Origin of the sequence: Micromonospora sp. SL4-19, assembly GCF_047921475.1 — a bacterium.
In the GTDB taxonomy this organism is placed as follows: domain Bacteria; phylum Actinomycetota; class Actinomycetes; order Mycobacteriales; family Micromonosporaceae; genus Micromonospora.
This window is the reverse complement of the sequence record NZ_JBLROB010000010.1, coordinates 112886-162936: the sequence shown is the minus strand read 5'-3', so window position 1 is coordinate 162936 and position 50051 is coordinate 112886. Positions and strand designations below refer to the sequence as shown.

Sequence of the window (50051 nt, the reverse complement as noted above, 5' to 3'; positions counted from 1 at the left end):
CCAATCCCTGAGGCAGGAACCGGGCTCGATCCTGCCGGGCCTTTTCCCTGGCGGCCTCGACCGGCATCGCCTTGGCGAGTGACTGGACGTACTCCATGTCCTGTCGCGCCGTGTAGCTCTCGTACTCGTCCTGGCGCATCACGCGCAGGGTGACCACGGGTGAATTCACCCGGACATGCTGCCAGGCAGCATTCCAGTGAGGCTAATGGCTTTCCCGCCTGACATCGGGCTGTCGGCCCGTGGATCGCCCTTCGGACTGATGTTGCACTCGTCGATCAAGCGACAAGAGAATCCCCGGTGAGGCGGATAAATGGTGGAGCCCAGGGGACTTGAACCCCTAACCCCTGCCTTGCAAAGGCGGGTGACGGGCGCTGAGCGTCATCGACAAGCAGCAACGCTAGTCGTCTTTCACTCAGCGCCCGTCGCCCTCTGTCAGCGCTTACCAACGGATGTCACCGCTTCTGCTGACTTCCTGCTGACACTCCGGCGAGCTTGACCCCTCGTGGTTGACGGTCACCGGTCGGTGGCTTCCCTCCGGGTGTACGACGTCCAACCACCGGTCAGCCGGGGCTGCGCCCGACGAGTATGGGCGGCGTGGGACTTCGGAAAGGCGGTGGAGAGGGCCAAGACCTGTTGCAACGCCGCGAGGACGTGCGGCAGGCCAACTTTCTGGAACTGTTCGTCGACCTGGTGTTGGTATTCGCCCTGGCCGGGGTGGTCAGCCGGGTCGGGCAGGAACTGGTCAGCCATGACATTGTCGTCCGGTGGCGGGCCATGGCCTACATGCTCGTGCTGTCGCTGCCGCTGGTCTGGTTGTGGATCACGACCGCGCACATCACCAGCTGGTTCGACCCCCGCCGCCGCAAGATCCAGTACATCGTGCTGGCCAGCGCCTTCGGGATCCTGGTCATGTCGTCGTCGCTGCCGTCCGCGTTCATCGGCCGCGGGTTGGCGTTCGTGGTGCCGTACGTGATCCTGCAGCTGGGCCGGCCGCTCATCCTGATGCCCTCGCTGCGCGGACACCCCCTGCACGAGCTCTACCGCCGGTCGCTGCCGTGGCGCGTGATCTCGGCGGGGATCTTCTTTGCTGGCGCCGCCGTCAGTGGCGGTGCCCGGGCCGCCTTTTGGGGGGCCGCCGTGACCGTGGACATCGTCTCCGCGCAGCTGCGCTGGCCGGTACCAGGGTCGACCAAACCGCCGGTCAGTGCGTGGGCCACGGACAGCAAACATCACCTACCCGAGCGCTATCAGCAGTTGCTGATGATCGCCCTCGGGGAGACCGTGCTCGGTGTCGGCACCACGTTCACCAGCCATCCGATCAGCCTGGCCACCTCCGCGCTGCTGGTGGTGGCGTTCCTGTCGACGGTGCTGCTGTGGCGCATCTACTTCTACCGCTCCGGACAGATCCTCGCCGAAGCCCTCGCCGCCGCAGGGGACAGGGACGCCGCCGGCCGCGCCACAGGCACCGCCCACGTCCTCATGGTGCTGGGCATCGTCGCCACCGCCGTCGGCTTCGAGGCCGTGCTGAGACACCCGGGAGGCACGCCCGAACCCGCGTGGCTCATCGCGAGCCTCGGCGGCCCGGCCCTGTTCCTCTACGGCCGCATCCGTCTGGAACGCATCGTGTTCAACCGACTCTCGCTCCGCCGCGTCGTCGCCATCGCCGCCCTCGCAGTTGCCGCCATCCCCCTGTACTTCGCCCCGCCGCTAGCCTCTCCGGTCGTCGCCGGACTCATACTGCTCGCCGTCGCCCTCGCCGACGCCCACCACGCCGCCGGCCGTCCCCCCGAGGCACCCTCCCCGGCACACTAGGTCGTGCTCATTCGATGTGGACGTCTCACTAAAACCCTCTCGCCGTCGTAGGGCTCCTCACCGCCTAATGGAAGCCGAAGAGTTGAAGCGGAACTTAGAGTTGCCGTCCCGCCACCAGTGGAAACGCCGCTCGACCCCTGCTCGCGTGACGTCTGAAGCTGTCATCGTTGGTCGCTGGTTGACAACGATTGACGGTGTCTTGTGCCCCCTGTGTGCCCCGCAGTGGAAGGAGCCAGAGGATGGCAGCTCCCGTTGCCTGGCCGCCTGTTGTCATTCGCTCGACGGCTCGTCTGATCGTGGCGAGGAGTCTCGACGGACACGGTATGTGTAGGGCAAATTCTCGCGCATGCCCAGCTCAACCTCATAACGCGCCTTGTATGGATCCTCAAAGAGGAGCGTCCAACGACCTGTTTCAAGATCAAGCTGTTCACTGAACAGTTTGAGTTCGTCCATGCCTACCGGTCGGCCACGGCGGTCAGACATCTTGAGGCTGCTCGCCAGGGCAACGCGGCCTCGCATCACCGCTTCCTCTCGCTCAAGAGGACGATCACTTGCGTGGAGGTTCGGCCACCTTTGCTTCAAGCCGGCGAAGAGCTGCCCAACAGCAGCGCCCAGAGCAGCGTCCATGGCGTGGGAGCTGACGAACAGGAAGATGTTGTAGAACTCCTCTCCTGCCGCCCCCCAACTGGTCTGCCCGCCTTCGTGCCTAAGAACGTGCGGCCGGTACCCCTGACCGTCAAGCAGGCCCCGTACGCGTGCCGTGAGCGCCTCCCGCTGGTCACGCGGAACGGCTAGATCAGCGATCCAGGCGGAGTCAGGCTCGCCTCCCGGCGCCTCGGTCGTCGCAACGGTCACTGTGACGTGCAGGACGGCTTGGTCGGCGTCCCCTGCCCTCATTGACATGCTCTAGATCATGAGCGATGCCGGGGTGCAGCGGTGCCCCGCTGCAGTTCACCAACTACAGGTAAGAAGGTCGGGGCAGGCCTGGTCATCGGGCCGACCACGCATTGTCACCTGGGCAGACGTCGTCACCAGTGGTCGTCGTTGGTCGCTCACAATCGGCCTCCGGCGGCCTGGTGACGGCTTGGACCTGGTCCTCGTCAACGCACTCGTAGCCGGCGCGCCCCGGCACGCTCTGACCCCTCGCTTGTAAGAGGAAGATGCCGCTGACGCGACACCCCGGCTGCCTGGAAGTAGCCCAGACTGCTCCATCTACCTCAGGGCTGGGGCTACTTCCGTCTGAATTCTGGGCGCTCCGTCCAGCTCCGTCCACCCACGTCTCTGACATCGGGCGCTGATCCGTCGCCGGCTGGCTTCGGCTCTCACCGTTCGGCCCTGTTGCTACCGTTGCTGTCGACAGCGACAGGGCCAACTGCTGCGTGTGAAAGAACGATCAGTTCTCTGAGAGCGGCCGTCAGAGGTATCGCGAGCTGCGAGAAGGGTCCGCGCTAGGCCCTGTGCGTCCGGCAGATGGCGTCTCGCCCACGAACCGCTCGTCCATGGTTTCCCGTGTAACGTCCAGTTACCCTAGTGACCTTGCCCTGGCACCCACGCATAATCACCAGATGATGAGACTGCCCCCATGGGCGTGGCTTGCCGGTTCGCTAGGTGTCGGCCTCCTGATCGGCGCAGCGTTCTTAGAGGACGGGACCTACTGGCAGGCGCTCGCTACGCAACTAGGCGCGACCTTCCTGCTCTTCTTGCCGATCATGTTGGCCGAACGATCGATCGTGACGACGGTGAACAGGCGCATCGCGGATGTAGCAGCAATTACTAGAACTGAGCAGTTCTATCTCGCGGACGAGATCGTAAGCCACTTCAGCCAAGCGATAGGCAACATCAAGCCGCCCAAGACCAGCTCGGATCACCTTGGACGAATGCTCGGCGCTGAGGGCTGGAGGCCAAATAAAGTTCGCGATGGGTATCAGTTGTGGTCGAAAGAAGCCCAGATGATTGCTGTTCCGGTGGGCAAAGAATCGCTAGGCCGGGCGATCATCCTCGGAACTTGCCGTTATGTGCAGTGGGACATCGACCGGTACATCGAGCTGTGGAACGTGACGCGGCCTAGTGGAACTGATGCCGTTGTTCCGGCCGGCACCACAGCCTCCAAGCCGTAGCCACCTGCCCGTCGTCCACGCCGTTCATCGTGATCTCACCCAGGCAAGTCACTCAGCTGGTCGTTCACGAGAGTGTGTTTCCCCCTCACCGGCTCGGAACCGGTCCAACGCGGCGGCATTTTCGTGATATCCGAGCCGGCTGAGTTTCGAGAGCAGGGACCACATCTCGCGCTCGTCGTGGAGGGTGGCAGGAAGTTCGAGACCCATGGCCTCCGCCAATGGCTTCCGCCCGAGGTTGACTAAAGCACGAATGGCCATGGCCCACTCCTCGGTGCTAGATACCGCAAGGCGGTACCAGATAACGGCGAAGGCGGTGAGTACAACCGCCAGGGCTGAAAGGGATATCGAGAAGCCACTCTTGGTTGCCTGTACAGTGACCGCAGTCGCAGCAAGGATTAAGTGGCCGTACAGCAGACAGACAAAGAAGTCCACGCCTATCCGAGCCGTAGTTACCCCTTGTCGAGTCTGCTCAGGAGCCGCCGCTATCAATTCATGCCAGAATACCTGACTATCGAGTCGATATCGGTCGGAACCGTATTGCTCCATTCGGCGCAGGGCGTTACCCAGTCGAGTTGGGAGGACCTGCTCGTCCCGCAACGGAAACCGACGGAGCCGCTCGCGCAATAGTGCACGCTGAGGTGCGATCAGAAACAGATCTTGGGCGAACTTCTGTGCGAGCCTCCTGTCCGCTCTGAGTTCCCGCAACCGCCCCTCCTCGCTTGAAGTTAGCTGGCCCCCGCTTTCTTTCTGCGCTAGACGTAGTCCGTCCAGGCGATCTCTGAGCAGCTTCAACCGGCGCTGCTGGCGCTTACGCCCCCAAGCGAATGCCCAGGAAGGCCAGCCGAGGTAGCCTTCAAGAACGCGATAAAGAGGCGTTTGCAAGGCGCTGAAAAGAAGTCCGAGCACGACAGCAGCGGTGAGGAGGACTAGCGACTGCTGCGAGAGCGCCGCCTGTGCTAGCCGATCAACTGGCTCAAATGCCCGCATGTCGGGAAGCAGGAACAGCCCGAACAATGCAATGTTGACTGCGGCCGGCAAAATCCAACCGGCGACTAGCGACCATCCCCCGCCTAGCACCCCTTTAGCGATTTCAGTCATTAGGCGCGCCGCGTGCCTTTGTTACCACTCATCCTCGTCGTTCTCAGGACCCGGTGGTCGGCCCCAACTCGTGGGGCTGCCCGACATCGGCCCTCCCCAATTTCCCGACTCGCCACCACCGCCGCTTCCCTCACTTACGATTCCCGCGGCCTGTAGCGCAGCCAACGTGCCCGCGTCTACATCTACCGATTCCCCCGCTGAATGGGTGACGCCGTCGCTGTCCTTCCAATCCGATTCCAAGCGCACGTACACCATCGGACCTCCCCATCGCAGACCGTGCTAGCCCCAAGGGATTAGCTGAGCTCACCACCGACGATTGAACACGATCAGCGCCATCCCGTCTGCCGCCGACCCGCCCGCCTGGGGAGCGGGCCGCCGCCCGGCCCGCCACGTCAAGCGAACCTTGACGGCTCGTACGGACGCTGGCGGGTCGGGCGGTGGCCTGCTCGGCTCGCCCGGGTCGTCGGCTGGCGGGATGGCCCTGCGCAACCACCCACGGACCGCAACGCGCGCACGGAGCCCCGGCCATCCTGGAGTCGTTGCGCCCCCGCCGGAGGCGCAGTGACCGCGACCGGTCTGCCATCGTGATCCGCCGTGCGGACCCGGCGTGCCCTTCCCTGCGCCGCGTCGATCGGACGCGGCGCAGCCGGCTGCCGGCCCGCGAACCTCAACCACTCTCGGCGCTACCGTCTGCGGCGGCCCCGGGCTCCCCGCTCTCCGCGCCAGCCGCCGGGCGTGTTGCGTGGCCGGCGTGGAGCGACAGCGGAGCGTCGGACGCGCGCCCAGGCGGCGGCGCGTGCGGCCCGTCAAGGGCCGCCTTGAAGACGTACAGAAAGTTCTCACCACCTAACCGGCAGCCGGCTGTCCGGTCTCGGGACCTGCGTGACACATCGTTATCAGCACCTCGGTGACACTTGCCGGTGGCACGGTGAAGTCGAGGACGCTGAGTCATCCGCCTGCGCTCAGCCAACGCTGCCAGCTGGCACGTGTAATCCGCCGCTCGCGGCTCTGGGCCGCGTGTAGGACGAACTGCGCCCTGAGCCGGACCAACGGGTCGTCCGCCGAAGCCAGCACGGCGACCCTGTCGAGGAACGACGGGTCAAGGTGTCGGACCAGCCGGGCATACATCCAGTCCTTGCACCGATACGGTCGCCCCAACGCCGAAAGAATCAACTCGGCTATCTGAGGCCGAGCACCTTCCGGAAGACCGCCGCGCTCGAACCGGCGGAGAAGCACTTCCTTGGTCCCCCAGGGGGACCACATCCACGACTCAGGCGCTCCCCACTCGGTCGGATAGTCCGCCTCCCACCGCAGGTACAGCACCGCAAACGGTGCCCACAACGCCTCCGTTACGCCATCGTCGGGGGCTGAGTCCAGGAACGCACGAATGGGCCCCTGGATCGTTCGCTTGCGATGCCAGAACCGGTCGGCGCTGGCCTGGTCCATCTCGGCGACGAGGTGGGGCTGGGTCGGCGCGGCTGTTCTCTCCACGGCCCACAGCGCGTTCCATCGGTCAAGCGCCTCGCTCGCAGCCGCAACCAACGCCTGATGACGAGCAAGCGCCCGGCGTCGCACAACCTGGTCCGTGGCAACCAGGTCGAACATCCAGAAGCAGTCGCCGTGCAACTCCGCAGACACTCCGCCAGCCTGCCAGCACCGACACAGACCCTCGCGGCAGGTCTAGCCGGACCTGTCACGCAGGTCCCGAGACTGTTCTGTCACGGAGGTCCTGAGACCCGACATAACCGGCAGCCGGCCGGCCCTGTGCGCGTATTGCCTGCTCAGGCGGCGTAGATGGCGGTGGCGTCATCGCTTCGCTTGTTGCGTGCCCACTTCATGCAGGACGGGTCGGCTGCCTCGATGGCGCGGACTCGGCTGATCAGCTCGGTGGGGCCGTTCTGCTCTAGGACGTCGAGCACGTCGGGCCAGTCGAGCAGGCCGAACAGGGCCACCAGGCGGGCGGCTCCGTCAGTGAGCACCGCGACGCGTCGGACGCTGTCGAGCGGGACTTCTCCGGTGATGGCGTGTTGGGCCGCGAACGGGTCCGCGGCTGCCACCCAGTACCCGCCGGGCTGGTTACGGGCGGCCAGCTCGGCGTGCTTCATCCGCAGCAACGCGGCTTGCTTCTCGGCCGACCCGAACGGGTGGCGGTCGGCTTCGTCGCGTTCGGCGCGGGCGGTCTTGTCCACCCGGTCGTCGGTAATGACCTGGATGCCGTCGGTCGTGTCGATGAGCACCGTGACGTCACCGAGCACGAGGTACTCCAGAGCGGTGTCCCTGAGCCTGAGCATGGCGGTCGCCGCCGAGGGTGTGCCGGGGTGGCTGAGGTCGCAGGTGTCCCGGTGCTGGTCGGCGGTGAACCTAATGCCGTACATCAGCGAGTTGGCCAACGCCGAGTCCCGGTCGGCGGCCAGGCCGGCGAGAGATGAGCCGAGCTTGGCGGCGTACCAGGCGATGCCGTGAATGCAGCCGGTGCCGGTGCGGGCGGTGGCACCATCGAGAACCACGATCAGGTTCTCGCTGGCCATCGCCCAATCCTCGTTAGGCGACTTCGGGTTGCCGGCCTCGGAGGCGGTCGCAACGCGCATCAGGCCACGCCCTCGCTGCGGTAGATCGGCGTCAGCGCGTCGACCTGCTTCACGGCGCGGCTGGCCGGATCGTAGGAGCAGGCCACCAGCAGCGAGAACCGGCGGTTCTTCACCTCACGGTACAGCTCGTCCAGGTGGTCTTCGAGGTACTGCGCGACGCCCAGCGTGCCCATGGCGTGGATGCCGGCGAGGTACAGGAAAGTACCTCGCCCATCCGGTCGGGGAAGGCGGCCGACGTATCCGTAGTCCACCGGCTCACCCTTGTCCGACGGCGAGTGGAACTCCTCTCCGGTCTGGTGGTTCACCAGATACAGGCCACCGTCGTCCTTGCCGAAACCCAGCTTCGAGTCAGACGCGAGCACCTGCCCAACGAACGGCAGGATGCGTGGGCTGCCGACCACGATCAGGTTGGTGCGGTTCAGGTCGACCATGCCCGGCGGTGGCACCACCTCGTACGCGGTCTTCAGGCCGAGCCCCCGAGCGAGGTTCGACACCTTCTCGTAGGCGGCAAGCATCTCGGCGGAGACGACCGCGTACGGGTCCTTCTTGTCCGCCTCGAACTTGCCGCCTACCGCGACGGTGAGGGGTCCGGTGCCAAGCATCGCCCGCTCGGGCCGGGGTCCTGATGACAGGAGCTGACCGACTCGGGCGCGGGTCATGCCGACGACTTGGGCAATCTGCACATGAGTCATCCCCTGCGACACCATCTCGTCCAACGCCTCGCGGCGCAGCCGGGACAGCTCGTTGACCGCCGCCTGATGCTCGTCGATAAGGTCGCTGGCCCTGCGCGCTCTCTCACCCGGGTCCTGGATGTCGGCCAGGCCGTAAGGACTGATCTCCACGGGTTCCCTCCTGCTCGCCGCCACTCGCTCAAGCGACACAGAGAAGCTTATCTCATTATGGGGCTTGACTCATGCAAGACCCCTTGCCTACCCTCGGTCACACATCGATGCGCAATCCCCCTTTACAAGGGATACGGGGAGCGCAAAGAGAAGGCCCCGACGGGATTGCGGCCCGTCGAGGCCCGGTGCATCGGCCCTCTGCGAAAGGAACGACGATGCCTGTCCAGCTTACCGTTCACCCTGCTCATCGCGCCTCGGGCAACTTCTCGGCGCTGTCTGATGCTCGCCTGCTTTCTGCTCTGGCGACGCTTCGGGACGCGCTGGCCCCTGGGAAGGCGCTGAACCTGCCTGCGGTGCTCGATCGCACCGCGCTGCTGGATGCCCTGTCCGTGCTCACCACGAACACCCCTGCCACTACCGCCGTCCTCACCACCGGCCACGCTTCGCCGGCCCCTGTCCGACTGGACGCGCTCACCTACGGCGAACTCGCCGTCGCCGTTCACGCTGCCGGTATCCCGGCCAAGGCGAACTCTCTGACCGCCGACGAGATCAAGTCGCTCGCGGTCGCCGGTATCGCCCGGCTCGGCCTGGCCGAGATCTACCGCCTCAACGAGCAGTGGCGGGCGGCCAACACCGCCGACTGCGACACGACCTACCACGCCGAGATCCGCCGGCTCTGGGGCTCCGGCAAGCGGGAGCAGACGGCGGTCACCCTCGGCTACCGCCTCGAATGCGCTATCGCTCGCGGCCAGGTGACGGCATGACCGTCACCGCACCCGCCGCCTACCGCTGGCGTCAACCCCGGCTTGCCCGGGGCTGGGAACCTGTCCAGCTCATCGGCCGCATGAAGATCCTCGCCGCGCGTGACGGTGTGGAGCTGCCGAAGACCTACCAACTCATCCGCGACATCTACCTGTGGGAGCACCACCGGGCCGACCTGCCCGCCTACGTGGTCTCCCTGCTCGGCCGGATCTTCGACACGCCGAACCCGTTCGGCACCGGCCCGATCCGACACCTCCCGATGAAGGCGGTCCGCACCCGTGGCCGCTGACCTCACCACCGCTGTCCCGGACCAGGCTCCCCTGTCTGGTCCGGGGCACCGGCCCCACCGCCCCACCGCTGCCGGCTCGCCGGGTGCGTTCGTCGGCCGCGATGAGTCCGCCTTCCACCGGGCCTGCGACCCTCAGGTGTTCGACTGGCTCGACCATGTGAAGGCGGCCGCGGGCTGCTCCCACCCGATCCGCCTCGCGGGCGAGGTCGCCACCATCGACCGGGCCACCGGCCGACTCCTCGCCTCGGTGTCGACCGCCGACCTGCCGGACCGGGAGATCTACAAGCCGTGCTGCAACCGCCGCCACGCCGTCTGCCCGTCCTGCGCCCGCACCTACCAACGCGACGCCTACCAACTCGTCAAGGCGGGTCTCGCCGGCGGCAAGGGCATCCCCGCCAGCGTGGCGCAGCATCCGGCCGTGTTCGCCACGTTCACCGCCCCGTCGTTCGGCCCCGTGCACACCCAACGCACCGACCGCGCCGGCCGCCCGATCCCGTGCCGGCCCCGCCGCCACCCGCAGCCGTGCCCGCACGGTGTGCCGATGCGCTGCCACCGCACCCACGCCGACGACGACCCGAGCCTTGGCGTGCCGTTGTGCTTGGACTGCTACAACTACGCCGGCCAAGTGGTGTGGAACCACTCCGCGCCGGAGTTGTGGCGCCGCACGACCATCGCCATCACCCGCCACATCCACGCCCGCGCCAGAGCCCTCGGGCTGCCCTGGCTGGAACAGGTCACCAACTCCGGACGGGTCCGCCGAGTGCCGCCGGTCAAGCTGTCCTTCGGCAAAGTCGCGGAGATGCAACGCCGGGGCGTGGTCCACTACCACGCCATCATCCGCCTCGACGGCATCGACCCACACGACCCCGACGCCGTGATCCCACCACCGGCCGCCCTCGGCGTCGACGACCTGGCCGCCGCCGTCGAACACGCCGCCGCCACCGTCGCCTTCACCACCCGCCCCCACCCCGCCCAACCCGCCGGCTGGCGCATCACCTGGGGCGAACAGGTCGACGTGCGCCCGGTCAACGCCGACGGCGACATCACCGACGGGAAGGTCGCCGGCTACCTGGCCAAGTACGCCACCAAGAGCACCGAAGCCACCGGCCACGTCTCCCGCCGCCTCGACGGCGACACCATCGACCTGTACGCCAACGAGCACGGCACCCACCCCGAACGGCTCATCGACGCCTGCTGGACCCTCGGCGGCCACCGCGACTGGCAGCAACTCCGACGGTGGGCGCACATGCTCGGCTTCGGCGGCCACTTCCTCACCAAAAGCCGCCGCTACTCGGTCACCTTCCGCATCCTGCACGACGCCCGGACCATCTGGCGACGCACCGAAACCGGCCACGAACACGCCGACCAACCCGAGGACGACGAGACCACGCTGGTCGTCGGCCTGCTGTCCTACGCCGGCTCAGGCTGGCGCACCACCGGAGACGCCCTCCTCGCCAACACCGCCGCCGCCATAGCCCGCGAGAGACGCGAGGTCGCCCGAGAGGAGCTGGCCGCCGCTACCTGACCCGATCACCAAACCACCGTCAAGCCAACCTTGACGGCCACCCGACAACGATCGACAGACCTGAGGAGATCACCCGCATGAGCACCACCGCCCGCAGAAACCCCGTCGTCCGGCTCGTCCCGCGCTCCGGCGGCACCGTCGAGCCGGTCACCTACACCGTCCGCGAGGTTGCCAAGCTGCTCGGCCTGTCGCTGGGAAGCACCTACGCCCTGGTCCGCGACGGCACCATCCCCGCGACCCGCCTCGGCGGGCGCTGGGTCATCCCTCGCACCCGGTTTCATGCCTGGCTCGATGCCGCCACCGAACCTGCCGCCAGCACTGGCACCGAGAATGGAGGGAGGCGCTGATGGGTCACATTGTGAAGACCCCCGCTGGCACCTACCGGGCCAACTGGCGGGACGCTGCCGGACGGCAGAAAGCCAAGTCCTTCCGTACTAAGCGAGAGGCGTCAGCCTTCCTCGCCGAGACCGAGGCATCGCTGACTCGCGGCTCCTACGTTGATCCGAGCGCTAGTCGAACCAAGTTCAGTGCCTACGCGGACCGCTGGCTGTCGTCCCGCTCGGTGGAGGCGACCACCCTGGCGGCCTGGTCTTCCCGCCTGCGGTCACGGCTACTGCCGCACTGGGGCGGTTGGCAGCTCGGGAAGATTGATCATCTTGCCGTACAGGAGTGGGTCACCGAAGTCGGGAAGCAGTTAGCCCCCGCCACCGTCGCCTCTTGCTTCGGCCTCTTCTCCTCCATCATGGCCTCGGCTGTCCGGAATCGGCTGATCGCGTTCAACCCCTGCGAGGGTGTCCGTCTCCCAGCCCAGCGGAAGCGGGCTGGCGCAGTCCACACCATCTCCCAGGCAGACCTAACAGCTCGCCTTCTCCCGGCAGTGCCCGAATGGCATCGGGCGCTTGTCGCTGTTGCGGCCGGCGCAGGCCTTCGGTGGGGTGAGTGTCTGGGCCTCCGATGGGGATGCGTTGATCTCAACGCGTCGACTCTGACTGTCGAGCGTGTCGTGATCGAGGTCGACGGCCACCTGTTCGACAAGCCGTACCCAAAGTCGACCAGCAGCCGGCGGACGGTGCCACTAGCTCCGTTCCTTGAACATGCGCTCCGCCGCCATCGCGAGTTGGTCGGCCACCGCCCGGATGATCGGGTGTTCATCAACTACGAGGGTGGCTCGATGTTGCGCAGCAACTTCCGGCGTCAGGTCTGGCGTCCCTCCCTAGTCCGTGCCGGGCTTCTCGGTGAAGTAGTGATCCTCGGGGAGTCGAGGTTCCGGGCTGTTTGGCCCGATCGGATGGGCGAGGAACACTCGGCTGAGTACGCCACCCATCGGGAGGCAGTTGCAGAGGTTGCGGCGAAGGCGGCTGGCGGGCTGCGGTTCCACGATCTGCGACACTGCTACGCCACGTGGCTGGTATCCGGCGGGGTGCCGATCAACGTCGTCCAAGCCGTGATGGGCCACGAGCAGGCGTCAACGACGCTCAACCGCTACACGCACACCCCGGCAGACTTCTACGGGCCGGTGCGCAAGGTATTCGGTAGCTCGGCTGACGATCTGCTGACTCTCAATGGCGACCCTCAATCAGGGAAAGAGCCGATCGAGGGTGAAGAAAGCCTGTGACCAGGCTAGATGTGTGGTGGAGCCCAGGGGACTTGAACCCCTAACCCCTGCCTTGCAAAGGCAGTGCTCTGCCAGTTGAGCTAGGGCCCCGAGTCGGGCGGATCCGCCCGGTGCTTGCAGTCGGAGGGTCAGCGCAGATCGGGTGCGGTGGTCGCCTCGTGCCACAGAGCGCGCTCGTCGTTCGAGGTCTTCACCTTCTTGACCACGACGGCGGCCACGCCGACGATGCCAGCCAGGATCAGGAGCTTCTTGAACATGGGGCAACCCCTCACGCTCGACTATCGTCGGACGGTGTGCGGTGGGGCTAGCTGGAATCGAACCAGCGACCTCAGAGTTATCAGCTCTGCGCTCTAACCGACTGAGCTATAGCCCCGCGTAGCGACGAGCAAGGTTAACCCATCGCCGCCTCCGTCCCCAAATCGGGGGGTCCGTGGTGGCGTCTGCCCGTGCCAGATCGAACCTACCCGGATATACGACGCCGGGGCGACCGCTTTACGCGGTGCCCCGGCGTCGTCGTCGGGTCAGTCCCGCTCGGCGAGGGTCAGCTCGACCCCGCCGACCAGGTCGGCGCAGACGTTGTAGACGAAGGCGCCGAGGGTGGCGAGGGCGGTGAAGAGCACGACGTTGACCAGGCCGATGAGCGCGGAGCTCATGATCACGCCCTTGGCGGTGATCCGGAAGCCGCCGTTCTGGCCACCGCTGGCGTTGACCAGGTCGCTCAGGCTGCTGTTGACCTCCTTGAACACGCCCATCGCGTCCAGGGCCAGGTAGAGCACCGAGGTGGCGACGACCACCACGATGAAGAGCACCACCGAGACCGCGAACGCGAACTTCATCACGGACCACGGGTCGATCCGCTTGAGGTTCAGCCGGGCCCGGCGCGGCCCACGCGACGCGGCCGAGCTGACCGAGGAGCGGGCGGCGCGTACCGCCTCACCCACGCGTGCGGCCCCGACGGCGGACGCCCCGCTGATGCCCGGCGGCAGGCCGCCGCCGTTGGCGGGCCGGCCTGTCGTGCCGGCCTGGGCGCCGCCCGGCGAGGGCTTGGCGGCGGTGCCGAGACCGGCCCCGACTCGTGGCTGGCTGTCGGCGGCCGACGACCGGGCCGGCGCCGCCTTCTTGATCGGCTGGGTCGCGGCGGGTTTCGCCGCGGCGGCTGCCGGGGCGGCCAAGCCGTCGGCGGAGGTCGGGGCGTCGACCGGGGTCTTCTCGGTCTTCTCGCTCATCCCCGAGTCCTCCGCGGGCTTGTCTGGCGGCGGCGTCATGCCGGGGGCCCGGGTGAACTTCGGGGCAGGCGCGTCGGCGGGGACCGTGGCCCGGCCCACGGCCGCGCGGCCGGTCGCTGGTGTACCGCCCTTTGCGGCCTCCTCGTCGACCGGGTTGGCCGAGGTCCCCTTGTTCCCCGACTTCGCCTGTGTCTCCGTCATCAACTAGTCCTGTTCGTCAGGCTCGTCGGCATTGCGAGCAATCGCCACGATAGTCACGCCGTCCGGAAGGTCCATCAGCTTGACCCCCATTGTGTTCCGGTCACGCGTACGGCGTACAGGCTTCACCGGAGTCCGGATGACGCCACCGTTGCTGGTGATGGCGAACAGTTCGTCCTCCGGGCTGATCACCACCGCACCGACCAGACCACCGCGTCGCTCGGTGATCTTCGCAGTCAGCACGCCCTTACCTCCCCGGCCCTGGACCGGGTATTCCTCGATCGGGGTACGTTTCGCGTATCCCCCGTTCGTCGCGACCAGCACGTCCATGTCCATGCCCTCGCGCACGACCTCCATGGCCAGCAGGACGTCGTCCTCGCTGAACCGCATGCCGATCACACCGGAGGTGGCCCGGCCCATCGGGCGGAGCGTCTCGTCCGTGGCGTTGAAGCGGATGGCCTGGGCGTTCTTGGAGACCAGGAGCAGATCGTCCTCCGAACTCACCAGGGCAGCACCGACCAGTTCGTCCTCATCGCGCAGGTTGATCGCGATGATGCCGCCGGACCGGTTGGAGTCGAACTCCTCAAGCCGCGTCTTCTTCACCAGGCCGTTCTTCGTGGCCAGTACCAGGTAGGGCGCCACCTGGTAGTTCGGAATTTCAATGATCTGCGCGATCTGCTCGTCCGCTTGGAACGCGAGCAGGTTGGCCACGTGCTGGCCCTTGGCCACCCTACTGGCTTCCGGAAGTTCATAGGCCTTCGCCCGGTAGACCCGACCCTTGTTGGTGAAAAACAGGATCCAGTCGTGGGTCGAGCAGACGAAGAAGTGGCTGACAATGTCGTCCTGACGGAGGGTGGCGCCGCTGACGCCCTTGCCTCCGCGCCGCTGGGAGCGGTAGAGGTCGACCTTGGTGCGCTTGGCGTATCCGGTGCGGGTGATGGTGACGACGACGTCCTCGCGGGCGATGAGGTCCTCCATCGAGACCTCGCCGTCGAACGGCACGATCTTGGTCCGCCGGTCGTCGCCCCACTTCGCGACGATCTCGCCCAGCTCCTCGGAGACGATCCTCCGCTGCCGCTCCGGCTTGGCGAGGATGTCCTTGAGGTCGGCGATCTCCAACTCGAGCTTGGCCAGGTCGTCGAGGATCCGCTGTCGTTCGAGGGCAGCCAGGCGGCGCAGCTGCATGTCCAGGATCGCGGTCGCCTGGATCTCGTCGATCTCCAGCAGCTGGATCAGGCCCTGGCGGGCGTCCTCGACGGTGGGCGAACGCCGGATCAGGGCGATCACCTCGTCGAGGGCGTCGAGGGCCTTGGCCAGACCACGCAGGATGTGCGCCCGCTCCTCCGCCTTGCGCAGCCGGAACGCCGTCCGCCGGCGGATGACCTCGATCTGGTGCTCGACGTAGTAGCGAATGAACTGGGCCAGGTTGAGCGTGCGCGGCACGCCGTCGACCAGCGCCAGCATGTTGGCGCCGAAGGTCTCCTGGAGCTGGGTGTGCTTGTAGAGGTTGTTCAGCACCACCTTGGCGACCGCGTCGCGCTTGAGCACGAGCACGATCCGCATACCGGTACGCCCGGAGGACTCGTCCCGGATGTCGGCGATCCCGCCGAGCTTGCCCTCCTTGATCAGCTCGGCGATCCGCTCGGCGAGGTTGTCCGGGTTGACCTGGTAGGGCAACTCGCTGACCACCAGCGCCGGGCGGCCCCGCTTGTCCTCCTCCACCTCGACCACGGCCCGCATCCGGATCGAGCCGCGCCCGGTCCGGTACGCGTCCTGGATGCCCGCCTGGCCGACGATCAGGCCGTGGGTCGGAAAGTCGGGACCCTTGACGACCTCCAGCAGCGCCTCGAGGGTGGTGGCCTCGTCCGCTTCCGGGTGCTCCAGGCACCACTGCACCGCCGCGCCGATCTCCCGCAGGTTGTGCGGCGGGATCTTGGTGGCCATGCCGACCGCGATGCCCTCGGAGCCGTTGATCAGCAGGTTGGGAATGCGGGACGGCAGGATCGTGGGCTCCTTGGCCCGGCCGTCGTAGTTGTCCTGGAGGTCGACGGTGTCCTCGTCGATGTCCCGCAACATCTCCATGGCCAGCGGGTCGAGCTTGCACTCGGTGTAACGCATGGCCGCGGCCGGGTCGTTGCCCGGGGAGCCGAAGTTGCCGTTGCCGTCGACCAGCGGGTAGCGCAACGACCAGGGCTGCGCCATCCGGACGAGGGCGTCGTAGATGGCCGAGTCGCCGTGCGGATGGAACTGACCCATCACGTCACCGACGACGCGGGAGCACTTCACGTAGCCGCGATCCGGCCGGTACCCGGAGTCGAACATCGCGTAGAGGATCTTGCGGTGGACCGGCTTGAGCCCGTCCCGGACGTCCGGCAGGGCCCGCCCGACGATGACGCTCATCGCGTAGTCGAGGTACGAGCGCTGCATCTCGACCTCGAGGCCGACCGGCTCGATCCGGTCGTGTGCCACGACCGCGGCCGGAATCTCCGGGTTCTCCGGCTCGTTCGGGATGGACTCGGGAGTATCGGTCACTGTTAACCCTTATCAGACTCAGAGTCGTGTTCGTGCTGTGGATAACGGCTGTGGATACCGGCCGGACTGTGGATAACTCTGTGGACCACCGGGCCGACCAGTGGATCTGCGGCCGGCCCGGCGTCGTCCGTCAGATGTCGAGGAACCGCACGTCCTTGGCGTTGCGCTGGATGAACGAACGGCGCGCCTCGACGTCCTCACCCATCAACACGCTGAACAGCTCGTCGGCGGTTGCGGCGTCGTCGAGCGTCACCTGTCGAAGCGTACGGGTGGCCGGGTTCATCGTGGTGTCCCACAGCTCGGGGTAGTTCATCTCGCCGAGGCCCTTGAACCGCTGGATGTCGTCCGGCTTGGCGTTGGGCTTCTTCTGCTGGCGCAGCGCGATCAACCCGTCCCGCTCCCGGTCCGAGTACGCGTACTGGGCGTCGTCGCCCTTCTTGTTCCACTTGATCTTGTAGAGCGGCGGGGCGGCCAGGTAGACGTGCCCCAGTTCCACCAGCGGCCGCATGAAGCGGAAGAGCAGCGTGAGCAGCAGCGTCTGGATGTGCTGGCCGTCCACGTCCGCGTCGGCCATCAGCACGATCTTGTGATACCGCAGCTTCTCGATGTCGAAGTCGTCGTGGATGCCGGTGCCCAGCGCGGTGATCAGCGCCTGGACCTCGTTGTTCTTCAGCACCCGGTCGATCCGGGCCTTCTCCACGTTCAGGATCTTGCCGCGGATCGGCAGGATCGCCTGCGTACGCGGATCGCGACCCTGCTTGGCCGAGCCGCCCGCGGAGTCACCCTCGACGATGAAGACCTCGGACTCGCGTGGGTCGGTGGACTGGCAGTCGGCCAGCTTGCCCGGCATCGAGCCGGACTCCAGCAGCGACTTGCGCCGGGCCAGCTTCCGGGCCTGCTGCGCGGCGATCCGGGCCCGGGCCGCCTGGGACGCCTTGGTGATGATGATCTTCGCCTCGGCCGGGTTCCGGTCGAACCAGTCGACCAGCGACTCGTTGCAGACCCGCTGCACGAAGCTCTTCACCGGGGTGTTGCCCAGCTTGGTCTTGGTCTGGCCCTCGAACTGCGGGTTGGTCAGCTTGACCGAGATGATCGCGGCCAGCCCCTCGCGGATGTCCTCGCCGGAGAGCCTCTCGTCGCCCTTGAGCAGCTTCTTCTCCGCGCCGTACCGGTTGACGACGCTGGTCAGCGCGGCCCGGAAGCCCTCCTCGTGGGTGCCGCCCTCATGGGTGTTGATGTTGTTGGCAAAGGTGTAGACCGACTCGCCGTACGACTCGTTCCACTGCATGGCGATCTCGACCGACATGCCCTCCTCCTCGGCGCCGAACTCGACCACCGTCTTGTGGATCGGGTTCTTCGACGCGTTGAGGTGCCGGACGAAGTCGGCGATGCCGCCCTCGTAGTGGAAGGTCACCTCGCGCGGCTTGCCCTCCTCGCTCTCGGCGACCCGCTCGTCGAGCAGGTGAATGGTGAGGCCGCGGGTGAGGAAGGCCATCTCCTGCAGGCGCCGGTAGATGGTCTGGAAGTCGAAGTCGACGGTCTCGAAGACGTCCGGGTCGGGCCAGAAGGAGACCGCCGAGCCGGTCCGGTCGGTCGGCTCGCCCTTCTCCAGCGGGGTCGGCTTGGAGTGGTGGTACTGCTGCCGCCAGACGAAGCCGTCCTTGTGGATCTCCACGGCCATCTTCGTGGAGAGTGCGTTCACCACGGACACACCGACGCCGTGCAGACCGCCGGAGACCGCGTACGCCTTGCCGTCGAACTTGCCGCCCGCGTGCAGCACGGTCAGGGCGACCTCGACACCCGGCTTCTTCAGCTTCGGGTGGAGGTCGACCGGGAAACCGCGCCCGTTGTCGGTGACCCGTACGCCGCCGTCGGCCAGCAGCACCACGTCGATGGTGTCGCAGTATCCGGCCAGCGCCTCGTCCACCGCGTTGTCGACGACCTCCCACACGAGGTGGTGCAGACCGCGTTCACCGGTGGACCCGATGTACATACCGGGCCGCTTCCGGACCGCCTCCAACCCCTCGAGGACGGTGATCGACTCGGCGCCGTACTTCTTGTTGTCCTCCGCTGCCACCCTCGGCCACTTTCTCGCGCCGGGCGCGCCAGGGCGCGGGGCGCGGGTTCGGCGGACATCACACGACGTCGACGCACGGACCGGTCCCCGAATCACAGGGCACGGATCGCGTACGCCGGCCGCCGCGGTCGCCCGCGGATCGCGATCGGCTCGACCCGATCCGGGACAATGTCAAGGGCCCCGTGGGCCCTTGTCCTTCGCTCCGTGTCGGGTCTTTCGTCTCGCCGTCAATCTTACTCTGCGCAGCCGACCAAACCGCCACTCGGCACCCCTGCGCGGCGGCTGAGATCTCCGTAGCCGGCCGAATCGCGCTGCCCGCGACTCCCCCTACACACCAGCGACGGCTTCCGGTCGCGGCGCGGCGTCAGACCGGCCTTCGTTCGGTCCGGAGCGCCACCCGGCGACGCGGAGGCCGAATTATGACCCTCAGCCGGCTGAAGTCGTCGCAGCCCCGATCGAGGGCGCGGCCGGCCACCGGATCGGTACCGGCACGTAACCGACCGGGGGTCGCGGCGGGACCCGCCGTGCCGTACCTTTGCGGCGCTGCCGCTGTGGTCTTGATCTTTTGCGGACGGAACCGGGACGATCGACCCGATCGGACCGACAACGTGCTTGGTAAGAGGTGACGCCAGATGGGGCTGGACAACGTCGCGGTGCACTGGCCGCGGACCGGCCGCTTCTACGATCCGGTCGCGCCGGCCGAGTTCGTCGACTTCGGCGAGATCGTGGACATCCCACGGATCTCCGCCCCCACCGCGGCACTCGCCGAGCTGATCGCCAAGACCGGCACGGTACGCGCGACCGCGTACACCGAGCTGGTCGACCTGATCCTCGGCCTGGAAAATGTGCTCTACGCCACGGAGAACGCGGCCGAGGACGAGGACCCGGTGATCGACCCCGACGGCTGCTCCTGGATCGCCGACGGGCTGGAGAAGTTCGTCACCGGGCACCGGCCGATCGGCGACGCGGTGACCTTCGAGTCGGTCAGCGAGGTGCTGCGGTCGCTGCTGGGCGACGGCCGGCTGGCCGAGCAGCAGCTGCGCTGGCTGGACAGCCGGCTCGACAAGCTGCGCGACGAGAACGGCGACCCGCCGCAGTGGGACTTCACCTGTGCTGAGCTGGGCGTGCTGGCCGCCTTCTACCGGCGCTGCGGTGACCGGGGCTTCGCCGTCTACGCCGACGCCTGACGCGCTGGCCCGGTCCGCCGAACCGACGGTCAGCCGGGGACGGTGCGCCGCCGGCCGGGACGGCCGTCAGCCGTAGGTGTCGCGGGGGCCGCGGCCGCGGACGCGACGCGGGCCACGCGACCAGGAGGGTGCGGCCGGGCCGTGGATGTGCAGCTTGCGCACCACGTTGTGGCCCACCTCACGGGCGATCTGCTGCAGCAGCTTGCCGGCGAGCAGCCGAAGCTGGGTCGCCCACGCCGTCGAGCGCGCCTCCACCGTCAGCTCGCCGTTCTCCAGCTTGACCGGGCGGCTGTGCTGGGCGACCTCCGGCCCGACGACCCGTTCCCAGGCGCCGAAAACCGTCGCCTCGGCCGCCGGCTGCTGCCAGCCGCGCGCCTTGACCAACCTGTCGAGCACCGCGCCGAGCGGTTGCGGGTCGCGCGGATCCGGCCCCGGGCCGGAGTAGCCGCGCAGCCGCGGCTCGCCGTCGCCCCGCACCGCGCTGCGCCGCCGGGTGCCGGTCGCAGCCTGCCGGCGGGCCTTCGCCGCGTCCAGCACCGCGCGGGCCAGCTCCGGCCCGGACGCGCCGGCCGGCCGGTCACCGCTCACGCCGGCGTCACCCCCTCCCGCGCCGGCACCCTCGGTGGTACGCCCACCGGCTCCCGGTCCCAGCCGGGCCGGCGGAAGCTGGACCTCATCCGACACGGCGCACCGTCCCCTCGCCCACCGCATACCGGGTGCCGCGCAGGGCCGCCGGCACGTCGTCGTCGACCGCGCAGGTCACCAGGAGCTGGCTGGCGCCGCCGACCAGCTCGGCCAGCCGCTCCCGGCGGCCGGTGTCCAGCTCGGCGAAGACGTCGTCGAGGACCAGCACCGGTTCGATGCCGTCGGCGCGCAGCAGGTCGTACCCGGCCAGCCGCAGGGCCAGCGCGTACGACCAGGACTCGCCGTGGCTGGCGTACCCCTTGGCGGGGAGCGGGCCGAGGGTGAGGGCGAGATCGTCGCGGTGCGGGCCGACCAGGGTGGTGCCGCGGTCGATCTCCGCCGACCGGTTCTCCGCCAGCGCGGCCCGCAGCGCCTCGGCCAGCACCGCCCGGTCCGTGGTCGGCTCGGCCAGCTCCACCGACGGCCGGTACGCGATCCCCGCCGCGCCCCTGCCCGCCGCCACCGCGTCGTACGCCTTGGCCACGTGCGGCGTGAGCGCGGCGACCAGCTCCAGCCGGCCGGCGAGCAGCTCGGCGCCGTGGTGCGTCAGGTGGGTGTCCCAGACCGCGAGGGTGGACAGGTCCCCGCCCCGCGACACGCCCGTCTTGCGGGCCAGGTACGCCGTCCGCAGCAGGGCGTTGCGTTGCTTGACCACCCGCTCGTAGTCCGCACGCACCCCGGCGTACCGGGGCTGTCGGGTGACCAGCAGGTCATCGAGATAGCGGCGGCGCTCGGCCGGGTCCCCGCGGACCAGTTCCAGGTCCTCCGGGGCGAACAGCACCAGCCGCAGCGCGCCCAGCACGTCCCGGGCGCGGCGGGCCGGAGAGCGGCCCAGCCGGGCCCGGTTGGCCTTGCCGGGCACGATCTCCAGCTCGACCAGAAGCTCCCGGCCCTCGTGCACCACCGCGCAACGGATCACCGCCGAGGTGGCACCCATCCGCACCAGCGGGGCGTCCGTGGCGACCCGGTGCGAGTCCAGGGTCGCCACGTAGCCCAACGCCTCGACCAGATTGGTCTTGCCGACGCCGTTGGCGCCGATCAGGACGTTCGGACCCGGCTCCAGGTCGACGCCGACCCGCTCGTACGAGCGGAAGTCGACCAGTTCGAGCCGGCGGACGTACACAGCCTGTGGACGCCGGTCAGCGCTTGCGGACGGCGTGACCGCCGAACTGCTGGCGCAGCGCGGCGACGGCCTTCATCGCGGGCGAGTCGTCCTGCCGGGAGGCGAACCGGGCGAACAGCGAGGCGGTGATGACGTTGAGCGGGACGGCGAGCCGAACCGCCTCGTCGACCGTCCAGCGGCCCTCGCCGGTGTCCTCGGTGTAGCCGCTCAGCTCGGCCAGCTCCGGGTCCTCGTCCAACGCGCGGTCGAGCAGGTCGAGCAGCCAGGACCGGACCACGGTGCCCTCGCGCCAGGACTTGAACACACCCGGCACGTTGGTCACCAGCTCGGATTTGGCCAGTAGCTCGTAGCCCTCGGCGTACGCGTGCATCAGGCCGTATTCGATGCCGTTGTGCACCATCTTGGCGTAGTGACCGGCGCCGACCGGGCCGGCGTGCACGAAGCCGAACTCGCCCGCCGGCTTGAGCGCCTCGAAGATCGGCATCAGCCGCTCGACGTGCTCCTGGGCGCCGCCGACCATCAGGGCGTACCCGTTCTGCCGTCCCCAGACACCACCGGAGACGCCGACGTCGATGTAGCCGATGCCCTGCTCGTTCAGGCGCTCGGCGCGCGGGGCGTCGTCGCTGAACCGGGAGTTGCCGCCGTCGATGATGATGTCGCCCTCGCCGAGGACGCCGGCGAGCTCGTCGATGGTGGCGTCGGTGACGCTGGCCGGGACCATCACCCAGACCGCGCGGGGCGACTCCAGCTTCTCGGCCAGCTCCGCGAGGCTCGCGACGTCGCTCAGCTGCGCGTCGCGGTCGTAGCCGACCACCTCGTGACCGGCGGCGCGCAACCGCTCGCGCATGTTGCCGCCCATTCGGCCGAGTCCTACCAGGCCGAGCTGCATCTGCTCCTACCTCCGTACGTCTGGGTCTTGCTGTCGCACGATCAGCGGGACACGCGGATCGGCATGATGAGGTACCGGTACCCCGGGATGACCTCCCCATCCTCACCCGCGGGGGAGATCACCGCGGGCTTGAAGGCGTCGACGAACGAGAGCAGGGCGTGCTGAGCGCCCAGGTTGGCCAGGCCGTCGATCAGGTACTGCGGGTTGAAGCCGATGGTCAGCGGGTCGCCGGTGAAGGTGGCCTCCATGGCCTCGCTGGCCCGGGCCTCCTCGGTGCCGCCGGCCTCGACGACCAGGCCGTCCGAGCTGAAGCTCAGCAGCACCGGTGTGGTCCGCTCGGCGACCAGGGCGACGCGCTTGACCACCTCGATCAGAGTGCTGACGGGAACCCGGGCCTCGGCGTTGTGGGTGGCGGGGAAGAGCGAGCGGACCGGCGGGTAGTTGGCACCGTCGAGCAGCCGGCTCGTGGTCCGCCGGGTGCCGCCGGAGAAGCCGATCATGCCCTCGCCGGCGCCGCCCTGGGAGAGCGCCATGGTCACCTGGCCGCCGAGCGGGCCGAGGGCCTTCGCGGTGTCGTTCAGCGTCCGGGCGGGCACCAGCGCGTTGATGCTCACCTCCGGGTCGTCCGGGTTCCACTCCATCTCGCGCAGGGCAAGCCGGTAACGGTCGGTGGCGAGCATCGCGAGGGTACGGCCGGACAGCTCGATGCGTACACCGGTCATCATCGGCAGCGTCTCGTCCCGGCCGGCGGCGACGGCCACCTGGGCCACGGCGGCGGCGAAGCCGGCGGCGTCGACGGTGCCGGCGCTCTCCGGCATCTCCGGCAGGGCCGGGTAGTCCTCGACCGGCATGGTCGGCAGGGTGAAGCGGGCGCTGCCGCAGACCAGTTCGAGGTGGGCGCCGACAGCGGCGATGTCCACCGGCTTGGCCGGAAGCGCCTTGGTGATCTCGGCGAGCAGGCGGCCGGAGACAAGGGCGGCGCCGTCGGCGGCGCCCTGCACCTCGACCGTGACCTGGCTGGAAACCTCGTAGTCGAAGCCGGAGACCTGGAGGTTGCCGTCGGTCACCCGGAGCATCACCCCGGCCAGCACCGGTACGGAAGGTCGGTTGGGCAGGCTCTTGGCGGTCCAGGCGACCGCCTCGGCGAGCGCGTCGCGCTCCACTCGGAACTTCATCAATGCCTCCGCGTCGACGTCAGCGACAACTCTCTCATGCCGACCGCTGCCACCCGTCCCGCCCGACCGTGCGGGTCCCCATCGCACCTTAGGGCGCGCGGGCATCGGCTGTGCGCCCGACCCCGTGGATCCAGGTGCCGGGTGAACGCCGACGGAGGCGTTCCGGCCCGATCCACAGGAAGTCCAACGGTGATGATTGGTTTTTGTTGTTTAGAAGAGATAACTCATCGTCTTCATCGCACCTGTGCAAACTGTGGAGAACCGGCGTCCGCGCAGGTCAGACAGGTTATCCACCGGTGGTTTCGCTGTGGAGAACCAGGGGTACAACTCGTGTCCCGGTCCACAGCCGCCGTCGACCCCCAGGTTGTCCACGGTTGTCCACCGGTTGTCCACCGCTAATCCACCGGGTTTCTCCCCAGCGTTGTGGACGGGCCGGGCGGTGCGAATCGACGTCATCCCCAGAACCTTCAACAGGTCGCCCACAGGTTGATCGTCGTCGGTGGACAACCGGACCGTCGTCCCCAGGTGTCCACAGCACCTTCCCCAGGTGTTGTCCACAGTCTGTGGGTAACCAGGTCCGGACGTAGCGTGGTTGTCCACCGCCTGTGACACAGGGGGTGTGGACAACCGGGCCGTCTTGTGGACGAACATGACGTCGATCGTGCGCCCTCGACCGGGTCGAGGGTCAAGCTCCCGGCGTCCACAGGGACGAAAAAGCCCGGCCGGGGATCCGGCCGGGCGCTTCTGGCGTCCCACGACTCAGGTGTTCTGCTTGATCCGGTTGGTCAGCTCGGCGATCTGGTTGTAGAGCGAGCGCCGCTCCGCCATCTGCTGGCGGATCTTCCGGTCGGCGTGCATGACGGTGGTGTGGTCCCGGCCGCCGAAGGCCTGCCCGATCCGGGGCAGCGACAGGTCGGTCAGCTCGCGGCACAGGTACATGGCCACCTGGCGGGCGTTCACCAGCACCCGGGACCGGGAATGGCCGCGCAGGTCCTCCAGGCTCACCCCGAAGTAGTCGGCGGTGGAGACCATGATCTGGTCGGCGGTGATCTCGGGGCCGGCGCCGTCGGGGATGAAGTCCCGCAGCACCTCCTCGGCGAGCGACAGCTCCACCGACGAGCGGGTGAGGCTGGCGAACGCGGTGACCCGGATCAGCGCGCCCTCCAGTTCCCGGATCGAGTTCGACACCCGGGACGCGATGAACTCCAGCACGTCCGGCGGGGCGTACAGCCGCTCCTGCGCCGCCTTCTTCTGCAGGATCGCGATGCGGGTCTCCAGGTCCGGTGGCTGGATGTCGGCGAGGAGCCCCCACTCGAACCGGGTACGCAGCCGGTCCTCCAGCGTCGCCAGCTGCTTCGGCGACCGGTCGGAGGTGATCACGATCTGCTTGTTGGCGTTGTGCAGGGTGTTGAAGGTGTGGAAGAACTCCTCCTGGGTCCGCTCCCGGTTCTCCAGGAACTGGATGTCGTCGATCAGGAGGATGTCCACGTCCCGGTAGCGGCGCTGGAACGCGCTCGTCTTGTCGTCGCGCAGCGAGTTGATGAAGTCGTTGGTGAACTCCTCGGTCGAGACGTACCGGACCGAGCGGGCGTTGCCCAGCGTGGTGGCGTAGTGCCCGATGGCGTGCAGCAGGTGGGTCTTGCCCAGCCCGGAGCTGCCGTAGATGAACAGCGGGTTGTACGCCTTGGCCGGCGACTCGGCCACCGCGACGCTCGCCGCGTGCGCGAAGCGGTTCGAGGAGCCGATGACGAAGGTCTCGAACATGTACTTCGGGTTGAGCCGGTTGCCACCACCGGTCTCCGGCCCGCCCGGGAGCCGTCGGTTGGCCGGGCCACCGGGGCGGTGATCCGGGCCGCTCCGGCCCGGCCCGCTGTCCGTGACGCCGTCCAGGGGCAGGCCACGCAGCGGCGGCGGGTCGGCCGCGCCGGGGGTGTCGGGGTAACGGAGGTCGTACTCACCGGTGTCCGGCGTCGGCGGCTCTCCCCGGTCGTCGAAGGCCCGGCGCTCGGCGGGGCGCAGCGGCTCGGCGAAGGCGGCGCCGAACAGGGTGTCCTGGCCGTCCCGGCTGGCCGGGATGAGTGGCGTGCGGCCACCGTCGGGTGTCCGCTGCCGTGGGGCCGGCTCCTCGCCCGGCGCTGCGGGGCGATCCTCGGCGTACATCGAGGCCTCCGGCCGGGCCGGAAAGCCGAACTCGGGGAACCCGGGCGCCTCGTCCGTCGGGCCGGGCTGGCCGAGGCCGGCGAGCAGGTCCGGCGGTGCGTCGCGCTCCGTCGGCTCGGGGCTGCCGCGGTAGACGGTGCCGGCCGGGCGGCCACCGTCCTCGGCGACGCGTACGGTGACGGCGACCTGGATGGGCCGGCCGAGCCGGCGGCTCAGGGCCTCGGTGATGGCCGGGCGGAGGCGCGACTCGATCACGTCCCGGGTGAAGGCGTCCGGCACCGAGAGCAGGGCGGTGTCCTCGACGATCGCCCGCAGCCGGGTGAGCCGGAGATACGCGCGCTGCTGCGCGGAGATGATCTCGTCGGCGAGTTCGTCGGTCGTCGCCGTCCACACCGCGGCCAGGTCGGTCGTTCCGGTCACCGTCGTGCCACCCCCTCGCCTCTACTCACGCCCGCCCGAACGGCCGACCGGTCGTCATCCACAAGTTATCCACAGCCTGTGTGTACCGACCGATTGTGGCCGCCCACCGGACGCGAGTCGGATCTGCCCCCCTGGTTCTCGGAGGCGCTGAAGCGGGTTCACCGTGCCGAACGATTTACTACCTTGTCCGGTCTTGCCGGTCACCGACAACCCCGGACCCCGACGTTGACCGCAATCGGGCACGCTAACAGCGCGGACCCCGCGCCATCAACCGTCGGCGCCAGGGCAGCCTTGTCAACATCAGTGAAATCCGCCCCTTCGGTCGCGCTCCCACCACCGCCCGCGGGCCTCTGGTGTGATGTTTGACGGCTATTGCCCCCCTGCGTAGGCTGGGACGGCTGCTCTCTCGCCCTCTGCTAGGGTGATGGGTGCTTGCTGTCCGCGGTCGTTTCCTCGCATCGCCGAGGTCCCGCGTCGTCGGGCAGCACCGATCGGAGGCCACCGGTGAGGTGGCCTGGACCACCACACGACCCCGGGCGATCCCCCGCGCGGGGCGTACGACAACGGAGAGCCTGACGTGAGCAAGCGCACCTTCCAGCCGAACAACCGCCGGCGCGCGAAGACCCACGGCTTCCGGCTGCGCATGCGCACCCGTGCCGGCCGTGCCATCCTCTCGACCCGTCGCGCCAAGGGCCGCGCCCGCCTGTCGGCCTGAGGCCGACCGGTCCGGTTCGGGACGTGGGCAGTCGTGCTGGCCGCCGCGCAGCGACTGCGGCGCAGTAGCGACTTCGCCGCAGCGGTCCGGGGTGGCCGACGCGTCGGCCGAGGCGCCGTCGTGGTGCACCTGACCCTCCCCGAGCAGACCGGACCCACCGCGACAACCTCGCCGGAGCCGGCGCGGACGAGCGGTGCGGAGAAATCCGCACCGAGCCGCGCCGGCTTCGTCGTGTCCAAGGCGGTCGGCAACGCCGTCGTCCGGAACAAGGTCCGCCGCCGGCTTCGGCACCTGGTCCGCGAGCGCCTCGCCGAGCTGCCCGCGGGCAGCACCCTGGTCGTCCGGGCGTTGCCGCAGGCCGCCGAGGCGTCGTACCCCCGACTCGGGGCCGACCTGGACGCCGCCGTCGCCGCCGCGCGGGCGCCCCGGGGGCGGCGGTCCAGGTGAGCGGTGTCACCGCCGCGGAGCGGCCGAGGACAGGTGCCCGCATGCTGTTGGCACCCATCATCGCGTACCGTCGGTGGATAAGTCCGGCACTGCCGGCCCGCTGCCGTTTCTACCCGTCGTGCAGTGCCTACGCCGTCGAGGCGATCTCCGGGCACGGTGCGCTGCGGGGAGCCTGGCTGACGGTCCGGCGGCTGTCGCGCTGCCACCCCTTTCACCCAGGTGGACACGACCCGGTGCCAGAGCCGGGCGAGCGCCGCCGATCCGACGTGACTGGAGCCTGAGAAATTGCACCTGAGTCTTGACTGGATCTACTACGCGATTTCGTGGATCCTGCTGACCTGGCACTCGGCTTGGGACGCCATCGTGTCGGCCGGAGCGCTGCTCGGGACGAACTGGTCCTGGATCCTGGCCATTGTCTTCCTGGTGGTGACGGTCCGGGTCATCCTCTTCCCGGTCTTCGTCAAGCAGATCAAGTCGCAGCGGGCCATGCAGGCGCTCCAGCCCAAGGTCAAGGAGCTCCAGGAGAAGCACAAGGGTGACCGGGAGACGCTCCAGAAGGAGATGATGGAGCTCTACCGGAAGGAAAAGGCCAACCCGCTGATGGGCTGCCTTCCGATGTTCCTCCAGATCCCCGTCTTCCTCGGCCTGTTCCACACCCTGAAGCGGCTCCGCCCGGACAACAGCCAGAAGACCCTGTACGGCTGGACGGTCGACCAGTTCAACAGCGCCTCACACGCCAAGCTCTTCACCGCCCCGATCTCCGGCAAGTTCGGCTCGACCGCCGAGGAGCTGGCCCAGCTGGGGGCGAACGCCCACACGGTCAAGCTCGTCGCGGGCGTGCTGGTGCTCATCATGATCGCCACCACGTACCTGACCAGCCGCCAGATGATCCTGAAGACCGGCTGGGCGGAGGACCCGCAGCAGCGCATGGTCCAGCGATTGATGCTCTACGGCATCCCGGTCTCCCTGCTGATCTCCGGTTCGATCTTCCCGATCGGCGTGATCATCTACTGGGTCACCAACAACCTCTTCACCCTCGGCCAGCAGCAGTGGGTGCTGCGGAAGTTCCCGCCGCTGGTGCCCGCCAAGGGCGGTGCCGGCGCGAAGACCACGGCCCAGCCGGCCAGGACCGGCGGCCTGCTCGGCCGGAAGGCCGCCGCGCCGGCCGCGAAGGCGCCGGCGACCGCCCCGAAGGCGGCCGCGCCGAAGCCCGGCGCGAAGCCGGTCAACCCGAAGAGGGGCGGCGGACGGCCCGCCAAACGACAGGGCTGAGCCTCCGGGCCGCCACCGGTACCGGTGGCGGCCCGTTCCGGCCCCGAGCTGCGGCCGTACGGTCAGCGCCGGGCTGGAACCGCCGCGCGGAGCGCGGTCACGGGCGAGACTGCCCGTACAGACGTGCCCGAGGGCACCGGCGAACCTCCCGCCGGCCTCGGGAGACCAGCGGACCCGACGGTCCGGCCGAGCGAGTACGGAGATGAGACCGTGACCGACACCAGCATTCCCAGCGCCGACCAGTCCCTGGACGAGGAGACCGCGGCAGCCGTCGGCACCGAGGAGGCCGAGGAGACCGAGGCCGAGTCGGAGGCCCCGGAGAAGAAGGCGCCGGCCGAGAGCGACCTGTTCCGGCAGAGCGAGATCGCAGCCGACTACGTCGAGGGCCTGCTCGACATCCTCGACTACGACGGCGACATCGACGAGCTGGTCTCCGGCGGCCGTCCGGTCGTCGAGGTGGTCGGCGGGAACCTGCAGAGCCTGGTCGGCCAGCGCGGTGCCACGCTGGAAGCCCTCCAGGAGCTGGCCCGGCTGGCGGTGTTCCGGCAGACCGGGTCGCCGAGCCGCCTGCTGCTCGATGTCGGCGGCTACCGGGCCGCCCGGCGCAAGGAACTCGCCGCCGTCGCCAAGAACGCGGTGGAGAAGGTCAAGGAGTACGGCGAGCCGGTGCGGCTGGAGCCGATGTCCGCGTTCGAGCGCAAGTGCGTGCATGACGTGGTGAATGCGATGAGCGGCGTGGAGAGCGAGTCCGAGGGCGTCGAGCCGAACCGTCGTATCGTCGTCCGGCCGGCGGACTGATCGGGTGACCCACGACGAGACGACGGCGGGTGCCGTGGCCGGCCCGGGTGGTACGCCGCCCGGGCCGCCGCCTGTCCGGCATGACCCGGCCGTCGACCCGGTGTTCTCCGACGGCGAACCGACCTCCGCGGCGGACCCGTCATTCGCCGGTACGTCGTCGACCGCGGCCGATCCGAGCTTCTCCGGTGGTTCGGACGTGCCGGCAGGCCAGCCCTCCCGGTCCGACCCGGCGGAGGCGGTGGATCCTTCGGGCGACGTGACCCCGGCCTTCTCGGGTGAGGCCGCGGCGTCCACCGCGCCGGCCACGGCCGGGGAGCCGTCGACGACCACGGGCGAGTCGGCCCCGGCTGCTCCGGTCGGTGCGGTCGAAGCGGTGTTCGCCGAGCCGGCAGCCGACGACGAACCGGCTGGACCGTCGCTTGTGGACGATGCGGCGCGGCCGGTCGAGCAGGGGACGCCCGGGGAAGGGTCGGCGCCGGCCGAGGTGACACTGCCGCCCGAGCTGGCGGAGGCCGCCCGTACCCTGTTCGGCGATCGCCTCGACCTGGCCGCCGCGTACGCCGAACTGCTCGCGACCGACGGCGTGGTACGCGGCCTGATCGGCCCGCGGGAGACCCCCCGCATCTGGGAGCGGCACCTGCTCAACTGCGCGGCGATGGCCGAGCGGATCCCCGAGGGCGCGAGCGTGATCGACGTCGGTTCCGGCGCCGGACTGCCCGGCCTCGTCCTGGCGATCGCCCGGCCTGATCTCACGGTCACCCTCGTCGAGCCGCTCGCCCGGCGGACCGCCTTCCTCGTCGAGGCGGTACAGCATCTCGGCCTGACCCGCGCGGTCCGGGTGTTCCGGGGACGGGCGGAGGAGGCGGCCGCCGGTACGCGCGACGCCGCCCCGCTCAGCGCCGACATCGTGACCGCGCGGGCCGTCGCCGCGCTGGACCGGCTCGCCGGGTGGTGCCTTCCGCTCGTGGCTCCCGGCGGACGGCTGGTGGCGCTCAAGGGCGCCTCGGCCGCCGAGGAGATCGCTGAACACGCCGAGGCGGTTGCCCGGCTCGGTGGCGGCGAGCCGGAGCTGCACCGGTGCGGAGTCGGCGTCATCGACCCGCCGGCCACCGTGATCGAGGTGGTCCGGGAACGGGTGGTCGGTTCGGTCCGGAAGAAGGGCCCGAAGCGTTCGCGGGGCGGTCGCCGTCGCGGTGGATCCGGCCGGGATCGCTGACGCCCGCAACAGCTTCCCGAGTCGTCCCGGTCGCCGAAAACGGTGCGAGATAGCCAACCGAACAGAACCCGACGTGGACCCGCTGCGCCCGTGCGCCGTAGGCTGACCGCGCGTCGATAATGTGGAACGGCGGTGCCGGGCGGCACCCGAACCCGACCGTTCCCGCCGGGCCGAAGGCCGCGCCGGGGCGCGGGGGCCTGATTGACGGGGTGCGGACCGACCATCCGAAGCGGGCAGGGATGACAGGTGCATGACGACGGCAGGTACGACGATCCACGGGTGACCGGGCCAGGAGGACTACCCTCTGCCGCCGACCCCGTTTCACGTGAAACCGACTACCAGAGTTGGCCGGCGAGGGACGACTCCCGCAGCCCGGCGACGCGTCCACCAGACCAGGTGGCGGGCCGGGACGCGTCCGCCGAGGGCAGCGAGCGTTCGACCTCCTCGGCGCCGGCGAACGTGCCGCCCGCTCGGGACCCGCACGAGCCGACCGGCCGGCCGGCGAACGCCCCCAGCTCGCGTTCGGCCCCGGCGCGTGGCAACGCGACGGTTCCCGGCCGTTACGAGCCGCACCCGCCGGCCGTGCCGGCGCAGCCCACCCCGCAGGACGCCCCGGATGTGGTCGTCGGCGTGGTGGTTCCGTCCGACACGCCACCGGTCGCCGGCTACGAGGCCGAAGCCGCCGCCGGCACGTACGTTTCACGTGAAACCCCGACGCGCGAAGAGGATGATCCACCGTTGGCTATGGAGGCGATGCGCGCCGTGCAGATCCTGAATCCCAGTGGCGAGGTGACCATGCCTCGGCCCGCACGGACCCGGGTGATGTGCGTCGCGAACCAGAAGGGCGGCGTCGGGAAGACCACGACCACGGTGAACCTCGCGGTGTCCCTCGCCCTGCACGGGAACCGGGTCCTGGTGGTCGACCTGGACCCGCAGGGCAACGCCTCCACCGGGCTCAACGTCCCGCACCACACCGGAGTACCGGACGTGTACGACTGCCTGATCGACAGCGTGCCTCTGGAGGAGGTGGCCCAGGCGGTCGAGGGCATCCCGAACCTGTGGTGCGTGCCGGCCACCATCGACCTCGCCGGTGCCGAGATCGAGCTGGTCTCGGTGGTCGCCCGGGAGTCCCGGCTGGCCCGCGCCATCGCCGCGTACCCGGGGCACTTCGACTACGTCTTCATCGACTGCCCGCCCTCGCTCGGGCTGCTGACCGTCAACGCGTTGGTCGCCGCGCAGGAGGTGCTCATTCCCATCCAGTGCGAGTACTACGCGCTGGAGGGCCTCAACCAGCTGATCAACAACATCAACCTGGTCCGGCAGCACCTCAATCCGAAGCTTGAGGTCTCCACCATCCTGCTCACCATGTACGACCGGCGTACCCGGCTGGCCGACGCCGTGGAACAGGACGTCCGGAACCACTTCGGTGACAAGGTGCTCCAGGCCGTGATCCCCCGGAACGTACGGGTCTCCGAGGCACCGAGCTACGGGCAGTCGGTGATGACCTACGATCCCGGTTCGCGGGGGGCGACGAGCTACTTCGAAGCCGCCCAGGAGATCGCCGAGCGAGGCGTCAAGGAGCCGGTGAGCCGGAATGTGTAGTGCGGAGAAGTCGCTGGGAGGCGTCGCATGAAGAACCGTCCTCGTGGCGGTCTGGGCCGGGGGCTCGGTGCCCTCATTCCCACCGGGCCGGTGGCGGGTAGCGCACCGGTGGCCCCCGCGCCCGAAGCCGGTGCGGCGGCGGTCCCGACCGCACCCACGGCCGGCCCGGCTGCCGCAGCCGGGGCTGCCGCCGTGATGGGGGCGATCGCCCCGGCGGCGGAGCCCGAGCCGCAGCTGAGCCCGGTGCCCGGGGCCCGCTTCGCCGAGATCTCGGTCGACGCCATCGTGCCGAATCCGAAGCAGCCCCGGCAGGTCTTCGACGAGGAGGCCCTGGAGGAGCTGAAGACCTCGATCCAGGAGGTTGGCTTTCTTCAGCCGATCGTCGTACGCCAGCTCGACGGCGAGAAGTACGAACTCGTCATGGGTGAGCGGCGCTGGCGGGCGGCCCAGGCGGTCGGCCGGGAGAGCATCCCGGCGATCGTCCGGGACACCAAGGACGACGCGATGCTCCGGGACGCGCTGCTGGAGAACATCCACCGGGCCAACCTGAACCCGCTGGAGGAGGCGGCCGCGTACCAGCAGCTTCTGGAGGAGTTCGGGGCCACCCACGAGGAGTTGGCGCGCCGGATCGGTCGTAGCCGGCCGCAGATCTCCAACACCATTCGCCTGATGAACCTGCCCGCCCAGGTCCAGCGTCGGGTGGCCGCCGGGGTGCTCTCCGCCGGTCACGCCCGTGCGCTCCTCAGCCTGGACGACGCCGAGGCCCAGGAGCAGCTCGCGAAGCGGATCGTCGCCGAGGGCATCTCCGTACGTGCCACCGAGGAGATGGTGGCCCTGGCGCTCGCCGAAGGCCCGGCAAAGACCCCGACGGCGAAGCGCCGGCCGAAGCCGCACGCGCCGGCACTGTCGGACCTGGCCGACCGGCTCTCCGACCGGTTCGACACCCGGGTGAAGGTCGACATCGGCCGGAGCAAGGGCAAGATCACCATCGAGTTCGCGACGGTCGACGACCTGGAGCGGATCGTCGGGATCATCGGCGTGGGCGAGGAGGAACAGCCCGGGAAGTGAGTTGGCGCGTCGGTTCGGCCGCGTTGTCCCCCTGCGGACGACGCGGCCGAGTTGTTTTGGGCTCGCCCGAATCGGTGCCCTGACGTGACGCGCTGTGGAGCGGGCGGACTGTCCGCCTGGCTGGAGTCAAGCGCCTCTCGGGAGGGCCGTGCGCGCCCCGGATCTGTCCGAGCGGCCTGGCGCAGCTGCCGAGCGGCTCCCGCGCCCCCGGCGCGGCTCAGCGGCCACTGCAGCGCGGGCGCGACCGGGTACGCCCCGGCCTCGCGTTGGGAACGCGGGGCCGCTGAGACCCGCCGCGGGGCGACCCAGTCAGGATCGTGGTCGCATCGAGCACCCCGGTGGCCCCTCCGCGGCCCTCTCCGCTCTGCGGGGATCCCTGGCACGGGCCGCGGCCTGTCGTGCCGACGGACCTCAAGGCGGGCGGTGCCCCGGTGCCCCGGGGCTGGATGCCGGCGGCGTTGGCACCCGAGGGCTTCCCCGACGACTGGTCCACAGCGCCTCAGTCGGCCGCTTGACGGGTCGCCACTGTTTCACGTGAAACACGACCTCGGACAGGCTCACCTAGCCGGCCAGACCCGCTTGAGCGGTCGTTGCTCGCCAGGTGGCTTCGCCTTGCCATGGAGTGCCGAACGTGGCCCCCGGCGCCGTCTGTGGCTGAGCCTCGCTGGGTAAGCCTCCGATGATTCCAGGCTGGGCCTTCGGTTTCACGTGAAACGGGACCAACGGCCGCGATGGCGTCAGCCGAGCCGACCACTCGGCAGCCGCAACAGGTACGGCCGGGACGGGGCCGGCCGGGCAGAGGTGTTAACCGTCATCTCCGTTGAGCCGCGTGCTGCCGGACTCCTGGCTGGGCCAGAGGGAGAACCAGGGGCGGCGGTGCGGCCCACCAGCACAGCACGGCCGGCGCGGCACGACCCGGGGCTTGGGCGAGCATGACGGTCGGCGGCGGAAGCCGAGGCGTACTCTGTCCCGCCGCGTGCGACGCCCATGAGTGGAACCGCCTGGCGGCAGACCCTCGGGCGGCAGACGGCAGCGACACCTCCGGATGGCGGCACCTCCGGGCGGCACCACCGGGTGGCGCCGGCGAAAGCTCTAGGCGGCGGCATCTCCGGGCGGCGGAAGGTTTTGGCCCGGCGTGCCTTGGCCACCGGGCGCCTCGGGCCATGGAGCGACTCGGGCGGGCACCTTGGGCGCAGCGGGGTTCGCGCCGGGCGAGGCCCGAGCGGGACACCTCCGGCGGAAAGCCCTGCGGCTCACCCGGGCGGGGCATCCACGGCGGACGGCTTGGCCCAGGGTGCGCAATGGGCAGGTGCCGGTGGCCCGCGCCCGAGGACCTTGAGCAGCGGTCCACTCAGCGAGTCATGAAGGAGATGTCCGACAGGCGACGCGCCGGGACACGATCTCAGGATCCGTTCGACGACCAGTCACCGAGCAGGGTGCACGGAACGACCGCTGCGGTGGTGGACCTCGCCGACGTCAGGTTGCACAGCAGCGCCGGTGAAGCTGGCCGTCCTCCTGGCGCCCGTCAGGAGCGCGAGCAGTGGACCGGTTTCACGTGAAACAAGGAGGCGGCCGCAGCGACTCGGGGCAAGAGACTCGCAGCGGAGACGACCGCGCCGCAGCCCGGGTGCCGGTCCTCCGCTGTTGTCCGCGTCGGGCCTTGATCACCGCGCCCCGGCGCTGCGTCCCAGACCTGCCATCGATCCGGCCCGGGCCACCGGCACCGGCCGCGGGGTTGCTTCTCCGGCGGCCGGAGAGGCACCAGGGGCGGCTGCCGCGACCCGGCCGGCAGGGGATCGTCCCCAGTCGCCGATTCGGCCGGTCCGGCCCCCGTCGGGCGGGCGCACACCTTGGACGCGGGCAGCCGGGGGCGGCCGCGGGAGGGCGACCCGGCCAATGGTCCGGCGCTGAGCCGCCGCCGTCCGGGTCGTGAGCACCTGCCCCGGGGCCCGCATGGATCAGGCGATGGGCGACCTGCCACGGGCCTGACAACCGGGGGCACCGATCCTCTCGGTCGATGTCGACGGAACGGTGACGGGCTGAGCCCGAGCCGCCCCCGGCGAGCGATAGGAGGACTCGCCGGCGGCCGGTGCCGATTCGCGGTTCGATCGTTAGGAGGGAAGGGCTCGCGACCGGTGGACAACCCGGCTCGGGCACCCGCACCGTTATCCACAGTCGTTTTCCACAGGGCAGCCTCGTTTCACGTGAAACAGTGCGGCAAAACCGGTACTGACCTGTGGATGGCGCGCTGTGCTGGCGATCTCAGCGGCCTGTGGACAACGCGGTGGAAAACCCGGGCTCCGATTGACGGCAGGCGCTCGAACGGCGACGGATCAGGTAGGGACAGGGACCGCCAAACCGGTTAGGGTCAGCGTCGTGCAGGACACCCCTCCCTCAGTTCCGGACTTCACCCAGTGGCCCTCCTTCCCCTTCGAGGGCGATCTCCGTATCAAGAAGCTCGACGATCCGGTACCGGTCGAACCTCCCCGTCGGGGCGAGGGCAATCGGGAATGCACCGCCTGCAACGCCCCGGACGAGGCGTACATCTGGGTCGGTGAGCGGTGGCGGGTACGTGCGATGGATCGACCCACCGGCCTCCCGATGGTGCTGATCCTGGAGTCCCGCTCACATCTCGATCTCGGCGACCTGCCGAACCTGCTCGCGGCCGAGCTGGGCGTGATGACCGTCCGCCTGGAACGGGCTGTCCGCTCGTTGGACGGCGTCGCCCGGGTGCACGTCAACCGCTGGGGCGACGGCTCGGCGCACCTGCACATGTGGTTTCTGGCGCGACCGTACGGGCAGCTGCAACTGCGGGGGACGTTCCTGTCCCTGTGGGACTCGATCCTGCCCCAGATCTCCGAGGCGCAGTGGCGGGAGAACCTGGCCCTGGTCGCCGCCTGGCTGGCCGAGTTCGGCGGGCGTCCGCTCGCCGAACCACCCCGTATCCAGTGGCAGGCGCCGTCGAGCCTCTCCGCCTCGCCCAGCGAGAACGCGGATACCGCCGACGAGGAAACGGCCTCGGTGATCGAATCCGCAGAGGAGATCCCGGAGTCCGAGGAGCCAGCAGAGGCGGAGAAGGCGGAGGGGGCGGAGGGGTCAGCGGAGGCGGAAGGACCGGTGGCGGGCGAGCCCAGGAGCACGCCTCCCGCCGGCTGAGCCCGGGCGGGACGACGAGGGTTCGGCTACGGGCGGCGGGCGGCGGCCCGGTTGACGAGCGACCCGAGCACCCGCCCGAAGTCGAGCCCGGCCGCCTGGATCGCGAGCGGCAGCAGCGAGGTCTCGGTCATCCCCGGGGAGACGCTGACCTCCAGTACGTGCGGTTGACCGGCCGCGTCGACGATCAGGTCGACGCGGGAGAGGTCGCGCAGGCCGAGTGCGCCGTGCGCGGCGAGCGCCACTTCGGCCACCCGCTCGGTCGTCGCCGGGTCGAGCCGGGGGGGCGCGTGCCAGGTCGTGCGGCCGGCGGTGTACCGGGCGGCGTAGTCGTAGACGCCGTTGCGGGGCACGATCTCGACCGGGGGCAGGGCCTGCGGGCCCTCGCCCAGGTCGATCACCGAGACCGCCACGTCCATGCCGGGCACGTAGCGCTCCACGAGCGCCGTCTGGTCGTACGCGAAACAACCGACCATCGCGGCCGGCAGCGACCCGGCGTCCCGGACCACCGCGGCGCCCAGTCCGGAGCCGCCCTGTGCCGGCTTCACCATCAACGGCAGGCCGAGCCGGTCGACGATCCGGTCCAGCACCGCCACTGCGCCCAGCTCGGAGAAGCGGTCGTGCGGCAGGGCCACCCAGTCGGGCGTGGGGATGCCGGCCTCGCGGAGCACGGCCTTCGCCGACGGCTTGTCCCAGGCGAGCCGGGAGGCTCGGGCGTCGCAGCCGACGTAGGGCACGCCGCAGAGGTCGAGCACCCCGCGCAGTGAGCCGTCCTCGCCGGTGGCGCCGTGCAGGGCGATCACCACGGCGTCCGGCGGGTCGGCGGACAGGGCGGGCAGCAGGGCCACGTCCGCGTCCCGCAGCTCGGCCTCCACGCCGACCGCCCGCAGCGCGTCGAGCACCCGCCGGCCGGACCGCAGCGAGACATCCCGCTCGTACGAGAGGCCGCCGGCGAGCACCACCACGTGCAGCTCGTCGAGGCCGACGGGATCGGTCACGGATGTGTGGACGGCGGGGCGGACGGCCATGTGGGAATCATGCCAAGTCGGGACCGGGTGCGTCCGAGCCACCCTGCCGGCGCCGCGGCCCCGAGCCGCCGACCGCGCCGAAGACCTTGCGCATGGCGATCTCCTGCTCCATCACGCCGGCCAGCCGGCGGACGCCCTCACGGATCCGTTCCGGCGGCGGGAAGGAGAAGTTGAGCCGCATGTTGCCGCCACCGGTGCCGTCGGCGTAGAAGCCGGTGCCCGGGACGTACGCGACCCGGGCGGCGATGGCGCGCGGCATCATCGCCTTGGCGTCGAGGCCGTCCGGCAGGGTCGCCCAGACGAAGAGACCGCCGCGCGGGGTGGTCCAGGTGGTGCCGGCCGGCATCAGGTCTTCCAGCGCGGCGAGCATGGCGTCCCGGCGCTCCCGGTAGACCTCCCGGTAGACCTTGAGCAGCTCCCGCCACGGCATGGTGCCGAGGTACGTCGAAACGGCGGCCTGCGCGAACCCGCTGGGGCAGAGGATCTGCGCCTCGCTGGCGATGACCAGCTTGTCGCGGACCGCGTGCGGGGCGAGGATCCAGCCCACCCGCAGCCCCGGGGCGAAGGTCTTGGAGAAGGTGCTCAGGTAGAAGACGCCGTCGCGCCGGCGGGCCCGCAGCGGTGCCGGCGCCTCCCCCTCGAAGCCGAGCTGGCCGTACGGGTCGTCCTCGACCACCAGCAGGCCGGCGCGGTCGCAGATGTCGAGCACCCGCTCGCGCCGCTCCTCGCTCAGCGTCACGCCGGTGGGGTTCTGGTAGGTCGGGATGGTGTAGAGGAACTTCACCCGGCGGCCGGCGCGGGCCAGGTCGGCGATGGCAGTTTCCAGCGCCTCCGGGATCAGCCCCTCCTCGTCCATCGGCACGTGCGCCACCTGGGCCTGGGCGGCCTGGAACACCCCGAGTGCGCCGACGTACGTCGGGCCCTCGGCGAGCACCACGTCACCCGGGTCCAGGAAGAGCCGGGCGACCAGGTCGAGCGCCTGCTGGCCGCCGACGGTGACCACCACGTCCTCCGGTGAGGCGCCACAGGACGCGTCGATCCCGGAGAGGGCCATCACTTCGCAGATCCGTTCGCGCAGCTCCAGGGTGCCCTGCCCGATGCCGTACTGCAGGGTGGTGGTGCCCTGCTCGGAGCCGAGCCGGCCGAGCATCTCACCGACCGCGTCCAGCGGCAGTGCCGCGATGTACGGTGCCCCACCGGCGAGCGAGACGACCTCCGGCCGGCTGGCCACCGCGAAGAGCGCCCGGATCTCGGAGGCCGTCATCCCCCGTACCCGGCGGGCGTACCGGTCGGTGTAGTCGTCGAGCGTCGTGCCGGTCATGACATCACCTCGATCGGGCGTCGGCGGGGCTGCCGCCCGGCTGTGGTACCCGCGATGCCGGCAACAATTGGCGGCGCGGGACGCCGGTTCGTCGATCGTAGTCCGCCCTGGCCAGGCCCCACGTCCCAAGGTGGCGTACGTCCACATGCCGGGCCGCCCGTCCGCGTCTCGGGTGGGCGTTTACGCGTCCTCTCCCGTACGGTCGGGTGGGAGCGTACGATCGCTCGTCGGGGGCAAGGGAATGCGGCGGCGTGAGCACCGCGCTGGTTTCGGCTCCGGGCCTATGGTGGGGATGCGCTGATGTCGCGACGTCTGGTCAGTCTGACCCTCGACACCCTCGAGGATCTGCCCCGTCGGTGCCGGCAGTGCGTCTACTGGGAGCTGGACCCGGTCTCCGCCGACCGGGCGTGTGCCGCCGGTGACCCCGGGCTGGAGAAGGAGGCCTGGGTCTCCCAGACGCTGCTGGAATGGGGCTCCTGCGGCAAACTCGCGTACGTCGACGGCATGCCCGCCGGTTTCGTCATGTACGCGCCGCCGGCGTACGTTCCGCGCTCGATGGCCTTTCCCACCTCGCCGGTCTCCGCGGACGCCGCGCTGCTGATGACGGCCCACGTGGTGCCCGCCTTCGCCGGCGGCGGCCTGGGCCGGATGCTGGTCCAGGGGGTGGCCCGGGATCTCACCAAGCGCGGCATCAAGGCGATCGAGGCGTTCGGCGACGCGAAGTTCGGCGACGACGGGGAGGATCCCACCCGGGCCTGCCTCGCGCCGGCCGACTTCTTCCTCTCGGTGGGCTTCAAGACGGTCCGTCCGCATCCCCGCTACCCGCGGCTGCGGCTGGAGCTGCGCACCGCACTGAGCTGGAAATCCGACGTCGAGTACGCGCTGGAGAAGCTGCTCGGCTCGATGAGCCCAGAGACATTGCTCCGCCCGGTACGCCCGGCGCCGGCCACCCGCGCCACGAGCTGACCCGCTCAGTCCACCGCCGTGCCCGCCGCGACGATCGCCCGTAGCTCGCTCACGTCGATGGAGCCGGTCGGGACGTCCCGTTCGATCGGGAAGTACATCCGCTGCACCGCGGCCACGATCGCCTCGACGATCTTGTCCCGGAACCGGGGGTCGACCAGCCGGCCCCGGTCCTCCGGGGAGGTCAGGTAGCCCACCTCGACCCGGACCGCCGGCATCTTCGTCAGCCGCAGCAGGTCCCAGGCCTTGGCGTGGGTACGGCAGTCCCGCAGCCCGGTCCGGGCGACGATCTCCCGCTGCACCAGCCCGGCGAGCCGCTCGCCGGTGGCCGAGGTGACGCCGTTGTCGGTGCCGTAGTGGTAGGTGGCCACCCCGTTGGCCGCCGGGTTGGCATGCCCGTCGGTGTGCAGCGAGATGAAGACGTCCGCGCTGAGGGAGTTGGCCAACTGGGCGCGCTCGGCGTCCGGCAGGCAGGTCTCCGGCGACGGGCCGCGGGTTAGCTGCACCCGTACGCCGGCTGCGGCGAGCCGCCCCTCCAGCCGGCTGGCCAGGTCGTGCACGATGTCCGCCTCGGTCCAGCGCAGCGGGCCGTCGGGCACCACCTCACCGGGGTCGGTGCCGCCGTGTCCCGGGTCGATCACCACGGTCCGCCCGACCAGGGTCGGCCCGGCCTGGCGGATGGCGTCGGACTCGCGGAGCCACTGCGGGCGGCCGCCGACCACCTTCCGGCCGAGGCGGCGCAGCGCGTTCATGGTGTGCGGGCCGCAGGCACCGTCCGGCTTCAGCCCCATCTCCCGCTGGAACTGGGCGACCGCCCGCGCGGTGCAGAGCCCGTAGATGGCGTCGGCGCGGCCCACGTCGTACCCCATCTCGAGGAGGCGCTCCTGGAGCGACCGGACATCCTCGCCGATCAGCGGCTCGGGCACGGCGTGGTACAGCGTGCGGGCCCCGAGCCGCCAACGGGCCGCGTCCAGTGCCCGCCAGGTCTCCGCGCCGACCCGCCCGTCCACGCTCAGCCCGCGGGACTGCTGGAACGCCCGAACGGCGCGTTCCGTGTCGGCGTCGAACTCGTCATCCCGGCCGCCGGACGGGAGCAGGTCGAGGCCGGTCAGGACGGTACGGATCTCGGTCACCGCCGGTCCCCGGTCACCGGGTCGGATCGGACGCACGATGACCCCCTCTGCACGGACGCTGGCTGGCCGGACACTCCGACGGAGGTGCCTCCCCTCGCTGGGGACGCCTACGGAGCGTACCGTGCCGGTCACCAGCCGGCTTCGGGTTCCTCCAGGTCAGGGGCTGTCGAGGGGGAAAGCAGGAACCCCCGTGCCCGGGAAGGGCGACGGGGGTTCCGTGGGTCGGGCGTCGGCTCAGAGCGCCGACTCGATGAGCTTGACCAGCTCGCCCTTGGGCTTGGCGCCGGCGATCGACTGCACCGGCTCGCCGTTCTTGAAGACGGTGAGGGTCGGCACGGACATCACCCGGTAGGTACGCGCGGTCTCGGGGTTCTCGTCGATGTTGAGCTTGACGATGGTGACCTGGTCACCCATCTCGCCCGCGATCTCCTCGAGCAGCGGCGAGACCTTGCGGCACGGCCCGCACCACTCCGCCCAGAAGTCGACCAGGACCGGCTTGTCGGACTTCAGCACGTCGCTCGCGAAGCTCGCGTCGGTGACCGCCTTGGTTGCTCCCACTATGAACCCCTCCTCCGGGAACTGTTCGGTGAATGTCTCAGCCTTGCAGGGTGGCGATGAAGCGCTCGGCGTCCAGGGCGGCGGCACAGCCCGTACCGGCTGCCGTGATCGCCTGCCGGTAGGTGTGGTCGACCACGTCACCGGCGGCGAAGACACCCGGCACATTGGTCCGGGTGCTCGGCGCCTGCACCCGCACGTAGCCCTCGTCGTCGAGTTCCACCTGTCCGCGGAAGAGCTCGCTGCGTGGGTCGTGGCCGATCGCCACGAAGACGCCGGTGACGTCGAGCACCTTGGCCTCGCCGGTGTGCACGTTGCGGACCCGGACGCCGCTGACCTTGCCGTCGTCGCCGAGGATCTCCTCGACCACGGTGTTCCACTCGACCTTGATCTTGTCGTTGGAGAGCGCGCGCTCGGCCATGATCTTGCTGGCGCGGAACGAGTCCCGGCGGTGGATGATCGTCACCGACTCGGCGAACCGGGTGAGGAAGCTCGCCTCCTCCATCGCCGAGTCGCCGCCGCCGACCACCACGATGTGCTGGTTGCGGAAGAAGAAGCCGTCGCAGGTGGCGCAGGACGACACCCCGTGGCCGAGGTATTCCTGCTCGCCCGGCACGCCCAGCGGGCGCCACGCGGAGCCGGTGGAGAGGATGACGGCCTTGGCCCGGTAGGCGGTCTCGCCCACCCACACGGTGCTGACCGCGTTCGAGCCGACCTCACCGGTGTCCTTGAGCTCGACCCGGGTCACGTCGTCGGTCAGGAACTCGGCGCCGAACCGCTCGGCCTGCTTGCGCATGTTGTCCATCAGCTCGGGGCCGAGGATGCCGTCCGCGAAACCGGGGAAGTTCTCCACCTCGGTGGTGGTCATCAGCGCGCCGCCGGACTGCACGCCCTCGATGATGAGCGGCTTGAGGTTGGCGCGGGCGGCATAGACCGCCGCCGTGTAGCCGGCCGGCCCGGAGCCGATGATGATCAGGTTGCGGACCTCGTCCACTGCCGTCTCCCGATGTGTGTGTTCGTCATCCGCTCCGGCTGACCTACCGCCGGGGCGATGCCGATCCCGAGTGCCGACGGCTCAGCGGCGTCGGCGCCTGACTTGCAGAACGTCATCGTACGAAGCGGAGATTCCCGAGCCGGTCATCCGGTGGGTCACGTCACGCGGCGGGACATGCCCGGGCGACCGCGACCTCACCCTACCCGCGTACGGAAGCGGGTGTCCGAGCCGGACCCGGGCACCCCGCACTCCGGGCCGCTCACCCAGGCCCAGCGTTCGCCGCCCGCGTCGAGGAAGGTGAGGACGAGCGCCGGACGCCCCTGGAACGACGCGTAGTCGATCAGCTCGACGGTGAGCGGTCCGGCCCCGTGTTCGGCGCTGATCGCGCCGAGGCAGGACTCCAGCGCCCCGGGCCGGGTGAGCCGGTCCAGGCCGTCGGCCAGCGGCGGTCGCTGCTCCTCGGGGGCCAGCCCACTCTTGCCCCCGCTGGCGGCCGTGGGCCCAGCGAGGGTGCTGCGCTTGCCGGACAACCGCTCCGGGCCGTAGTCGGTGCCGCTGTGCAGCGGCGGTTCGGTGGTCCGGAAGGGCGCGGCGGCCATCGGGCGGGGCGCGTCCTGGGCCGCACCGGCGGCCGAGTCGTTCGTGGCGGTCAGGTCGGCGCTGCCCTTGTCGATCAGGTTGCTGAGCCCGAGGCCGACCACAGCGACCGAGGCGGCCGCCAGGGCGACCGGCCCGCCGATCCGGGCCCAGCGCCGGGAGCGCCGGCCCGGCCCCGTGCTGCGGTCCGCGCCCTCGGCCGGCCGGCCCGCCCCACCGGCCCGCCGCGCGGCCCCCTGCGCCGGCACGACGGTCGCCGTTCTCCCCGTACGCCGGATGCCGCCGGCCACCCGTCCCGGGCCGGCGAGCGGCGGGTCGGTGGGTTCGTCCCCGACGGCCGGGGCCGGCCCGGCGCCGGCCAGCGCCGCCGCGATCCGGTCGGCCACGGCCAGCGGCATCTCCGGTGCGGGGGCGTCGGCCCAGCCGGCCAGGTCCGTGTGGACCAGGTCCACCGCCCGGGCCAGCGCGGCGTACGCATCGCGCCAGGCCGGGTCCTCCTCGATCAGCCGCGCGACGGTGACCCGCTCCGGGGTGCCGTCCAGCGCCCCGCCGACGTAGTCGGCGAGCAGGTCGTGGTCGACCCCGCTGAACTCCCGGGCAGTCACGTCTCCTCCTGGCTGGCGTCCCGCCGGGGCAACCCCGACGTCGATCCGACGCCCTCGGGCGGTCGGGGGTTCCCCCCGGTGACGCGGGGCACGTCCGCAATCTTGTCGGATCCGGTACGCAGGTGACCGAGGAGCACGGCCAGCCGGGCCCGTCCCCGGGCACAGCGGCTCTTCACCGTCCCCTCGGCCACGTCGAGGATCCGCGCCACCTCGGCCACCGGGTAGCCCTGCACGTCCACCAGGACCAGCGCGGCCCGCTGCTCGGCCGGCAGTTGGGCGAGGGCCTGCCGGACCACCAGCGCGGTGTCGTGGTCGTGGGCCGGCGCGGCCGGCTCCACCCCACCGGTGTGCCGGCCGGGCTCGCCGTCGGTGTGCACCCCGTCCGGCAGCGGGACCGTGGCGTGTGCCTGGCGCCGCCGCATCCGGTCCAGGCAGGCGTTCACCACGATCCGGTGCAGCCAGGTGGTCACCGCCGAGTCGCCGCGGAACCGGGCCGCCGCCCGGTGTGCCGACAGCAGGGCGTCCTGGAGCGCGTCGGCCGCCTCCTCGCGGTCGCCGACGGTACGCAGGGCCACCGCCCAGAGCCGGTCCCGGTGCCGGTGGAACAGCTCGGTGAAGGCGTCCCGGTCGCCGGCGACGTGTGCCCGCAGCAGGTCGAGGTCGCTCGCCCCGGCCGGCGGGCCGTCGCCGGTCGCCGGCCCGGGCGTACGCCCGCCGCGACCCACCGTCACCACGCCCAGCCGAGCCGGTGCGCCGGGCGCGGCGGACGGCTCACGATCCGGCGACCGTGATTTCCTGGACGCCCAGCTTGTAGCCGCTGCCCGAGTCCTTCTGCGGCAGCTCGGTGATCCAGAAGAGCAGGTACCGGTACTGCTTCTCGGGGTCGAACCCGTCAAAGGTCATCTTGGTGCCGTCGTGTTCCTCGAACGGCTGACCGATCGGGTTCTTCTGGTAGCTCGCCACGAGCTGCTTGTCACCGGCGGACGTGGACTCGAAGTCGGCGGCTCCGGCGAGGAGTTGGGCGGAGGCACCGGTGGCGGAGAGGACGGCCTGCACCGACTTGACGGTGTGCGGGCTGCCGAGGTCGATCCAGACGCCCATGCCCGGCTTCAAGTTGCCGAAGTTCGCCCGGTTGTAGGTGGCGGTCTCCCAGCCCTCGTCCTCGTTGCCGTCGATCACCTTCTCGGCGTTGCGCAGCTCGCGGCGGTCGCCCTTCGGATCGATGATCCGGACGTCCTGGATGGTGAGCGTGCGGGTCGGCGCGGTGGCCGGGCTCGACCCGTCCGAGGGAGCCGGGCTGCCGGACGGGCTGGCCACCTGCTGGGTGTCGGGCTTCTTGTCGTCGCCGCCGAGCATGCTGATCCCGACGAGCAGCCCGACCAGGGCCACCGCCAGCAGCCCGGCGATGCCCAGGGCGACCCTGCGGCCGCCGGTGGCGGCCAGCGGCGACGGCTCGTCGCCGCTGTCGGCGGTGAAGCGCAGCGGGCCGGCCTGCGCCAGGAAGTGCTCGTCGGCGGGGACGTCCAGCCGGTTCAGCTCGGCCGCCAGCACGTCCGACGACGGCGGGGTGATCTCCGGGTCGAGCAGGTCCATGGTGAGGTCGTCAAGGTATGCCGGCACCCCGGCGCGCACCTGGCGGGGCGCGGCGATCGCGCCGCTGGCGTCGCGGACCGCGTCGGGGAGGGCGGCGCGGCCGTGCCCGGCGGTGGCACCGTGCAGCGGGGCCTCGCCGTGCGGCCAGTGCCCGGTTAGGGCGAAGTAGAGCACCCCGCCGACCGCCCGGATGTCGTTCTCCTGGCTGTCCTCGCCGTCGGTGCGCGCGTCGGCCAGCACCACCCGGCCGTCGTCGCTGATCATGGCGGTGCCGGGGTGGACGTTGCCGTGCACCATGCCGGTGGCGTGCACCGCGGCGAGGGCGCTCGCGACCGCGCTGCCGACGGCGGTCGCCCGGGCCGGATCCAGCGGCCCGTCGGCGGTGACCAGTTCGCGCAGGGACTGGCCGTCCACCCATTCGCGGACGACGTACGCCCGGTCGGCCTCGTCAATCGCGTCGTAGACGCCGACCAGGTTGGGGTGGATCACCCGGCTCGCCGCGACGGCGGCCTGGAGCATCTCGGTGGCGGAGTCGCCACCCGGGTAGCGGAGAACCACCGCGACGGGACGGCGCAGCACGACATCGACCCCGCGCCAGACCAGCCGGCCCGCGCTGTCGTTGTTGATGTGCTCGACCAGCTCGTACCGCTCGGCAAGGAGTTCACCGGCCGTGGGAGCACCGAAGGTCATGACCGAAGGGGCCGTCTCCTCCGCCTCCTGACCCTCGCCGACCTGGGTCACCCGTCCTCCCTCGGTGATCGTGTCGATCGATGGACCCGTGCTGCTGGGCATGTCGCTGTCCGCTCTGCCTTCGAAGGAACCGGCAGACAGGTGTCGACGCCCACGTCGGCACCTGTCGTACCCGTCGAGAGCGACCTTACCCGGGATGCCCGGTTCCCCGACATGTCATCTTCCCGCCGTAGCCGGTGGGACGCCAGTGACCACAGCGCACGGCCGGGTAACGGTCCGGTGCTGCCGCCGTCGTTAATACACGCACCAGCCAATCTAGAGGTTGCCGGCAAGTAGTCGGCGTAGGGGCGTATCTGGTGTGGCGGCTTCCGGCCTCCGCGGATTCCCCCGGTTCGGCCAGCCACCCTCGTCCGTACGGTTGGTTGTCCACAGGCCGAGAGGCCCATCCAGCGGCGGAACCGGAAGTTATCCACAGCCGTATCCCCAGGCTGGTGATCCTCGTTCACCGTCCGTCATCGGACCCGGGGCCGGTTCAGCGGCCGAGGCGGCGCCGGACCATCCCGACCACCTCGGTGATCTCGCCGATCCGCAGCGCCGTGGCCAGCCCGAGGTACGTTGCGCCGATCACGGCACCGCCGACCACCAGTTGGACCACGGCGGCCAGCCAGCTCAGGTGCGCCGGGTCGCCGGGCAACAGCTTCACCACCAGCAGGCCGACCAGGGCCGCGCCCAACGCGGCGACGAGCACCCGGCCCATGGTCCGCATGATCTCGCCCAGCCCGATCCGGCCCACCCGGGGACGCAGCAGGATCGCCGAGATCACCGCCGCCGCCACGTACGAGATGGCGTTGCCGAGCATCATGCCGGCCGCCGCGAAGGTGGCCGAGAAGCCGAGGAAGAGGCCGATCTGCAGGAGCACCCGCAGTGCCACCACCGGGATGTTGATCAGGGCCGGGGTCTTGGTGTCCGGCAGCGCGTAGAAGGCGAAGGTGAAGAGCTGGCTGATCGAGAAGGGCACCAGGCCGGCCGCCGCCACCAGGAGCACCGTCGAAAGGGCCACCGCGTCCTTGCCGGTGAACGCGCCGTACCTGAAGATCACGACCGAGACCGGGCCGGCCAGCACCGCGTAGCAGACCGCGACCGGGGCGAGTACGGCGGTGACCATCCGGGTGCCCCGGGACAGGTCGGCGGTGACGTCGCGGAACCGGCCCTCGCCGGCGGCGGCGCTCATCCGGGGCATCAACGCGGTGATGATCGAGACGGCGATGATGCCGTGCGCCATCATCAGCAGCAGGAAGACGCCGTTGTAGATGAACAAGCCGGCCTGCGTCTTGTGGCTGTCCTGGCCGGCCGCCCGGGTGAGCAGGTTGACCACCACGAAGAGGCCGAGTTGGTTGACCCCGACGTAGCAGAACATCCACGCTCCGAGCCGGCCCAGCTCGCGCAGGCCCAGCGCGCGGAAGTCGAACCGCCACTTCCACCGGAAGCCGACCCGGCGCAGCGCCGGCAGCAGTCCGGCGGCCTGTACCGCCACGCCGAGCAGGGTGCCGCCGCCGACCAGCAGGATCCGGCCGGGGGTCATCTGGTCCGGCCGCAGCACCTTGGCGCCGTAGACGGCGATGTACAGGCCGAGGACGCCGATCACCACCAGGTTGTTCAGGATCGGCGCCCACATGGGTGCGGCGAAGTGTCCCCGGGTGTTCAACACGGCGGCGATCAGCGCGCTCACCCCGGTGAAGAAGAGCATCGGCAGCATCAGGTAGGACAGGTCGTTGACCAGCCCCTTGTACGCGGCGTCCTTGCCGGAGGCGTAGATCGCGGTGAGCACCGGCGCCGAGACCACCGCCAGCAGCGCGGCGGCGGCCAACGTGAGCACCGCGAGGGTGAGCAGCCGCTGGGCGTACGCCTCACCCCGGTCTGGGTCGATCTTGCGGCGCCGGACCAGCACCGGAATCAGCACGCTGGTGAGCACGCCGCCGAGCAGGAACTCGTACACCTGGTTCGGCAGGAAGATGGCGGTGGTGTACACGTCGCCGACCGCGTTGCCGAGGGCCGCGCCGATCATCAGGTTGCGGAGGAAGCCCGTACCCCGGCTCACCAGGCTGCCGACCGCCATCACCGCGCTGTTCGCCGCGGCGCTGGTCTCGGCCACCACCTCCTGCGGCGGCGCGGTGCCCTCGACACCCGGCTGGTTGAGCGGCTCGGCGGAGATGAAGGTCGCTCCGTCGTCCGGCGGTTGGCCGCCGCCGTGCGCGTTCGCGCTGCGGTAGAGCCCGCCGCTCATCTCCAGCCTCCAAGGGGTACGTCGGAGCCGGACCTCGGGGCCCGCACGCCACAGACCTTAGTCAACCTCGGACCTTTACCCGCGCCCGGCGCAGTAGTTGCCAGCCCGGCCCGATAGGCTGGCGATCCCATGTCCGAAGCCTCCGCCTCCCACGCCGCCGACCGTCGCGAGCTGACCGCAGCGCAGCGCAACGCCGTCGCCGAACTGCTCCGCGTCTCACCGGTCGCCGACGAACTCGGCCGGCGCTTCGCCCGGGCCGGTCACGAACTGCACCTGGTGGGTGGCTCGGTACGGGACGCGCTGCTCGGCCGCCTCGGTGAGGATCTGGACTTCTGCACCGACGCCCACCCGGACGAGACGATCAGGATCGTCCGGGGCTGGGCGGAGTCGATCTGGGAGACCGGGCGGGAGTTCGGCACCATCGGCTGCCAGCGCGAGGGGCTCCGGCTGGAGATCACCACCTTCCGCGCCGAGGCGTACGACCAGGTCACCCGGAACCCGATCGTCGAGTACGGCACCAGCCTGACCGACGACCTCAAGCGCCGGGACTTCACCGTCAACGCGATGGCGGTCAGCGTCCCCGAGCACCGCTTCACCGACCCGTACGGCGGCCTGGCCGACCTGGCCGCCAAGGTCATCCGTACCCCGGGCACGCCGCGGGAGTCGTTCGGCGACGACCCGCTGCGGATGTTGCGCGCGGCCCGGTTCGCCGCGCAACTGAAGTTCACGGTCCACCCGGACGTCCGCGAGGCGATGGCTCGGATGGCCCCCGACCTGGACCGGATCACCGCCGAGCGGATCCGGGACGAGTTCACCAAGCTGCTCTGCGGCGCGGACCCGATCACCGGGCTGCGGCTGCTGGTCGACACCGGGCTGGCCGAGCGCTTCCTGCCCGAGCTGACCGGGCTGAAGCTGGAGATCGACGAGCACGCCCAGCACAAGGACGTCTACGAGCACACCCTGACCGTGGTCGGCAACGCGATGTCCATGGAAGAGGACGGCTGCGACTTCGTGCTCCGGATGGCCGCGCTGTTGCACGACATCGGCAAGCCGGCCACCAAGGCGGTCGGTCCGGACGGCCGGGTCAGCTTCCACCACCACGAGGTGGTCGGCGCCCGGCTGACCAAGGCCCGGATGAAGGCCCTGCGCTACCCGAAGGACGTCACCGCCCAGGTGGTCAAGCTGGTCGGCCTGCACCTGCGCTTCTACGGGTACGGCCGGGGCGAGTGGACCGACTCGGCGGTGCGCCGGTACGTCACCGACGGCGGTGACCTGCTGCCGCGCCTGCACAAGCTCACCCGCTCCGACTGCACCACCCGCAACCGGCGTAAGGCGGCCCAGCTCGCGGCCGACTACGACGCGCTGGAGGAGCGGATCGCCCGAATCGCCGCCGACGAGGACCTGGCCCGGGTCCGCCCTGACCTGGACGGCAACGCGATCATGGAGCTGCTCGGCGTACCGCCGGGCCCGGTGGTGGGGAAGGCCTGGCAGCACCTCAAGGAGCTACGGCTCGAGCGCGGCCCGCTGGATCGCGACGAGGCCGAGGCGGAGCTGCTGCGCTGGGCCCGGGAGCAGGGCGTCCTCCACTGAGGCCGGCCGCCGCCCGGGGTGGGGCGTACGACGACACGCCGGCGTATCGACCGAATGGTGGACGCGGCCGACGCTGATCGTCATGGATGATGATGCGACCGCGGTCAA

41 protein-coding genes, 2 tRNA genes and 1 pseudogene are annotated in these 50051 nt (G+C 70.1%); 19 read left to right on the top strand and 25 right to left on the bottom strand.

Going from position 1 to position 50051, the window contains the following annotated elements:
* Positions 1-594: 594 nt before the first annotated feature.
* Complete coding sequence (locus tag ACNAVT_RS16105) at positions 595-1812, top strand: low temperature requirement protein A (RefSeq protein WP_416297045.1); 1218 nt, start codon at positions 595-597, stop codon at positions 1810-1812.
* A gap of 270 nt (positions 1813-2082) precedes the next feature.
* Here ACNAVT_RS16105 and ACNAVT_RS16100 read toward each other — a convergent pair whose 3' ends face one another.
* Complete coding sequence (locus ACNAVT_RS16100; RefSeq protein WP_416297043.1) at positions 2083-2715, bottom strand: hypothetical protein; 633 nt, start codon at positions 2713-2715, stop codon at positions 2083-2085.
* A 662-nt stretch (positions 2716-3377) separates the two neighbouring features.
* Between ACNAVT_RS16100 and ACNAVT_RS16095 the strand changes: the two genes are divergently transcribed.
* Positions 3378-3929 carry a hypothetical protein gene (locus tag ACNAVT_RS16095; RefSeq protein ID WP_416297041.1) on the top strand — a complete coding sequence of 184 codons (552 nt, stop codon included), beginning with the start codon at positions 3378-3380 and terminating at the stop codon, positions 3927-3929.
* A gap of 48 nt (positions 3930-3977) precedes the next feature.
* Here ACNAVT_RS16095 and ACNAVT_RS16090 read toward each other — a convergent pair whose 3' ends face one another.
* The 4 genes from ACNAVT_RS16090 to ACNAVT_RS16075 all read right to left on the bottom strand — a co-directional run bounded on the left by ACNAVT_RS16090 (position 3978) and on the right by ACNAVT_RS16075 (position 8457).
* Positions 3978-5027: a hypothetical protein gene (locus ACNAVT_RS16090; RefSeq protein WP_416297040.1), complete on the bottom strand. Its 1050-nt coding sequence runs from the start codon at positions 5025-5027 to the stop codon at positions 3978-3980.
* 948 nt (positions 5028-5975) lie between these two features.
* The gene (locus tag ACNAVT_RS16085) at positions 5976-6665 is read right to left on the bottom strand and encodes a hypothetical protein (protein WP_416297038.1); all 690 of its coding nucleotides are present in this window, start codon (positions 6663-6665) and stop codon (positions 5976-5978) included.
* A 143-nt stretch (positions 6666-6808) separates the two neighbouring features.
* A complete protein-coding gene (locus ACNAVT_RS16080; protein ID WP_416297036.1) occupies positions 6809-7615 on the bottom strand; it encodes a hypothetical protein in 807 nt (268 codons plus the stop codon).
* A complete protein-coding gene (locus ACNAVT_RS16075; RefSeq protein WP_416297034.1) occupies positions 7615-8457 on the bottom strand; it encodes a sigma-70 family RNA polymerase sigma factor in 843 nt (280 codons plus the stop codon). Before ACNAVT_RS16075 ends, ACNAVT_RS16080 begins: the two co-directional genes overlap by 1 nt.
* Positions 8458-8672: 215 nt before the next feature.
* Between ACNAVT_RS16075 and ACNAVT_RS16070 the strand changes: the two genes are divergently transcribed.
* The 5 genes from ACNAVT_RS16070 to ACNAVT_RS16050 all read left to right on the top strand — a co-directional run bounded on the left by ACNAVT_RS16070 (position 8673) and on the right by ACNAVT_RS16050 (position 12648).
* Positions 8673-9221 carry a hypothetical protein gene (locus tag ACNAVT_RS16070; RefSeq protein ID WP_416297032.1) on the top strand — a complete coding sequence of 183 codons (549 nt, stop codon included), beginning with the start codon at positions 8673-8675 and terminating at the stop codon, positions 9219-9221.
* Positions 9218-9508, top strand: a complete 291-nt coding sequence (locus ACNAVT_RS16065) for a hypothetical protein (RefSeq protein WP_416297030.1) — start codon at positions 9218-9220, stop codon at positions 9506-9508. The genes ACNAVT_RS16070 and ACNAVT_RS16065 overlap by 4 nt, the downstream gene beginning before the upstream one ends.
* Positions 9498-11033 carry a replication initiator gene (locus ACNAVT_RS16060; RefSeq protein WP_416297028.1) on the top strand — a complete coding sequence of 512 codons (1536 nt, stop codon included), beginning with the start codon at positions 9498-9500 and terminating at the stop codon, positions 11031-11033. Before ACNAVT_RS16065 ends, ACNAVT_RS16060 begins: the two co-directional genes overlap by 11 nt.
* Positions 11034-11110: 77 nt before the next feature.
* Positions 11111-11380, top strand: coding sequence for a helix-turn-helix domain-containing protein (locus ACNAVT_RS16055; protein ID WP_416297026.1), 270 nt, complete (start codon positions 11111-11113; stop codon positions 11378-11380).
* Complete coding sequence (locus ACNAVT_RS16050) at positions 11380-12648, top strand: tyrosine-type recombinase/integrase (RefSeq protein ID WP_416297024.1); 1269 nt, start codon at positions 11380-11382, stop codon at positions 12646-12648. Before ACNAVT_RS16055 ends, ACNAVT_RS16050 begins: the two co-directional genes overlap by 1 nt.
* A 14-nt stretch (positions 12649-12662) precedes the next feature.
* Here ACNAVT_RS16050 and ACNAVT_RS16045 read toward each other — a convergent pair.
* The 6 genes from ACNAVT_RS16045 to gyrB all read right to left on the bottom strand — a co-directional run bounded on the left by ACNAVT_RS16045 (position 12663) and on the right by gyrB (position 18681).
* Positions 12663-12738: transfer RNA gene (locus tag ACNAVT_RS16045), tRNA-Ala, on the bottom strand.
* Between the two features lie 38 nt (positions 12739-12776).
* Complete coding sequence (locus tag ACNAVT_RS16040; RefSeq protein ID WP_416297023.1) at positions 12777-12905, bottom strand: DLW-39 family protein; 129 nt, start codon at positions 12903-12905, stop codon at positions 12777-12779.
* Positions 12906-12947: 42 nt separating this feature from the next.
* Positions 12948-13021, bottom strand: a tRNA-Ile gene (locus tag ACNAVT_RS16035).
* Between the two features lie 148 nt (positions 13022-13169).
* Positions 13170-14075 (bottom strand): DUF3566 domain-containing protein, encoded by a 906-nt coding sequence (locus tag ACNAVT_RS16030; RefSeq protein WP_416297022.1) that lies wholly within the window; start codon positions 14073-14075, stop codon positions 13170-13172.
* Between the two features lie 3 nt (positions 14076-14078).
* Positions 14079-16604, bottom strand: coding sequence for a DNA gyrase subunit A (gene gyrA, locus ACNAVT_RS16025; RefSeq protein ID WP_416297020.1), 2526 nt, complete (start codon positions 16602-16604; stop codon positions 14079-14081).
* Between the two features lie 130 nt (positions 16605-16734).
* On the bottom strand, positions 16735-18681 hold the full coding sequence (gyrB, locus tag ACNAVT_RS16020; RefSeq protein ID WP_416297018.1) for a DNA topoisomerase (ATP-hydrolyzing) subunit B: 1947 nt from the start codon (positions 18679-18681) through the stop codon (positions 16735-16737).
* Between the two features lie 632 nt (positions 18682-19313).
* Between gyrB and ACNAVT_RS16015 the strand changes: the two genes are divergently transcribed.
* A complete protein-coding gene (locus ACNAVT_RS16015) occupies positions 19314-19868 on the top strand; it encodes a hypothetical protein (protein ID WP_416297017.1) in 555 nt (184 codons plus the stop codon).
* A 66-nt stretch (positions 19869-19934) separates the two neighbouring features.
* Here ACNAVT_RS16015 and ACNAVT_RS16010 read toward each other — a convergent pair whose 3' ends face one another.
* The 5 genes from ACNAVT_RS16010 to dnaA all read right to left on the bottom strand — a co-directional run bounded on the left by ACNAVT_RS16010 (position 19935) and on the right by dnaA (position 26319).
* On the bottom strand, positions 19935-20579 hold the full coding sequence (locus ACNAVT_RS16010; RefSeq protein WP_416297015.1) for a DUF721 domain-containing protein: 645 nt from the start codon (positions 20577-20579) through the stop codon (positions 19935-19937).
* The gene (gene recF / locus ACNAVT_RS16005; RefSeq protein WP_416297013.1) at positions 20542-21675 is read right to left on the bottom strand and encodes a DNA replication/repair protein RecF; all 1134 of its coding nucleotides are present in this window, start codon (positions 21673-21675) and stop codon (positions 20542-20544) included. Before recF ends, ACNAVT_RS16010 begins: the two co-directional genes overlap by 38 nt.
* A 16-nt stretch (positions 21676-21691) precedes the next feature.
* Positions 21692-22564 (bottom strand): phosphogluconate dehydrogenase (NAD(+)-dependent, decarboxylating), encoded by an 873-nt coding sequence (gnd, locus tag ACNAVT_RS16000; protein WP_416297012.1) that lies wholly within the window; start codon positions 22562-22564, stop codon positions 21692-21694.
* Between the two features lie 41 nt (positions 22565-22605).
* Entirely contained in the window at positions 22606-23739 is a 1134-nt protein-coding gene (gene dnaN / locus ACNAVT_RS15995; RefSeq protein ID WP_416297010.1) for a DNA polymerase III subunit beta, read from the bottom strand.
* A 759-nt stretch (positions 23740-24498) separates the two neighbouring features.
* Positions 24499-26319, bottom strand: a complete 1821-nt coding sequence (dnaA, locus tag ACNAVT_RS15990; protein ID WP_416297008.1) for a chromosomal replication initiator protein DnaA — start codon at positions 26317-26319, stop codon at positions 24499-24501.
* Positions 26320-26896: 577 nt separating this feature from the next.
* Between dnaA and rpmH the strand changes: the two genes are divergently transcribed.
* From rpmH to ACNAVT_RS15945, 9 genes and pseudogenes are all read left to right on the top strand, one after another.
* Positions 26897-27034 (top strand): 50S ribosomal protein L34, encoded by a 138-nt coding sequence (rpmH, locus tag ACNAVT_RS15985; RefSeq protein WP_123606641.1) that lies wholly within the window; start codon positions 26897-26899, stop codon positions 27032-27034.
* Between the two features lie 33 nt (positions 27035-27067).
* Positions 27068-27481: a ribonuclease P protein component gene (gene rnpA / locus ACNAVT_RS15980; RefSeq protein ID WP_416297006.1), complete on the top strand. Its 414-nt coding sequence runs from the start codon at positions 27068-27070 to the stop codon at positions 27479-27481.
* Positions 27482-27522: 41 nt separating this feature from the next.
* Entirely contained in the window at positions 27523-27762 is a 240-nt protein-coding gene (gene yidD / locus ACNAVT_RS15975; protein ID WP_416297004.1) for a membrane protein insertion efficiency factor YidD, read from the top strand.
* Between the two features lie 10 nt (positions 27763-27772).
* Positions 27773-28753 carry a membrane protein insertase YidC gene (yidC, locus tag ACNAVT_RS15970; protein ID WP_416297059.1) on the top strand — a complete coding sequence of 327 codons (981 nt, stop codon included), beginning with the start codon at positions 27773-27775 and terminating at the stop codon, positions 28751-28753.
* Between the two features lie 210 nt (positions 28754-28963).
* Positions 28964-29551, top strand: coding sequence for a protein jag (locus tag ACNAVT_RS15965; RefSeq protein WP_416297003.1), 588 nt, complete (start codon positions 28964-28966; stop codon positions 29549-29551).
* Positions 29552-30035: 484 nt separating this feature from the next.
* Positions 30036-30767 carry a 16S rRNA (guanine(527)-N(7))-methyltransferase RsmG gene (rsmG, locus tag ACNAVT_RS15960; RefSeq protein ID WP_416297058.1) on the top strand — a complete coding sequence of 244 codons (732 nt, stop codon included), beginning with the start codon at positions 30036-30038 and terminating at the stop codon, positions 30765-30767.
* 246 nt (positions 30768-31013) lie between these two features.
* Entirely contained in the window at positions 31014-32369 is a 1356-nt protein-coding gene (locus ACNAVT_RS15955) for an AAA family ATPase (protein WP_416297002.1), read from the top strand.
* Positions 32370-32396: 27 nt separating this feature from the next.
* Positions 32397-33437 (top strand): ParB/RepB/Spo0J family partition protein, encoded by a 1041-nt coding sequence (locus ACNAVT_RS15950; protein WP_416297001.1) that lies wholly within the window; start codon positions 32397-32399, stop codon positions 33435-33437.
* A gap of 2376 nt (positions 33438-35813) precedes the next feature.
* Positions 35814-36405, top strand: a pseudogene (locus ACNAVT_RS15945) (hypothetical protein); the annotation flags it as partial.
* 214 nt (positions 36406-36619) lie between these two features.
* Here ACNAVT_RS15945 and ACNAVT_RS15940 read toward each other — a convergent pair.
* Together ACNAVT_RS15940 and ACNAVT_RS15935 are read right to left on the bottom strand one after the other, a co-directional pair.
* Entirely contained in the window at positions 36620-37618 is a 999-nt protein-coding gene (locus ACNAVT_RS15940) for a D-alanine--D-alanine ligase family protein (RefSeq protein ID WP_416296999.1), read from the bottom strand.
* A gap of 7 nt (positions 37619-37625) precedes the next feature.
* Positions 37626-38939 (bottom strand): PLP-dependent aminotransferase family protein, encoded by a 1314-nt coding sequence (locus ACNAVT_RS15935; RefSeq protein ID WP_416296996.1) that lies wholly within the window; start codon positions 38937-38939, stop codon positions 37626-37628.
* A gap of 300 nt (positions 38940-39239) precedes the next feature.
* On the opposite strand from ACNAVT_RS15935, the gene ACNAVT_RS15930 reads away from it, so the two are divergent.
* The gene (locus ACNAVT_RS15930) at positions 39240-39905 is read left to right on the top strand and encodes a GNAT family N-acetyltransferase (RefSeq protein WP_416296995.1); all 666 of its coding nucleotides are present in this window, start codon (positions 39240-39242) and stop codon (positions 39903-39905) included.
* Positions 39906-39910: 5 nt separating this feature from the next.
* On the opposite strand, the gene ACNAVT_RS15925 is transcribed toward ACNAVT_RS15930, so the two are convergent.
* From ACNAVT_RS15925 to murJ, 7 genes are all read right to left on the bottom strand, one after another.
* Positions 39911-41071, bottom strand: coding sequence for an N-acetylmuramoyl-L-alanine amidase (locus tag ACNAVT_RS15925; protein WP_416296993.1), 1161 nt, complete (start codon positions 41069-41071; stop codon positions 39911-39913).
* A gap of 198 nt (positions 41072-41269) precedes the next feature.
* Positions 41270-41593, bottom strand: coding sequence for a thioredoxin (trxA, locus tag ACNAVT_RS15920; protein ID WP_357540664.1), 324 nt, complete (start codon positions 41591-41593; stop codon positions 41270-41272).
* 37 nt (positions 41594-41630) lie between these two features.
* On the bottom strand, positions 41631-42584 hold the full coding sequence (gene trxB / locus ACNAVT_RS15915) for a thioredoxin-disulfide reductase (RefSeq protein ID WP_416296991.1): 954 nt from the start codon (positions 42582-42584) through the stop codon (positions 41631-41633).
* A gap of 194 nt (positions 42585-42778) precedes the next feature.
* On the bottom strand, positions 42779-43786 hold the full coding sequence (locus ACNAVT_RS15910) for a hypothetical protein (protein ID WP_416296989.1): 1008 nt from the start codon (positions 43784-43786) through the stop codon (positions 42779-42781).
* The gene (gene sigM / locus ACNAVT_RS15905; protein ID WP_416297056.1) at positions 43783-44511 is read right to left on the bottom strand and encodes an RNA polymerase sigma factor SigM; all 729 of its coding nucleotides are present in this window, start codon (positions 44509-44511) and stop codon (positions 43783-43785) included. Before sigM ends, ACNAVT_RS15910 begins: the two co-directional genes overlap by 4 nt.
* A 46-nt stretch (positions 44512-44557) precedes the next feature.
* On the bottom strand, positions 44558-46171 hold the full coding sequence (locus tag ACNAVT_RS15900) for a protein kinase family protein (protein ID WP_416296987.1): 1614 nt from the start codon (positions 46169-46171) through the stop codon (positions 44558-44560).
* Between the two features lie 430 nt (positions 46172-46601).
* Entirely contained in the window at positions 46602-48353 is a 1752-nt protein-coding gene (gene murJ / locus ACNAVT_RS15895) for a murein biosynthesis integral membrane protein MurJ (RefSeq protein ID WP_416296985.1), read from the bottom strand.
* 129 nt (positions 48354-48482) lie between these two features.
* On the opposite strand from murJ, the gene ACNAVT_RS15890 reads away from it, so the two are divergent.
* Positions 48483-49943, top strand: a complete 1461-nt coding sequence (locus ACNAVT_RS15890) for a CCA tRNA nucleotidyltransferase (RefSeq protein WP_416296983.1) — start codon at positions 48483-48485, stop codon at positions 49941-49943.
* The last annotated feature ends 108 nt before the right edge of the window (positions 49944-50051 follow it).

Coding starts and splice junctions, on each gene's coding strand:
- yidD (WP_416297004.1), top strand. CDS start 27,523: ATGCTGTTGGCACCCATCATCGCGTACCGTCGGTGGATAAGTCCGGCA.
- ACNAVT_RS16050 (WP_416297024.1), top strand. CDS start 11,380: ATGGGTCACATTGTGAAGACCCCCGCTGGCACCTACCGGGCCAACTGG.
- ACNAVT_RS16015 (WP_416297017.1), top strand. CDS start 19,314: ATGGGGCTGGACAACGTCGCGGTGCACTGGCCGCGGACCGGCCGCTTC.
- ACNAVT_RS16055 (WP_416297026.1), top strand. CDS start 11,111: ATGAGCACCACCGCCCGCAGAAACCCCGTCGTCCGGCTCGTCCCGCGC.
- ACNAVT_RS16070 (WP_416297032.1), top strand. CDS start 8,673: ATGCCTGTCCAGCTTACCGTTCACCCTGCTCATCGCGCCTCGGGCAAC.
- ACNAVT_RS15950 (WP_416297001.1), top strand. CDS start 32,397: ATGAAGAACCGTCCTCGTGGCGGTCTGGGCCGGGGGCTCGGTGCCCTC.
- ACNAVT_RS15935 (WP_416296996.1), bottom strand. CDS start 38,939: ATGACCGGCACGACGCTCGACGACTACACCGACCGGTACGCCCGCCGG.
- ACNAVT_RS16100 (WP_416297043.1), bottom strand. CDS start 2,715: ATGTCAATGAGGGCAGGGGACGCCGACCAAGCCGTCCTGCACGTCACA.
- ACNAVT_RS16065 (WP_416297030.1), top strand. CDS start 9,218: ATGACCGTCACCGCACCCGCCGCCTACCGCTGGCGTCAACCCCGGCTT.
- gnd (WP_416297012.1), bottom strand. CDS start 22,564: ATGCAGCTCGGCCTGGTAGGACTCGGCCGAATGGGCGGCAACATGCGC.
- ACNAVT_RS15940 (WP_416296999.1), bottom strand. CDS start 37,618: ATGGCCGTCCGCCCCGCCGTCCACACATCCGTGACCGATCCCGTCGGC.
- ACNAVT_RS15890 (WP_416296983.1), top strand. CDS start 48,483: ATGTCCGAAGCCTCCGCCTCCCACGCCGCCGACCGTCGCGAGCTGACC.
- ACNAVT_RS15930 (WP_416296995.1), top strand. CDS start 39,240: ATGTCGCGACGTCTGGTCAGTCTGACCCTCGACACCCTCGAGGATCTG.
- ACNAVT_RS16080 (WP_416297036.1), bottom strand. CDS start 7,615: ATGCGCGTTGCGACCGCCTCCGAGGCCGGCAACCCGAAGTCGCCTAAC.
- ACNAVT_RS16090 (WP_416297040.1), bottom strand. CDS start 5,027: ATGACTGAAATCGCTAAAGGGGTGCTAGGCGGGGGATGGTCGCTAGTC.
- ACNAVT_RS16010 (WP_416297015.1), bottom strand. CDS start 20,579: ATGCGGTGGGCGAGGGGACGGTGCGCCGTGTCGGATGAGGTCCAGCTT.
- ACNAVT_RS15900 (WP_416296987.1), bottom strand. CDS start 46,171: ATGCCCAGCAGCACGGGTCCATCGATCGACACGATCACCGAGGGAGGA.
- ACNAVT_RS16095 (WP_416297041.1), top strand. CDS start 3,378: ATGATGAGACTGCCCCCATGGGCGTGGCTTGCCGGTTCGCTAGGTGTC.
- ACNAVT_RS16040 (WP_416297023.1), bottom strand. CDS start 12,905: ATGTTCAAGAAGCTCCTGATCCTGGCTGGCATCGTCGGCGTGGCCGCC.
- ACNAVT_RS16030 (WP_416297022.1), bottom strand. CDS start 14,075: ATGACGGAGACACAGGCGAAGTCGGGGAACAAGGGGACCTCGGCCAAC.
- dnaN (WP_416297010.1), bottom strand. CDS start 23,739: ATGAAGTTCCGAGTGGAGCGCGACGCGCTCGCCGAGGCGGTCGCCTGG.
- murJ (WP_416296985.1), bottom strand. CDS start 48,353: ATGAGCGGCGGGCTCTACCGCAGCGCGAACGCGCACGGCGGCGGCCAA.